The following is a 55,832-nucleotide window of genomic DNA, read 5'->3' as shown; positions in this document are numbered from 1 at the left end:
GGGTGGTCCCGAATCGATCCGGCGCCTCCAGCAATTGCGCAACTATTCAGGCGCACCTCTGCCCCTGCCGCTTCAGGCCGTGGCCGAGGCGGTGTGGAGGGACGAGACGCATGTCGAAGAAAACCGCGCGCTTTATGCCGAGAAATACGCGCTGGCCGACCGCATCTTCGGCAATGTGCCGGGCTACCGGTCACCGCAGGCGGGGTTCTTCCTGTGGTTGCCGGTGGATGACGGTGAAGCGGCGGCTTTGAAGCTTTGGCAGGAAACCGGCGTTCGGGTTCTGCCCGGTGCCTACCTGTCGCGCGACACCGAGACCGGCAATCCCGGCACGCAGTATATCCGGGTCGCCATGGTGGCCCCGAAAGACGAAACCGAAAGCGGCCTGACGAAGATCAGGGACTGCCTGTATGGCAGCAAAGACCAATAAAGAGGCGAAGGATGGCATATCAGGCGCGGGGGCGTGACCCCCTCTTTGACAGCAACATGCAGGCTGCGATCGAAAAACGTGGCAAGGAACTGGGTGGCTTCTTGCTCATGGCGCTGGGCGCATTGGCGGCCTCGATGATCTGGTCCTATTCGCCTGCCGACCCGAGCTGGCTGTCCGCCACCGATGCCCCGGTGCAAAACTGGCTTGGTCGTGCCGGAGCGTCGGTCGCGGCCCCCTTGTTCATGATTGTCGGCTGGGCCAGCTGGGGTCTTGCGCTGGTCCTTCTGGTCTGGGGCGCCCGTCTTGCCCTGCACAAGGGCGAAAACCGCGCGCTGACCTGCCTGATCTTCGCGCCGATCTGGGTGGCCCTGGCGGCTGTCTATGCCGCGGGTGTCCCTGAAACCACCGCCTGGACCCACAGCTTTGGTCTTGGTGGTCTGTTCGGCGACATGATGATGGGTGCGATCCTGACGATCCTGCCTTTGGGCACGACATTCGCGCTCAAGCTGATGATGTTGCTTCTGGGCGGTCTGGTTCTGATCATGGGCGCCTTCGTGCTTGGCTTTACCAAGGCTGAATTGTCCCGCATGGCCCGTTTTCTCGTGGTTGGTGTGATCATGGTTTACGCCACGCTGCTGTCGCTTCTGGGCAAAGGTGCATCCGGTGCGATTTCTGCCGCGCGCGACATGCAGGCGCGCAACGCCGACCGCCGCGCCCAGCGGGCGCAGGACGAGGCCGATGCCGCAGAGTGGGCCGCAGCGCAGTCCGCCGAACCCCGTGTCACCCGCGTCGCTGCGCCATCGCCGCAAACGGTCGATCCGCAGCCTGATACCCCCCATCCCGTGGTGCAGATGCCGCAAAAAACAGGCATCCTGTCCAAGATGCCATCGCTCATGCGCCGCGCCGATCCGCAGCCAGAGCTGGTCGAGACGTGGCCTACAGGGGATTTGCCGGAAACGCTGCCGGGTGACGACCGTGTGCGCGCCAAGATTGCCGATGCGATCAAGTCCCGCGTGCGCAGCAACCCGTCTGTGACCTCCGCCGTCGCCGCCCCGTTGACCAAAGGACGTGGCCGCGGCCCGGACCCGCTGATCTTCAAGCCGAATCCCGACTTGCCGCCAGAGCCGCCCGTGACAGCACGTCCTGAACCGGCGATGCGCGCCGAGCCGCCTGTCACCGCGGGCACTTATGCGCCGCAGGCTGCCTATGCAGGCGCGCCGGACGAGAATACCCTGGACGATATGACCGATTGGGACGATTACGGCGATGCCGCCCCCGAACCGCAGGCCGCCCCGTCGATCCCGCGCCCACCCGCGCCCGACCCGGACGCCCGCAAGGTTGTCCAACAGCCACAGCGCAAACCGGTTCAGCCCTCCAGGCGTGCAAAGGCCGAGGCTCAGCCGAGCCTGCAATTCGAAGACACCCAGACAGATTATGAATTGCCGCCGCTTGGTCTCTTGATGGACCCCTCCACGATCGAACGCCACCACCTCAGCGACGAGGCGCTGGAAGAGAACGCGCGCATGCTGGAAACGGTGCTTGATGACTACGGCGTAAAGGGCGAGATCGTGAGCGTTCGCCCCGGCCCGGTTGTCACCATGTACGAGCTGGAACCCGCGCCGGGTCTCAAGGCGTCCCGCGTGATCGGGCTCGCCGATGACATCGCCCGGTCGATGTCCGCGCTGTCTGCACGCGTGTCCACCGTGCCCGGTCGCAGCGTGATCGGGATCGAACTGCCCAATGAAAACCGCGAGATGGTGTCCTTCCGGGAAATTCTGTCCACGCGCGATTACGGAGACGGAACACAAAAGCTTCCGCTCGCGCTGGGCAAGGACATAGGTGGCGACCCGATTGTCGCAAACCTTGCCAAGATGCCTCATCTGCTGATCGCAGGCACCACCGGCTCGGGGAAATCGGTCGCGATCAACACCATGATCCTGTCGTTGCTCTACAAGCTCAGCCCACAGGATCTGCGCCTTGTCATGATCGACCCCAAGATGCTGGAACTCAGCGTCTATGATGGCATCCCGCATCTGCTTTCTCCCGTGGTCACCGACCCCAAGAAAGCGGTTGTCGCCCTCAAGTGGGTCGTGGGCGAGATGGAAGACCGCTACCGCAAGATGTCCAAGATGGGCGTGCGCAATATCGACGGCTACAACAGCCGCGTGGCGGACGCGCTGAGCAAGAACGAAATGTTCGAACGCACCGTGCAGACCGGTTTTGACGACGAAACCGGCGAGCCGATCTTCGAGACCGAGGAAATCCAGCCGGTCAAAATGCCCTATATCGTCGTCATCGTGGACGAGATGGCCGATCTGATGATGGTCGCGGGCAAGGAGATCGAAGCCTGCATACAGCGGCTGGCGCAGATGGCGCGGGCGAGCGGAATTCACCTGATCATGGCCACGCAGCGCCCCTCCGTCGATGTCATCACCGGCACGATCAAGGCGAACTTCCCGACGCGGATTTCCTTCCAGGTGACGTCGAAGATCGACAGCCGCACCATCCTTGGCGAAATGGGCGCCGAGCAATTGCTGGGGCAGGGCGACATGCTCTATATGGCCGGCGGAGCCCGGATCACCCGGTGCCACGGGCCTTTCGTGTCGGACGAAGAGGTCGAAGAGATCGTCACCCACCTCAAGGCTTACGGCCCGCCGGAATATGTCAACGGCGTTGTACAAGGCCCCGAGGACGAAAAAGCCGACAACATCGACGCTGTACTTGGCCTGAATACCGGCGGGAACACCGATGGCGAAGACGCGCTTTACGATCAGGCCGTGGGCATCGTTGTGCGCGACCGCAAATGTTCCACCTCCTATATCCAGCGCAAGCTGGCAATCGGCTACAACAAGGCCGCCCGACTGGTCGAGCAGATGGAGGAAGAAGGGGTGGTTTCGGCTGCCAATCATGTCGGAAAACGCGAGATCCTGGTGCCAGAGCAGTAAGGACCTGCCGATCCGGTCACAAAAACGGGCGCTGCTATCGCATAACAGCGCCCGGTTCGCCATATAAGGTCCAACGCGTTTCGAGCAGACAGGACCAAACCCTATGCGATTCCCTTTCATCGGCCTGGTGACCATGCTTGCATGGATGTTGGCACTGCCCGCGCAGGCCCAGCAGCTCTCCCTTGGGGCGCTGTCCAATTATCTCAACCAACTGACCAGCGCCGAAGGCAGCTTCACCCAAATAAACGCCGACGACACGATTTCGACCGGCACGCTTTATTTGCGCCGCCCCGGCACGGTGCGCTTCGAATACAACCCACCGGAACAGGCGCTTGTGATGGCCAACAACGGCACGGTGGTGGTCTTCGACCGCAAGCTGAACAGCGAGCCGAACACATACCCGCTCAACCGAACCCCGCTGGGGCTGATCCTCGCCCGCAACGTCGACCTGACCCGCGCCAACATGGTGGTGGCCCACGGTTATGACGGCACTGCCACGACGGTGACCGCGCAGGACCCGGAGAACCCGGAATACGGCAGCATCGAGCTCAAGTTCACCAACGACCCGGTCGAGCTGCGCCAGTGGGTCATCACCGACGATGGCGGCAGCCAAACCACGGTTGTCCTGGGCGCGCTTGAGCGCAAGCAACTGGCGGACCGTCTGTTCAACATCGAGATGGAGCGCCGGGCATCCCGCTGATCCGGCGTCGCTTGCGGCCTGTCTCACGCGGCGATGGGCACGGTCCGGCGCCGGTGTTGCGCAGACCGTCCGCCCCTTGTTGCCATTGGTGCGACTGCATATCTCAATGGGACACTTACAGGAGACCCATCATGCAGTTCCAGCTGAACACCGACAGCCACATTCAGGGCGATGAGCGCCTGGCCGAGATTGCCGAGACCACCGTGAGCGGCGCCTTGGGGCATCTGACCGACCGGCTCTCGCGGGTGGAGGTGCACCTCGTTGATGTCAACGGGGCAAAGGGCGGTGCGGATGATATCCAATGCACGGTCGAAGCACGTCCCGAGGGGATGCAGCCGCAGACTGTCACGCATGCCGATGCCGATGTCGACGCGTCGCTGCGGGGGGCCGGCAAAAAGATGCGGGCGCTGCTGGAAAGCGAGTTCGGCAAGCTCGACAAACGCCGCTAGGCGGAACGGAGGCTGCCCCTGTCTGTCAGGCAGGGCTTGCCCCGAGGCCATGACAGGTTAACGAAAGCTTAAAGGGTCAGAAGCGCTCACCCATTGTTTCGCGCGCGAAACAATGGGTCCGCAACGGACTTACCTGCGCACGTTGCAGGTGGCGAGTTGGCCTTGGTATCTCCGGGCGCGTGATGCGATCTCGTCAGAGACACGCAGGAGCCATGATTTGCCGTTGTATGTTCCACGGGAAAATCCGGTGCGGCCTTCGTGATAGGCGAGGTACTGACTGCGCGCATCGTAGAGTGAAATGCCAAGGCTGCGGTTCGATCCGGCCATGTACCAGCCCATGAAATCCGCAGCATCGCGAATATTGTTGCGCCGTGCGCGGAAGGCGCGTTGATCTTCTTGGTACTCTTCCCACGTCCCGTTCAGCGCCTGGCTATAGCCGAAGGCCGAGCTTTGCCGCCCGACCGGGATGACTCCGAGCTTGTACTGGAACGGCGTCCGCGCGTCCGACTTGAACTTGCTTTCCTGGTACATTGCCGCCATCTGAACATGCACCGGCACGCCCCATTTGCGCTCCGCGGCGCGAAACGCCCTCAAGTAGCCGGGGCGCTGCTTCAGGATCGAACAGGCATTGTCCAGGTCACGCGGCGCCGATGTGCCGCCGCCGCCACCACAGGAGGCCGCAAGCAAGACAATCACCAAGGCGCGAAAGAATCTGCTCATGGGCCTCTCGCATATTTATCGAAGACGGTTGCTCCGTCTTTCGGATTGAGCAATCTATACCGCATTCCGAGGATCGAGGAAATCACATTTCCTCGGGCCGGCAAGTTCCTGTTTTTCCATGAAAAACCGATGTGTCCCCATGTTGCACAGACTGTTTCTCTGAAAATTGCCTCACCAATTGGACAATTTGTCGAAAATCGGGCAAGTAGGGGGCAACGGATGGGACACATGATCAGACAACGCGCAAAATACAACATCGGCCAGGTCGTTCGTCATCGCCGCCACCCCTTCCGGGGCGTGGTTTTTGACGTCGATCCGGAATTCAACAATACCGAAGAGTGGTACGAAGCGATCCCCGAGGACAGCCGACCGGCCAAGAAACAGCCGTTCTATCATCTGCTGGCCGAGAACGATCAAAGCTTTTACGTGGCCTACGTTTCGGAACAGAACCTCATCGCCGATTACTCAGGCGAACCCGTTGAACACCCCGATGTGCCGGACCTGTTCGGCACCTTCGAGGATGGCAGCTACGAGCTGCATTTCCAGTACAACTGACTCTCTTCTCTCCTAGTTTGCCACGAACCTAATGAGTGCCGGGCTCCCGAAAGGGGGCCCTTTTACTTTTTGGGCAACAGGGAAACGAAGCGGTCTAATTGCGAGTCGGCGATCGACCAGTCACAGACCAGCCGCCCGCGCAGCATGGCTTCGGCGTCGCCTGTCTCCAGCGATCCGCCGGACAGGGCATATGTGGCCCCGGCCGCCTTCAGAGTCTGGTGCAGCGCGCGGGGGGCTTCGAAGAAGATCATGTTGGCGGTCACGTCATTGACGATCTGCACCTGCGGGCAGCCGTCCATACCGGCCAGAAGATGCGCTGCCTTGGCATTGGCGCGGCGTGCCATATCCAGCCAGAGATCGTTGCGCAAATAGCCCGCCATTTGCGCCGAAAGGTAGCGATGCTTGGAGAACAGATGCCCGCCGCGCTTGCGCCGCAGTTCGAATTCCCACGCTTTGGCCGGATCGAAAAAGATCACGGCTTCGACCCCCATGAGCCCGTTCTTGGTCCCGCCGAACACTGCCACGTCGACGCCCAGTTTCCATGTCATCTCGGCGGGCGTACACTCAAGCGCGACAATCGCGTTGGCAAAGCGCGCGCCGTCCAGATGGATCGGCAGATCATACGAGGCGGCCACTTTGCAGAGCGCTTTCAGCGCGTCCAGCGTATAGACATTCCCCATTTCCGTCACTTGCGTGATCGATACCGCGCCGCGGCGGGGGCCATGCACGCCGCGATTGCCCTGGCTTTCGATGGCACGGGCCAGCGTGTCGGGTGTCATCCGGTCCGGGCCGTCCACAAGTGTCAGCTTGGCGCCGCCAGTGTAGAATTCCGGTGCGTTGCACTCGTCTTCTTCGATATGCGCCACCGGGGTGCAGAAGATCGTGTCGAAGGGCTCGGTCAAGGTGGCCAGCGCCAACGCGTTCGCGGCGGTGCCGGTCGAGACAAGGTAGACGGCAGCCTCCGGCGCTTCGAACAGGTCGCGGAGGCGTTGGCGCACCTCGTCCATCATCGGGTCCGCCCCATAGCCCATGACATGGCCTGCGTTGGCCTCGGCCAGCGTGTCCAAGACGGCTTGCGGCACTGGACCGCTGTTGTCGGAGGCGAAAAACATCAGGTTGGCTCCTCGATGATGTGATCTTCCCAGTCGTCCTCGTGCACCTCGAATTCCGGCACGGTTGCGTTCCGCATCGAAACGCCCGCGCTGTGAACGGTGTCGGGGGTGCCCGAAATCAGCGGGTGCCAGTCGTAAAGCGGCTTGCCCTCCCACAACAGGCGATAGGCGCAGGTCTGCGGCATCCAATATGCGTGACTGTCGATATTCGACGGCTTGAGCACGATGCATTCCGGCACGAACTGGTGCCGGATGTCATATTGCGCGCAGCGGCAGGTGCTGTCGTCGAACAGGCGGCAGGCGACGCAGGTCAACTCCACATGGCCCGTCTCTTCGTCCTCCAGTTTGTTGAGACAGCATTTGCCGCAGCCATCACACAGCGCCTCCCATTCCTTCGGGCCAAGGTCGGTGAGCGCCTTGTGCTCCCAGAACCTGGGCGCAAGTTCGCTGCGGTCGATCGGATCATCGCTCATAGCGCGGTCAGAACCGTGCGGGCTTTGGCACAGTCGGCCTCCATCTGCACAACAAGGGCGTCAATGCTGTCGAATTTTTCTTCGGGGCGCAGGAAATCCACCAGCGCGACCGACACTGTCGCGCCGTAAAGATCGCCGGTGAAATCGAAAAGGAAGGTTTCCAGGTTGGCCCGGTTTTCCCCGAACATCGGCCGGACCCCGATCGAGGCGGCACCAAGATAGGATCCGGCATGCGGACCATCCAGAACATCGACCAGCACCGCGTACACGCCAAGCTTGGGCGGGTGCAATCCGTCGATGGACATGTTGGCGGTCGGGTATCCAAGGTCCCGGCCGCGCTGTTCGCCGGTAATCACGGGACCCTCGATCCGGTGCCAGTGGCCCAGCATCTCGGCGGCCACGCGGGGGTTGCCGTCGGACAGCGCGGTGCGGATTGCCGTCGAGGACACGGCGCCAGAGGAGGCGGTCACAAGCTCGGCCACGGTGACGCCGAACCCTAGTTTCTTGCCCGAGGCGATGAGGGTGTCGACAGTCCCGGCCCGCGCCTTTCCAAAACAGAAATCTGCGCCGACCACGACATGCCGCAGGCCGAGCCCATCTGCGATGACCTTCCTGGAGAATGCGTCCGGGCTGAGCTCTGCCAAGTGCAGGTTGAAGTTGAGTTCATACAGAATTTCGACCCCGAGCTTGTTCAGTCGCGTTGCGCGGGCCTCGGCGCTCATCAGGCGGAAGGGCGGGGCGTCAGGCCTGAAATATTCGCGCGGATGCGGTTCGAATGTCAGGATGCCGAGCGGCGCGTCCGGCACTGCGTCGCGCGCCTGTTGGATCACCGCCTGATGGCCGGAATGCACGCCGTCGAAATTGCCAATGGCGACAGTTGCGCCCTTGTCCCCGTCAGAGACGAATTGGTAATCCCGTACGATTTTCATAGTCCGAGCACTAGCCGGGGCTTCGTGGCGTTGCAATCCCCGCACCGTGGCGGTCGGGGCGATTTTCCGGGAGTGGACCACTGCGGATGCGTCAACGCCTCCGCGCCGGTGGCGAGATCAGTCGAATTTACGCGACGGCGCGAGTACCTTGGCCTCGCCCATGAGGACTTTCTTGCCATCGACAGAGCAATGACAGTCCAGCGTCACGCGGCGTTTCGCGATGTCGATATCGATCACCCTGACCTCGGCATAGACCATGTCGCCGGGGCGGACCGGAGCGAGAAACTTTAGCGTTTGACCCATATAGACGGTGCCATGACCGGGAAGCTGTTCCCCGATCACCGCCGAGATCAGACCAGCGGTCAGCATCCCGTGCGCGATACGTCCTTCGAAGATCGTATCCTGTGCGTAGTCTTCGTCGAGATGGACCGGGTTCCGGTCGGTCGAGATTTGCGCGAACATCTCGATGTCCCGATCCGTCACCTCTTTGCGCAGGTGGCGGGACATGCCCATTTCGATATCTTCAATGCAGATCGTTCCGCGTGGCAGGTTATCCAACATTTCGCTCTCCGCTCTTCGGCGACGGGGTAATAAAAAACAAGTCCAGCACTATGTGGTGAAACTTTCTTACTTCGCGGCCGCAGAAACGCAAGTAAAATCTGCCCTAGCGCAGCTGTCCAATGGTATATGTCGGCGACGCTCTTTCCGTCGACAGATAGGCTTCCAACGCCTCCGGATCGGGTTGGTGCGAAGTTCTGGTCTCGGCCTTGGCCAACCCGCCGGAGATAAACAGCGAATCGATGTCTTCGCCCATTGCACCGCTGATGTCGGTTTGTATGCCGTCTCCGATTGCCAACATGCACGACGCGTCGGCATCTTTGCCAAGCGACGCAAGACGACGGCGCGCGAGGTCATAGATCGGCGGGTGCGGTTTGCCGAAATACAGACTTTCGCCGCCCATCTCGGTATACAGGGCCGCCAAGGCGCCAGCGCACCATTCGCGGCTGTCGCCACGATCGACCACGATATCCGGGTTCGCGCAAAGAAGCTTGAGCCCCATCTGCTTGGCATAAAGAAACTGTGGCCGGTTCTCTGCCGGGTCTGCAGTTGGATCGAAGGGGCCGCAGCAGACGATTCCGTCGGCCTTGTCCAATTCGACCCGCTGGATGTTTACCGGCTCGTCGACCAACTCCAACGGAGCAAAGAAGGACTCATCGTGAGGCTCGCCCATGAACCAGACCTTTTCGCCCACCGCGCCTCGAAACATCGCGGCACGGGCGCTGTCGCCGCTGGTGGCGATGGTGTCATATGCGTCTTCCGGAATGCCGAAGCGGACGATCTGTTTGGCAACCTCGTGGCGCGAGCGTGGCGCATTGGTGAGCAGCACCACGGTTCCGCCGCCCTGCCGAAACCCCTTGAGCGCAGCCACCGCTTCGGGAAAGGCGGTCACGCCATCATGCACGCAGCCCCAAAGATCGACGAGCAGCACGTCGTAGCGGTTGGCGATATCGGCGAGCGAATCGATGATCTGGGTCATTTTGTGTCTTTCCGGAAATTTGATCGTCAGGTCACATGAAAAAGGGGATGCCGTCCAGCACCCCCTTTGGAAAACGCGCACTCTTCGGGTCGGGTCACACCGCGAGGTTGGGGATGATCTGCTTTTTTCGGCTGACGACGCCGGGCAAGACAACAGTGTCGTCGGACACGGTGGCGCCAAAGCTCTTTTCCGCGGTGGTTTTCACAAGGGCGTTGGGGACCAGCAGGGTCGCTTCCTCGTTCAGGATGTCGACGACAAAGAGCAGCACCTGATCGACGCCATCTTCGGATGCCACGTCCTGCATGGTGGACATGAGGCTGTCTTTGCGGGCGAGGACGGTTGCGGGCGCTGTGGTCTCGAGTACCGAAACGCGGAATTTCGTGTCCCCGACGGTGTATTCCTTGCTGTCCATGCGCAGCAATTCGGCGTCGGAGAAGGCGGAGACGTCGGATTTCGCGGCGAACATCCTGGCCGCGTAATCGGGGATCGACACGCCCAGGTCCTCTGCGAGCGAATGGGCGATGGCGGTGTCTTCCTGAGTTGTCGTCGGCGAGCGGAACTCCAGCGTGTCACTGAGGATGCAGGACAGCATCGCGCCCTTGATGCCGGTCGGAGCCTGGGCCAGATCATTGCCGATCATTTTCCACATGATCGTGGCGGTGCAGGCGACCGGTTCGATGCGGATGTCGATTGGCCCTTTTGTCTCCAGCCCGCCGACAAGCTTGTGGTGATCGATGATCGCGCGGATATCGGCGCTGTTGATCTGCGAGGGCAGTTCGGCGGGGTTGTTGGTATCGACCACGACCACCGGCTGATCTGCCGACACGTCCGAGATGATCTCGGGTTTGTCCAGCTTCCAGTGATCGAGCATGAACGCAGCCTCGGTGTTGGGCTCGCCCAGAAGGATCGGCTTGGCGTCTTCGCCCTTGATCTGGTTGAGGTACCACGCCCAGATGATCGGGCTGCCGGTGCTGTCGGTGTCGGGGGATTTATGTCCGAAAACAAGGGTGGTCATGTGGGGCCTCTGCTCTGCCTAACGTGAAGTCGCGCGCCTTATAGGGCGCGCGCTTTGGCTTGTCACCTGTGTCAGATTTGCGTCTAGTTGGCGACCTGTTCGCGCAGGATCGACGCGGTCAGCGAAATCAGGAGATAGATGCCCGAGAAGATCAGCAAGGTCAGCAGCGTGTTCTCGAAGGCGCGCGGGTAGCTTGGGTCCTGTGCCGCCAATGGATAAACGGATGTTGTAAGATACCTCGCCTGGCTATCGGCGTCACGCCTTGCCTGATCCAGACGCTCCAGCGCGGCAGACAGCATCATGTCGCGGGTTGCCAGGTCCGCCTCGGCAAGTTGGATCTGAACCGCGGTTTCGGCCAGCGATCCCGCGCCTGCGGTCTCTTTGGTCATTTCAGAGTTGATCTCCGCCTTGAGCGCGTCAAGCCGACGGATGTCGGCCTCGACCCCTTCAACGCGGCTGCGGTTCGGACGGGCGTTGTCCAAAAGTGCCTGAAGCTGCAGGTTCTTTTCCTGAAGCTGCGTTTCCACCGATTCGATCCGCGCTTGCAGCGCCCCGATCCGCGCCCGGGGATCGAGAACCGAACTTTCCTGTTGCAGGCGGACAAGTCGTTCCTGCGCCTCGCGGCGGGCCGCTTCGGCCTCTTGCAGGCCAAGCTGGGCATCCTTGACGGCATTTTCGCGCTTGCGGGCCGACAGGTTGTCCACGCGTTCCTCGGCATAGCCGATAAGCGCGGTCGAGAAATTCGTGGCCACATCAGGATTGGCTGCAGCGACCTCCATGCGGATCACGCCTTCGGTCGGGTCATATCCGATCTGCACGTATTTCTTGTAGAGCTTGTACATATCCTCTGACGTGGCGTCGGGATCAAGCCGGCGCAACGGATCGAGGTCGGGCTGGGAGAAATGCTCCTTGAAGTTTTCATCCCGGTCGAGTCGCAGCATCGCATCCTTGGAGGTCAGGTAACTTTGCACCGCGATCGCATCCTGGTTGGTGGCGAACTGGGTTCCCGAGAAAAGGCCACCCATCCCGCCGCCTCCGGATTCCGCCTTGAGGATCAGGAATTCCGACTTGGTTGCATACATCGGTGTCGCCACGGTGAAGAAATACCAGCCCGCGATCAGCGTCGGCAGCAAAACAAAGGCAAACAGGCGCGCGAAGAGCATCCGCAAGCGGCGTCTGCGGCGGCGTGCCATGTCTTTCTGGATCACCATGATTTCCTGCGACCGGCGCTCTGCCGGGCTGCGGCTGTCGGTGGCGGGCAGGTTCTTGGTGTCGTCCGTGGTCTGGGGCAGTCCCGGCCGTTTGGCCAAGGGATGGGCCTTGCGCGCGTCTTCGGGCGGCTCTGTCTTGTCCGACTCCTGCTTGCGTTGGGTGGGAGGCATCATCAGGTCGAGCGCGTTCTCCCGCTCGAACGGGTCGATCCCCTTGAGCCGCAGCAGGTAAACCGCCTCTATGTCGGACGCCGGTTCGAGACCGTTCTTCTGGGCAATGCGCCGCGCCATGCGCAACTGGCGACCTGTCAGGCCTTCCTCGCGGATGGCGGCAAGAGCCTTGGCAACACCGCCGTCCTCGGGACGTTTGATGCGGGGTTGCTCGGCCGGTGTCGCGGAGAGCTCGGAACGACCGGGCGCGCCTGCGCCGGCCGCTGCCATCTGGCCACCGCCGCCGGGGGTCGCAGTGCGCTTGATGCGGAACCGTTTAGCCTTGGGTTTCGTAGTCATAGAGCATTTTCGCTTCTTCCAAGGTGTCGAACATGTGCAACTGACCGTCCATGAGAACGCCGGCCTTGCTGGCAAACCGGGCCAGAGTTTCGGGTTGGTGTGACACGATGATCATTGTGGTGGTGCGTAGCCGTTCGGCGAGGATGTCACCCGCCTTGCGGTTGAATTCTACATCCGTGTAGGTCGGCATCCCTTCGTCGACGAGGTAGATGTCGAAATCCAGCGCCAGCATCAGCGCGAATGTGAACCGGGCGCGCATACCCGATGAGTAGGTGCCCAAGGGCTGATCGAAATATTCGCCGAGATCGCAGAGCCACCGGCAAAACGCCTCTACATAATCGGGGTCGATGCCGTAAAGCCGGGCAATGAACCGGGAGTTTTCCATCGCCGAGTGTCGGGTGACAACGCCGCCCATGAAGCCAAGCGGAAAGGACACGCGGCTGGTCTTGCGGATCTCGCCCTCATCAGGCTTTTCCAGACCCGCCATCATCTTGATAAGCGTGGTCTTGCCGGTACCGTTCGGGGCGAGGATTCCCAGGGAGACGCCCAGTTCGACACGAAACGACGCCCGGTCGAGGATCACCTTGCGGTGTGACCCCGTCCAGAACGATTTGCTGACAGTGTCGAATTCCAGCATCAAAACCCCGCTTCATATCCGTACAGGCATTGCACGGTATGGTTTCCGAAGGGTTTAGATGTCGACTTTGACTGGATTGTGGCCAATCTTTAGCAACAAGGCGGTATTGTTTTCAGATCGCGGGGGCATCCGGCTTCAGGCTGGATGTGCCTCGTCGGGCCTTTGGGCCAGGCGATGCAGGGTCAGATCAGTGGCGTAGTACTCGATGAGCTTGCGATGCAGACCGTCTGGCAGGAAACTTTCCACGCTGAGTTTCTTCGGGGTCGGAAGATCGGCTGGTCGGGCGTCGGGCGCCCATTTGTGGTAGATCAGCTCGTTGCTCTTTTCACGGGACACGTTCATCCTTGGCAGAGCGATGTCGCGGCCAAGATGCGCCCGCAGATCACGCGCAAGAAGGTCGAGGCGATTGACGTCGTAGACATGGGTGAAGGGAATGTGATCAAGGTATGCCGATTGTGGGCGCCAGTGGCCATTCAGGCGTGCCGGTTCTTCGGAGAGAATATATTCCGCGAATTCACGGAAGGTGAGGCCCCGGTCGAAGTCCTCGGGCGTGATGGTCTCTTTCAGTAGGACCGCCTGGTAGACCGGGCCGATCGTGGGGGCTTGCGCGGGAATATTCCTGTTCAGAACGAATTTTTCGACAAACACGCTGACAAGCCTGTCAAGTGGATCGCGCAAAACAACAAATCGCATCCAATCGGTGTCCGATAAAGCGGCCCTAATTTCGTGATCGGACCGATCCTCGAACTGAAGTCCTGTGTGCTCGGAATCGAGCTTATGATGGATGTCCTCGCCTTTTGCCGGGATCACGCCACCCAACTCGGCAATAGTGCGCTTCAGGGATGAACAGGCGTTCTTGGCGATCGGAAGGTATATAATCCTGCAGTCATCGATCATCATGGCCTGACAGGTGGGCGGGCGTTTTAGCGGCGAAGGGATGTGACTGAAATCTTCAAGGGCTCTCTTGAACGAGGCGGGGGCGGCTGGTTCAGGTGCAGGTCGACCAAGCTGGTCGCGCAATTTCTCGATCAGCTTGTGGGTCAAATCTGCGGTCCTCTTTGGTGATGTGCAGGCAGTGCCCACTTGGGTGCTTACCTGACGCGAACGGTTTGCCAAGGTCAAGAAGAACGGTTGTCATGATGCGTTCGAGCGTGTGCTCATCGAGCATTTTTATGCGGCCGACCCAGCGCAACTTACAGTCAATTCAGCACTCCTCGAATCGCAGTATTTGTCAGCTTCAAATGGTGGACGGCGTCATTCGAGCGCTGTATCTTTGTGTATTTACCTCGTAAACAATTCAAACCTCTTGGAGCAGATTTCCTTAATCTGAGCGTCTCGCGGGCAATCTTCCGGCAAGAGCGGTCAGAAATTGGTCATATGTCCCGCAAGGATGGGCAAAACGTCAAAATGTGAACGACGTTGTTGCAATGTCATCCTCAACGCGATTTATTCTGTTGAAACAAACGGAGCCAATCCGTGAACACAACAGGGAGTTCGTTTTTGCCCGACTCGTCGCAGAAAGACGCGTTCGTCGAATTTGATCGAGTGCAGAAAAGTTACGATGGCCTTCAGCTCGTCGTGAAAGACCTTAACCTCACCATGCCGAAGGGCGAGTTTCTTACGATGCTCGGGCCATCGGGGTCAGGCAAGACCACCTGCCTCATGATGTTGGCCGGGTTTGAAACCGCAACCCACGGGGACATCCGGCTGGATGGCAAGGCGATCAACAACATTCCGCCGCACAAGCGCGGTATCGGGATGGTGTTCCAGAACTACGCCTTGTTCCCCCACATGACGATCGCCGAGAACCTGAGCTTCCCACTTGAAGTGCGGAGCATTGGCAAATCCGACCGCGAAGCGAAAGTGAAGCGCGCGCTGGATATGGTCGAGATGGGAGATTTCGGCGGACGGCGCCCGGCACAATTGTCGGGGGGGCAGCAACAGCGCATCGCGTTGGCCCGCGCCCTGGTGTTCGAGCCCGAGTTGGTTCTCATGGACGAGCCATTGGGCGCTCTGGACAAGCAATTGCGCGAAAAGATGCAGTTCGAGATCACCGATCTTGCGCACCGTCTTGGCATCACAGTGGTCTATGTGACCCATGACCAGACCGAGGCGCTGACCATGTCGGATCGTGTTGCGGTGTTCGATGATGGCAAGATCCAGCAGCTGGCCTCACCGGATGAGCTTTACGAGCGACCCGAGAACAGCTTTGTGGCGCAGTTCATCGGTGAAAATAACACGCTGGATGGCACGATCCGCGAGATCAAGGGCGACACCTGCCTGGTGGAGCTTGATGATGGCGGGCTGATCGACGCGGTCCCGGTCAATGTCAGCAAGGTTGGCGAGCGCACGCGCGTGTCGATCCGCCCCGAACGCGTCGAGATCAACAAGGATCGCCTCCAGGAAGGGGCGCATACGCTCAAGGCGGATGTGCTCGAATTCATCTACATGGGTGATATTTTCCGAACGCGTCTCAAGGTGGCCGGCAATGACGAGTTTGTCATCAAGACGCGGAACGCTCCGGACCAGGAACGTTTGACGCCCGGCACGCAGATCGAAATCGGGTGGCTGCCCGAAGACTGCCGCGCGCTGGATGCAACAAACTGAGTTTACGTGTCGCGGAGACGCGCTCAGCGCTCCCCGCGACATTAGAGGTGTTGGTTGGTCGGTCCGACAGCCAATGCCGCTTTCTATAAGCGGACCGAAACGGGAGAATATGAATGAAACTGACGAAAACACTTCTGGCGACCAGCGCACTCACCGTTGCCGCCTCTGGTGCGACTGCTCAGGACATGGCAGACAGCATGACGCTTGTCAGCTGGGGTGGCGCATATCAGAACAGCCAGCAGAAGGCGTACCTTGAGCCCTACCTGGAAATGAACCCGGATGTCAGCGCGTCCTGGGACGAGAGTTCCAACGAAGCTGTGGCAAAGTTGCGCGCGATGAACGAAGCGGGCAACGTCACATGGGACCTCGTGGACGTGGTCGCGTCCGACGCGATCCGTCTGTGCGACGAAGGTCTGGCGATGGAAGTCGACCATGACGAATTGCTGAAGCCGGCCCCTGATGGGACCGATGCAAGCGACGACTTCGGCGACCTTATCGTGTCTGACTGCTTTATCCCGCAGATCGTGTACTCCACGACCTTCGGCTATCGCACGGACATGGTGCCCGAGGGCGTGGAACCGCCGTCCGATATCTGCTCGGTCTTCGACCTGGAGACCTATCCGGGCAAGCGGTCGCTGGAACAGCGCCCGATCAACAACATGGAATGGGCTCTGCTATGTGACGGCGTCGCCAAGGACGACGTCTACGACGTTCTGGAAACCAGTGAAGGCCAGGACCAGGCGCTTGCCAAGCTCGACACGATCAAGGACGAGGTGATCTGGTGGTCTGCCGGTGCGGACACGCCGCAGCTTCTGGCGGATGGCGAGATCTTCATGGGTTCGACCTATAACGGTCGTCTGTTCAGCGTGATCGAAGAGCAGGACCAGCCGGTTGGCATGATGTGGGACGCACAGGTCTTTGACCTCGACGGCTGGATCATCCCCGATGATCTGCCCGATGATCGTCTGGCACGGGTGCAGGACTTTGTCCGTTTCGCCACCGACACGCAGCGTCTGGCGGACCAGGCGGCGTATATCTCTTACGGGCCGGCCCGTGAAAGTTCGGCGCCGCTCGTGGGTGATCATGCCGAGCTGGGCATCGCCATGGGGCAACACATGCCGACCGCACCCGATAATTCGGGGAACATCTTCGTCTACAATTACGAGTTCTGGGCCGACTATCGCGACGACATCGACGCGAAGTTCCAGGCGTGGCTCGCACGATAAGCCCGGATTGGGCTTGGGGTGGGCAGATTTGCCCATCCTTCAAAGACAGGGGTGGGCCATCCAGCCCGCCCCGGCAAAAAGGACAGCGCCATGCCCAAGGGCTATATCATCGGCCACATCACTGTGAGCGATCCCGAGGCCTACAAGGAATATATCGAGCGGGATACGCCGATCCTCGAGAGCTTTGGCGGGCGGTTCATCGTTCGGGGCGGCCGGTCCGAGACGATGGAAGGCGACAGCGAAGACCGGCATGTTGTCATTGAATTCGACGATTTCGACGCAGCGAAGCGCGCGTATCACGATCCCGGCTATCAAGAGGTCGCAGAGATCCGCCGTTGCACGGCAACCAGCACAATCATTCTAGTCGAGGGCACCTGAGCCATGACGGACGCAGCATCAGAACCAGACAAGATCACTGGCCCGACGCCGGACAACGCCCTGCGCGCCGCGGACAAGGCGGATGACGGGCCGGTCCTTGCCGCCGATGGCAAACCGCTCAAACAATCTCTGAACCGCGCGTTGCGGGCACAGAAACTTCGGGCGCTTGCGCTGATTGCGCCGCTTTTGATTTTTGTCCTGATCAGCTTTATCGCGCCGATCGGCGACATGCTGTTCCGCTCGGTCGAGAACCAGATCGTCGGGGAAACTCTGCCCCGCACCGTCACCGCGCTGACCGACTACGACGCCGCCTCCGAAGAGGCGCCCGGAGATGACGTGTTCGAGGCGGCCTACTACGACATTTTCTACGCGGCCGAGAACAAGATGCACACGCGGCTTGGGTCGCGGCTAAACTATGAAATGACCGGTGCATCTTCGATGTTCCGCAAGGCGGGCAGGGGTGTTGACGACATCGGTGAGGTCTATCTCGATCAATTCGAGGACCTTGACGAAAACTGGGACGAGGCACGGCCCTGGGCCGAGCTGATGGGCGATCCGGACTGGATCTCGGCACAGGAAGGCTGGGATGGCGAAAGCCGGATGCCCGCCTTTGAACTGCGCTCCGGCATTGCAGATATCTTGCCGCGTACCGCCACCACGTACGAAAATTTCGCGCGGTTCATGCAGAACGAGGAAGAGGAAAGCCCTCTGGAAGAAGAACCCTGGTCCGTTGTGCATACGGCGCTTTACCAGGATTTGTCCGAGGGTGATGTTTCAGGGTATTCCGGCCCGCGGTCCGACATGCTGCAAGGCGCGGCCGATCTCGTGGCCAGCCCGGATTTCGAAACCATCTCGTTTCGTGACGGGTTCGAGGAAATCGACGAAGATTGGGTCACACCGGAGATCTGGCAAATCATCAAGACCTACAGCCCGGCTTACACCTCAGGCTATTTCCTGAACTCCGTGGACATGCAGAAGACCGAAGAAGGTCCAGCGATGCGCGACGAGGATGAACGCATCTACGGATTGTTGTTCCAGCGCACCCTGTTCATGAGCATGGTCATCACCTTCAGTTGCATCCTGCTTGGCTATCCGGTGGCCTACCTTCTGTCGAACCTGCCGGCGAGCCGGGCCAACCTTCTGATGATCCTTGTCCTGCTGCCGTTCTGGACTTCGCTTCTTGTCCGGACTTCTGCGTGGAAGGTCATGCTACAGCAGCAGGGGGTGATCAACGATGTGCTGGTCTGGCTGGGCATGGTGGCGGATGACGGACGATTGGTGATGATCAACAACCAATTCGGCACCATCGTCGCCATGACTCATATCCTTCTGCCGTTCATGATCCTGCCGATGTACTCGGTGATGTCGACCATACCGCCCTCCTATGTGCGCGCGGCGAGGTCGCTGGGTGCGACCAACTGGACCTCTTTCTGGCGGGTTTATTTCCCGCAATCGGTGCCGGGCATCGGCGCCGGGTCCATTCTCGTGTTCATCCTGTCGATCGGTTACTACATCACGCCGGAAATCGTCGGTGGCACCTCGGGTATCTTCATCTCGAACCGGATTGCCTATCACATTTCGACCTCGTTGAACTGGGGGCTTGCAGCGGCCTTGGGATCGATCCTGCTCGTGGTGGTCCTGGCGCTCTACTGGGCCTACGACCGGATCGTCGGCATCGACAACGTCAAACTGGGGGGCTGAGACATGTCGGAAGCGATTCTCACACCGATCGAAAAAAAGCCGATGGGCTTTACCGCGGGGGTTCTGGCTTTGGCCGGTGCCGTTGCAGGGCTCTTCATCGGGACCGCACAAGGTTCTGGCCTGCTGGGCGTTGTCGCTGGCGCCGTCCTGATGGCAGGACTGGCTTTTCTTGCCATGCAAGTTCTTGGCGAGGAGATGGAAAAGCCGGTGCGTTGGGCCATGATCGCGATCGTGGCAATTGCGGGTGTCCTGCTGGGCGGACCGCCGGGACTGGTCGTGGGCGCGCTCTTTGGCTGGTTCTTTGGCTGGTTCATCTACTGGGTCGGCCTGGGGCGCTACCGCGAGCGTCTGTTGCCCTATCTGACCGGTGGGCAGGTGCTCTGGCACTATGCATTCCGGGTGATCTGCGGGGCGATTTTCGTCTTCCTCATCACGCCGATCCTCGTGGTGATGCCGCTGTCCTTCAACGCCGAGAATTTCTTTACCTTCACGCCGGAAATGCTGCGGTTTGATCCGGAGGGCTACAGCCTCAAGCATTACCGCGACTTTCTGACCAACCCGGAGTGGACCGGCGCGGTCAAGAATTCCCTGATGATCGCGCCCGTTGCGACGTTGATATCGGTCTCGCTTGGGACCTTGGCCGCGATCGGACTCAGCCAAAGCCACGTTCCCGGCCGGCGTGCGATCATGGCCATCCTGATCTCGCCGATGATCGTGCCGCTTATCATCTCTGCGACGGGGATGTACTTCTTTTATTCCAAGATCGGTCTTGTCGGCACGTATTGGGGCATTGTGCTGGCGCACGCGGTTCTGGGAATTCCCTTTGTCATCATCACCGTGACGGCCACGCTTGTCGGGTTTGACAGGTCGTTGACGCGGGCGGCGGCCAATATGGGGGCGAACCCGGTCACGACCTTTTTCAAGGTGCAGATGCCACTGATCCTTCCCGGTGTGATTTCGGGCGGCCTGTTCGCTTTCATCACCTCCTTCGACGAGGTGGTCGTGGTCCTGTTCATCGGCTCGGCCGAGTTGCAGACGCTGCCTTGGCAGATGTTCACCGGCCTGCGCGAACAGATCTCACCGACGATCCTCGCGGCGGCGACAATCCTGGTGGCGATCTCGATCTGCTTGCTGACCACGGTGGAAATACTGCGGCGTCGTTCCGAAAAGCTGCGGGGCATGTCGCCCGGGTAAGGGCGACCCCGCGGGAAGCAAAAGGCCCTGCATGTACATGCAGGGCCTTTTGCTTCCCGCGGGGTCGGGATCAGCTGCGGACGAGCTTTTCGTAGCTTTCAGCGATCTCGCGTGTCAGAGAGCCAACCTCGAAATTGTAGTCGCCGATCTGCCCGACCGGCGTGACTTCGGCCGCGGTCCCGGTCAGCCAGCATTGTTCGAAGCCTTCAAGCTCTTCGGGCATGATGTGGCGTTCGTGCACCGCGACCTGGCGATCCTTGAGCATCCCGATCACCGTCTGTCGCGTGATCCCGTTGAGGAAACAATCCGGTTCGGGCGTATGAACCTCGCCGTCCTTGACGAAAAAGATGTTGGCGCCCGTCGCCTCGGCCACGTATCCGCGATAGTCGAACATCATCGCGTCGGAGCACCCTTTGGCCTCGGCGGCATGTTTGGACATGGTGCAGATCATGTAAAGACCGGCGGCCTTGGCATGGCTGGGGATCGTTTCGGGCGAGGGACGCTTCCACTTGGAGATGTCAAGCCTGGCCCCCTTCATCTTGGCGTCACCGTAATAGGCACCCCATTCCCATGTCGCAATCGCCATGCGCACCGGGTTGCGGGCGGAGGCGACACCCATATCCTCTCCGGCGCCGCGCCATGCAATGGCGCGGACATAGGCATCGGACAGCCCGTTTGCCTCGATCACAGCGGCCTTGGCCGCCTCGATCTCGTCCACGGTGTAGGGGATCTCGAAATCAATCATCTCCGCGGACCGCTTCAGCCGCTCCGAATGCGCGCGTGATTTGAAAATCGTACCGCCATAGGCCCGTTCCCCCTCGAAGACCGAGCTGGCATAATGCATCGCGTGGGTCAGGATGTGGACATTCGCGTCGCGCCAGTCGAGCATCTGGCCATCCATCCAGATCATCCCATCCCGGTTGTCATATGTTCCGGCCATGTCTAACCTCCTTGCCTGAATTTTCGTTAATTGCGCAAAATAGGGCCGCAACGGACATAATATTGCGTCAAATTTAGGATTTGCTAGCATTTGATCCTTGGAATGTCAATAAGACTGACTTATTTTCGAGGCAACCAAATGCAAGGATCGGACAGGCGACTCATGGCGGACGGACAATCCCAAAGCGCATCAACCGGGCAGGCGCTGCTGTATCTTACCGATGAACAGCTTCGACAGGGTATCGAAGCGATGTTTTTTGCCTATCGCGGGTTCACGGCCGATCCGGACCGCATTTTAGAAGAACTGTCCTATGGTCGGGCGCATCACCGGGCGCTGCACTTCATCCATTGCGCGCCGGGCACGACGGTGAATAACCTGCTGGCCATCCTCGGGGTCACGAAGCAATCGCTGAACCGTGTCTTGCGGACCTTGATCGAGGATGGTCTGGTCCAAAGCCATATCGGTCGCAGTGACAAACGTGAACGGCATCTGACCCTGACCGAGGCGGGCAAGGCGCTGGAACAGCAATTGTCGGACGCGCAACGAGTGCGGATGCGGGATGCATATCGCAAGGCGGGGCCTGAGGCGGTCGCGGGATTCAAGACGGTGCTCGAAGCCATGATGGATGAGGATATGCGGCAGGCCTATATCGCGCTGCGGGACGGGCGCTGATATGGCTGATCCAGACGCACATCTGCTGATCGTCGATGATGACGAGCGCATTCGTGGATTGTTGCAGAAATTCCTGATCCGCAACGGCTTCCTTGTCACCTCCGCGCGTGATGCGGCGCATGCGCGTCGCATCCTGTCGGGTCTGGATTTTGACCTGATCGTGCTCGACGTGATGATGCCGGGCGAGGACGGGATCAGCCTGACGCGGCGAATCCGTGAGACGGCCGCAACGCCGATCCTGCTGCTTACGGCGCGGGCCGAAACCGAAGATCGAATCGCGGGGCTGGAGGCCGGGGCCGACGATTACCTGAGCAAGCCGTTCGAGCCGAAGGAACTGCTTCTGCGGATCAACGCCATCCTGCGCCGGATGCCGGAGCTGGTGGCTGATAATGGTGCGCCGAAATACTTGAACCTCGGGCCGATCCGCTATGACACGGAACGCTCCGAGATGTGGCGCGGCGAAGATCTTGTGCGGCTGACCTCGACAGAGATCCAGCTGATGAAGATCTTCGCAGGCAAACCCGGTGAACCGCTCAGCCGGTCGCAGTTGGTCGAAGAATTGGGCCGCGACCGCGGCCAGAGCCAGGAGCGTGCGGTGGATGTGCAGATCACCCGTCTGCGCCGCAAGCTCGAGGACAATCCGAAGCAGCCCCGCTACCTGCAAACGGTGCGCGGCGCGGGGTATATGCTTGCACCCGATTGACGGGTTTGGTTTTTGCATATTTGAAAAGAGAAGATGCGAGGGGATGCGCATGGGGACGGCATTGATCACACATGCAGATTGTCTGGATCACGTTACACCGAACGGGCACCCGGAACGAGTCGCGCGGCTGGAACATGTGCTGCATGCGTTGCAAGGGTTGGACCTGACGCGCGAGAGCGCGCCATTGGTGGATCCGGCGCATCTGGCTTATGTCCATCCGCGATCGCATATCGAGGCCATCACCGTGGCCGCCCCGAAGGACGGCTTTAACCAACTGGATGCCGACACATGGATGTCACCCGGCAGCGTGGCTGCGGCCATGCGGGCTGCGGGCGCGGTCGTGCGCGCGGTGGACATGGTGCTGGACGAGGAGGTTTCCAATGCCTTCTGCGCGATCCGGCCGCCGGGGCATCATGCCGAAACATCGACGCCGATGGGGTTCTGCCTATTCGGCAATGCCGCGATCGGTGCGAAACACGCGCTTCAGGCGCATGGGTTGCGCCGCGTGGCGGTTGTGGATTTTGATGTGCATCACGGCAACGGGACGCAGGATTTATTGTGGGACGAAGCGCGCGCGCTGACGATCACCAGTCAGCAAATGCCACTTTGGCCGGGCAGCGGCGATCCATCCGAAAAAGGTGCGTATGACAATGTGCTGAACATCCCGCTGGCCCCGCGCAGCGGTAGCGCCGAGATGCGTGCGGCCTACGAGACGCGGATTTTCCCGCGCTTGCGCGCCTTCGAGCCGGAGTTGATCATCATCTCGGCGGGCTTTGACGCGCATCAGGATGATCCCCTCGCCGAGCTGCAATGGACAACCGAAGATTTCCGCTGGCTCACCCGGGAGCTTTGCGCGCTCGCGGCCGAGCTTTGCGAGAGTCGTGTCGTCTCGACTCTGGAAGGGGGCTATGATTTGTCAGCCTTGGCAGACAGCGCACGCGCGCATGTTGATGAATTGATGGAGGCCGCGTCATGAGCGAGACACCGGTAGAAGAAATGAGCTTTGAGACCGCGATGGCCGAGTTGGAAAAGGTGGTTGGCCAGTTGGAGCGCGGCGACGTGGCGCTTGAGGAGTCCATCTCGCTCTACGAACGCGGGGCGGCTCTCAAGAAGCGCTGCGAGGCCAAGCTGAACGAGGCGCAGGAAAAGGTGGCGGCGATCACGCTGGATGCCGACGGTCAGCCCAAGGGCACTGCGCCGTTCGATCCGGACTAAGCCGCCGCAATGTTTGCCGATGCCCTGCGCCACGATGCCGATGCGATCGGCGCACATCTTGAAACAGTTCTGAAAGACGGCCCCGACCTGCCCCTGGCGGACGGGATGCGCTATGCCGTCTCGGGTGGCAAGCGGTTGCGCGGTTTTCTGGTTTTGGAGACGGCACGGTTGCATGAAGTGCCGCAGGCGCAGGCGATCTGGGCCGCCGCCGCGATCGAGGCGACCCACGCCTACAGCCTCGTGCATGACGATCTGCCTTGCATGGACGATGACGATCTGCGCCGCGGTCTGCCCACCGTGCATCGCAAATGGGATGACGGCACGGCCGTATTGGTCGGCGACGCCTTGCAAACGCTTGGATTCGAGCTTGTGCTGGAGCCGGCCTGTCACCCCTTGGCAGAAGTGCGCGTGGAGCTTGCGCGCAGCCTCGCGCGCGCGTCGGGCCGCAGCGGGATGGTTTTGGGGCAGGCGCTCGATATCGCGGCGGAATCCACGGATGCGCCTTTGACACTTGAGCAGATCACCGCGTTGCAGGCCGGCAAGACTGGCGCATTGATTGTCTGGTCGGCGCAGGCGGGCGCACGCATGGCGCAGGCGGATATGCAACCGCTCACCGATTACGCCAATGCGCTTGGCCTGGCCTTCCAGATCGCGGATGACATTCTGGACGTGGAAGGTGACAAGACTATCGTTGGCAAAGCGGTCGGCAAGGATGCGGATCGGGGCAAGGCGACCTTTGTCTCGTTGCTGGGACTGGAGGGCGCGAAACGCCGTGCCGCAGAGCTTGTCGAGGCCGCCTGTGATGCCGTGTCGCCCTATGGTGACAGGGCGAGAACCTTGAATGACGCAGCGCGGTTCGTTATCTCGCGCGATACCTGATGCGACCCGGAGGCGCGGTACATGACCACCCCTACAGACACTCCGCTTCTCGATACCGTGTCCTCACCGGCGGATTTGAAACGGTTTTCCGACGAACAGCTCGCGCAGCTCGCAGACGAGCTGCGCGCCGATACGATTGCAGCGGTATCCAGGACCGGCGGGCATCTGGGCGCCGGGCTGGGGGTGATCGAGCTGACGGTGGCGCTGCACGCCATATTCGACACGCCACGCGACAAGATTATCTGGGATGTGTCGCACCAGTGTTATCCACACAAGATCCTGACAGGGCGACGTGCCAAGATGGGCACGCTGCGGCAGGAGAACGGGCTCTCCGGCTTCACCAAACGGTCGGAATCGCCCTATGATCCATTTGGCGCGGCGCATAGCTCCACGTCGATCTCGGCCGCGCTGGGCTTTGCCGTTGCGCGGGATTTGGGCGGCAATTGCGATACCGGTCACGGGGACGCGATCGCCGTGATCGGGGATGGCGCGATGAGTGCGGGCATGGCCTATGAGGCGATGAACAATGCGGGTGCCCTCGACAAGCGCCTGATCGTGATCCTGAATGATAACGAAATGAGCATCGCACCACCGGTGGGGGCCATGTCGTCTTACCTGTCGCAGCTTTATGCCGGCGCGCCGTTCCAGGATTTCAAGGACGCCGCCAAGGGCGCTGTGAGTCTTCTGCCCGAGCCCTTCCGCGAAGGGGCCAAGCGCGCGCGCGATCTGGTCAAGGGAATGACCGTGGGTGGGACGTTGTTCGAGGCGTTGGGTTTTTCCTATATCGGGCCGATCGATGGCCATGACCTTGACCAGTTGATGCCCGTCCTGCGCACGGTAAAGGAGCGCGCGGATGGGCCGATCCTGATCCATATCGCGACGAAGAAGGGCAAGGGGTTCGCCCCCGCCGAAGGCGCTGCGGACCGCGGCCATGCGCGGGCCAAGTTCGATGTGGTGACGGGCGAGCAGAAGAAATCACCCTCCAATGCGCCCAGCTATACCAAGGTGTTCGCGCAAGCGTTGATGCAGGAAGCGGCGGATGACCCGCTGATTTGCGCGGTGACGGCCGCGATGCCGGATGGTACGGGGCTGGATCTGTTCGCCAACCGATATCCGTCGCGCACGTTTGATGTCGGGATTGCCGAACAGCACGGTGTTACCTTTTGCGCCGGTCTGGCGGCGGGTGGGCTCAAGCCGTTCTGCGCGATTTACTCCACCTTCCTTCAACGCGGCTTTGACCAGATCGTGCATGACGTGGCGATCCAGCGCTTGCCTGTGCGCTTTGCCATCGACCGCGCAGGGCTTGTCGGGGCCGATGGGGCGACTCATGCCGGCAGCTATGACGTGGCTTACCTTTCGAATTTGCCGGGGTTCGTCGTCATGGCGGCAGCAGACGAGGCCGAACTGAAACACATGGTTGCCACCGCAGCGGCGCATGGTGACGGACCGATTGCCTTTCGCTATCCACGCGGTGAGGGGCAGGGAGTCGAGATGCCCGAACGTGGCCTAGTTCTTGAGATCGGCAAGGGGCGCATGATCCGCGAGGGCAGCAAGGTCGCGATCCTGTCTTTCGGCACACGCCTGGGCGAAGTCATGACCGCATGCGAGGCGCTTGCAGGCAAGGGGATCACGCCGACAGTGGCGGATGCGCGTTTTGCCAAGCCGCTGGATCGTGACTTGATCCTCCAATTGGCGTCCGAACATGAGGCGCTCATCACCATCGAGGAAGGCGCGATTGGTGGCTTTGGCAGCCATGTCTCGCAACTTTTGGCCGAAGAGGGCGTGTTTGACCGAGGGTTGAAATACCGCTCCATGGTTCTGCCCGATATTTTCATCGATCAAGCCAGCCCTGCGGCGATGTATGACGTGGCACAACTCAACGCTGAACATATCGAGGCGAAGGTTCTGGATGTGATGAATGTTGCTGCAATGAGCAAACGTGCCTGATCTGCGGCGCACAAAGCGGGTCCGGATTTTGCGTTTTTCGGGCCTGTGGTGTCAGACGGTCAGGGACGCTCGTTGGAATGTAGATGCCCGCGACGCGTGCTAGGTGAGGCCGGCAACCAGGGTCACTACCACGCCGAGAGACAAGGCCAGCACCATGTAGCCGCCGATCAGAACGACCCCGTCCCGGACCATCAGTGCAAATGCGACAAGCGCCACACCCCCGGCGCTGACCGATGTGAACATCGGCAGGAGCTCCAGAAAGGGCCATGTGGCCGCGACGAGCATGACCGCGAATAGCGCAACGCGATCCATCGGCCGGCCTGACAGGAACCGCAGCCGGTCGCGGCTGTTCCGGTCCAGCCAGTACGCCGGTTTGCGCAGGTTTTGCACCACCCGGGCCAACTGATCACGGCGCAGTTTTCGACGCGACAGGAATTTCGGCAGCCAGAGGTGTTCGCGCCCCAGAAACGCCTGTGTGGCGATTGTCAGGATCAGCAATCCGCTGATCGTCGGGACGAGCGGAATCGCGGACAATGGCGACACAAGAACCAGTGACGGCACCAGGAGCGCCGCACCGAAGGATCGGGCGCCGACACGGTCCAGCATTTCCCTGACGGTGAGACCATCGCGCGCATCGCGCGTCTGGGTGGTTGCCCCGGTGACAGACGTTTCCGGGTCAAGCGTGTCCAGAAGGCTTGTCAGCGTTCGTGGAGCAAAGGTCCTGTCGGTCATTGCCTTGCCCGTTCTTCGGCCAATAGCGCTGCCAATCCGGTCCGGTAGTCCGGGTATTTCAACGTCACGCCAAGATCGGATTTGATCTTGGCGTTTCGGACGCGTTTGCTTTCCGAATAAAAGCTGCGGGCCATCGGGCTCAAATCTGCCTCGTCAAACGGCACCTCGGGGGGCCTTTCAACGCCAAGCAGATCCGCGGCATGGGCGATAACATCCTGCGGCGGTGCAGGATCATCATCGCACAGGTTATACACCGCGCCCGGTTTCGGATGTGCCATCGATGCTTCCAGCGTTTGCGCGATATCTTCGACATGGATGCGGCTGAACACCTGTCCCGGCTTGATGATCCGGCGTGCGCTGCCCTCCCGCACCTTGGCAAATGGGCCGCGGCCTGGACCGTAAATTCCAGCCAGCCGAAAGATGTGCAGCGGCAGGTCAGGAATCGCGGACCACGCCGCTTCTGCACGCACCCGGCGGCGTCCGCGTTCAGTGTCCGGCGTCAGTGGGGTGCATTCGTCCACCCAGCCGCCCTGCGCGTCGCCATACACGCCTGTCGTCGACAGGTACCCGGCCCAGTCTAGCCGGGCCGCCTGTTTGGTGATGTCGGGTTGCAAAAGCGCAAGTGCCGGATCTCCTGTTTCGGTGGGCCCGGCGGAAACGAGCAGGTGGCTCGCGTGTTCGAGCCAAGGCAGGATCGCGTCCCTGTCCCACAAGAGCGGGGTGATCCCCTGCGCCCGCAGAGATGCGAATTTGTCGGGATCCCGCGTGGTGCCCGCGATCCGCCAGCCCTGCGGCACCAGCCGCCGGGCTAGATGGGATACGCAGTAGCCATGACCAAGTGAGAGCAAGACTTTATTCATGGTCCGAAGATGGTTCCGAAATTCCCAAGGACAAGCGGTGCAAATAGGGTGCACCCGTCCTTGTAACGCTCAAGCAGCGTAATCGGATCCCTCTTCATCCAGAATTAACTTCAATTCCTGCAAATGGCGGAGGTCCTGTTCCGGGTAGGCTTCAATCTCCTGTGCCGTTTTCTCGGCGATCTCGTCGGGCAGAACCTTCAGAGGCTGGCCGGTTTGAAGCGCGCGGATATAGGTCTCGGCCGCACGTTCAAAATGGTAAAGACGGTTGAACGTGTCGGCCACGCTGTCTCCGATCACCATGACACCGTGGTTGCCCATGATCATCACCTTTTGCTTGGGATCGGTGAACAGGCGGGCACAGCGTTCGCCCTCTTCCTCGAAGGCAAGTCCGCCGTAATCGCTGTCCACGACGTAGCGGTTGAAGAAAGCAGCGCAATTCTGGTCGACCGGCGGGAGGCGGGGGTCTTGCAAGGTGGCGAGCACGGTGGCGTGGATCGAATGCACATGCATCGCGCAGCGGGCGTGGGGGCAGTGCCGGTGCAAGCCGCCATGCAATCCCCAGGCGGTCGGGTCCGGCGCATCCGGGCCATCCAGCGTATCGGGATCATTGGCATCGACGACGATCAGATCGCTTGCCTTGATCCGGGAGAAATGCATCTGATTGGGATTCATCAGGAATCGCGTACCGTCCTCGTTGATCGACACGCTGAAATGGTTGGCGACGGCTTCATGCATGTTCATCCGGGCCGTCCAGCGAAAGGCTGCGGCCAGATCGGCGCGCTCTTGCCAGTGGTCCATGTTGCGGGCGAGATGCGTGACGGTCATTTGGTCCTCCAGTTTTATTGCGGTACAGCACACCTGCCGCAGTGCGAAGTCAAGGACCCCTTTGCCCCGGCACTGTCACGTGCCGCGTCCGACCCCGTTTCGAACAGGGTGAATTTCAGACCGGCACGGCGCAGACCAGAAATTTCAAACCGACGCCGCACAGGCTGGATCCGAACGCTTCGGGTGAACGGAGCTTGAGCTCCACCAGGGGCAAATCCGCGGGGCGATTGCGGGAAACTTGATCCCGTGTCATTGACCTGCCAACCTGTGCCAATGGCGGGCAGACCCCGGAAAGGCAGTGCATGCAGAACCGTTCGAGCAACCTGGATATCATTTCCCCTGAGGCCCCCGCGGCCGAGCGGTTCGATGACTCGGAAGCCGCTGTTAACCGGCTTTGCGAGCTTTATCATCTCTCCGTTCGGTTTCTGTGCGACAGCTTCCAGACCGCGATGGAGCAGGGCCATCCCGGTGTCCGCTACCGCGCCTTTTACCCGGAGCTGCGGATCACGACGACCAGTTTCGCCAAGGTGGATAGTCGGCTGAGCTTTGGTCATGTATCGCATCCCGGCTCTCATGCCGCGACGATCACGCAGCCGGAATTGTTCCGCCACTACCTTGAACAGCAGGTCTCGCTCTTGCTGGAAAATCACAATGTCCCGGTGCAGGTCGCGATGTCCAATACGCCGATGCCGGTACATTTTGCCGTGTCCAACGACGCCGCGATTACCGTGCCGCAAGAAGGTGCGGCCGATTTTATCCTGCGCGACGTGTTCGATGTGCCGGATCTTGCGACCACCAACGACGATATCGTCAACGGTGTTGCCCAGCCTGCGGCGGACGGGACAGAACCGCTGGCCCCTTTCACCGCGCAGCGGGTGGATTATTCGCTTGCCCGGCTGGCGCATTATACCGCCACCAATCCCGAACATTTTCAGAACCATGTTCTGTTTACCAACTACCAGTTCTACGTCGCCGAATTCGAGGCCTACGCGCGGGCGCAGCTGGCCGATCCCGACAGCGGTTACACTGCGTTCGTGAGCACCGGAAATGCAGAGATTTCAGAGCCCGATGCGCCGCTGCCCGCGGTTGAAAAGATGCCGCAAATGCCGACATACCACCTCAAAAGAGCGGGCGGGTCCGGGATCACCCTGGTAAATATCGGGGTGGGGCCATCCAATGCCAAGACCGCGACCGATCATATCGCGGTGCTGCGTCCGCACGCCTGGATGATGGTGGGCCATTGCGCGGGGCTGCGCAATTCGCAAAGCCTTGGAGATTTTGTCCTTGCCCACGCGTATCTGCGCGAAGACCGGGTGCTGGATGACGACCTGCCGGTCTGGGTGCCGATCCCGGCGCTTGCCGAGATCCAGATCGCGTTGCAGCAGGCGGTGGCCGAGGAAACGCAACTGGATGGATACGATCTCAAGCGGATCATGCGGACGGGCACCGTGGCCAGCGTCGACAACCGCAACTGGGAACTGCGTGATCAGCGCGGCCCGGTGCAACGGCTCAGCCAGAGCCGTGCCATCGCGCTCGACATGGAAAGCGCGACGATTGCTGCCAACGGGTTCCGGTTCCGGGTGCCCTACGGAACCTTGCTCTGCGTCAGCGACAAGCCGCTGCACGGCGAATTGAAGCTGCCCGGGATGGCGTCCGATTTCTACAAGACACAGGTCTCCCGGCACCTGATGATCGGGATTCATGCCATGGAACAGCTCCGCGAAATGCCGCTTGAACGCATTCACAGCAGAAAATTGCGCAGTTTCGAGGAAACCGCTTTCTTGTAAATTTGGCCCTGTTGGTTGGCCGACCGGCGTCTTTTGCCTGTTCGGGGTGTCGAAATCTGTGGAAAACCGCTTTTAGCGGCGAAAAACCACCAGATCAGGGCCACAAAGCGTTGTGTTTCACCGCAATATACGGTTAATTTTTGCCCATGAGGCCCAAAATCGGGCAGCGAAGGAGACCACGAAATGGCGAAACCAATGACCAAGACCCAGCTTGTGGCCGCTCTGGCCGAAGAAATGGGCAGCGACAAGAAAACCGCTGGTGCTGCGCTGGACGCGGTTACCGGTGTCATCACCAAGGAAGTTGCGAACGGCGGTGCCGTGACGCTTCCAGGTGTTGGCAAGATCTATTGCCGCGAACGGCCCGAGCGCATGGTGCGTAACCCGGCCACCGGCGAACAGTTCAAGAAAGACGCGGACAAGGTTGTCAAGATGACCATCGCGAAAGCGCTCAAGGACAGTGTAAACGACTGATCCGGAAGCCAACCTGAACGGAAAGGCCGTCCTTTCGGGCGGCCTTTTTTTACGCATGCATCATTTTTCTTCCGGAGTGTCGTGCTCCCGGAGGAGCGCATCCTCGACACGGTCCTGCGCGATATCCTCATTCTGCCAGAGGTCGACGCCAGTGGACAACACAGACCGTCCCATCATGTGCGCACCGATCGGGGCAGTCAGCAGGATGAACAAGACAATTGCAATGACCCTTATGACGATATCCGGTTCTGCAAAGACCACGGCACAGCCAGCGAGGATCAAGCCGCAAGACAGCGTGCCGATCTTGGTCGAGGCGTGCATCCGTATCAGAACGTCGGGCATGCGGAGCAGGCCAAGCCCACCGATCACGGCAAACACGCCTCCCAAAAGGATGAGGCATCCAGCGATTATTTCAATCATCGGTTCCACCCTTGCGGTTGCGCACGATGTTACGTTCGGCGAAGCGGGCGAGCGCAACAGTTGCCAGAAAGCCGACAAGCGCCAGAACAAGTGCGACATCCAGAAATGCGCTTGTCCTGTACCGCACAGCGGCCAGCCCGCAGAAGGCCACAATGGCCACCGTCATGAAATCCAGCGCCACGACGCGGTCCTGAAGGCTTGGCCCCTTGATCATGCGCACGAAGGCCAGCACGACCGACGCAACGACGCACATGAATCCGATTTCCAGGCTGAGTTCGAGAAAACCGCTCATGTCGCACCCTCCACCGCTTCAATGACCCACCGCTCCATGCCGCTCTTGAGGTTGCTCAGAATGGCCTCGTGATCGTCCGCGAACATGGCATGAATCATAAGCGTCTTGCGATCCTCGCTTACATCAAGGCTCAACGTGCCGGGCGTGAGCGATATCAGATTCGTGACCAAGAGAATTCCGGTATCCGTTTTCACATCAAGAGGCATTTCGATGATCGAGGGCCGCGCCCGATGGCGTGGCGTCAGAACGTCCACCGCCACTTCAAGGCTCGACAGGACCAATTCGTAATGGAACATGATGATGAGCTTGATCCATGCGGTGACGCGAGTGAAATACGTGCTGGTTCCGATCAGCGGCTGGATCAGCCAAAGCGCGCCATAGCCGATGGCAAATCCGGTGATCAATCCGGTCAAGGAGACGCTGCCCGTAAATGCCACCCACGCAATGGCCAGAATGATGTTCAGTCCGAAGGTGTTCATGACGGGTCTCCCAAAACTGCGGCGATATAGGCGGACGGATCAAGAAGCTGGGCTGCCGAGTCTTGGGCAAATCGGACGAATGGCTCTGGCATCACTCCGATGATGATCGTCAGCAGAGCCAACCCGGCTATCGGCAGCAGCAGCGCTGCCCGATCTCGTCCTGACAGGGAAAACAGTTTCGGGGTCACGGCCTCGGGATGCGGTTCCCAGAACGCCTGTGCCCAGATTTTCGTCATGGAATATATGGTGAGCAAGCCAACCGCGAGGGCGATCCCGGCTATGATCCAGCCTTCGACCTCCAGCGCCGCCTTGACCAGCAGGAACTTTGCCCAGAATCCGGACAGCGGCGGAAAGCCAGCCAGCGAAAAGGCCGGGATCACGAACAGGATCGCCAGCACCGGCGCGGATTTGTAGAGTCCGCCGATCCGCGCCAAATCCGTATCTCCCGCGATCCGCTTGACCACGCCGGCGATCAGGAACAGGTTTGCTTTTACCACGATATGGTGAACCAGGTAGAACACGGCCCCGACAAGGGCCAAAGGCGTCAGAAGCGCAAGGCCGAGGATCATGTAGCCGATTTGGCTCACGATGTGGAACGACAGGATCTTTCGCATGTCGCTTTGCGCCGCGGCCCCCAGCACGCCGACGACCATGGTCAGCGCCGCGACCCAGAGAAGGATCGTGTGGGTAAAGGCCGTGTCGTGGTCAAAGACCAGCGTGAACATACGCAGCAGAGCGTAGACACCCACCTTGGTCAGCAGTCCGGCAAACACCGCCGATACCGCGAAAGCAGGCGTATGATAGGACGCAGGGAGCCAGAAGAACAGCGGAAAAACGGCCGCCTTCACGCCGAAGGCGATCATGAACATCACCGCAACGACCGTGAGCAATCGCGGGTCCGCGCCGTCCACGGCGCCGGCCAGATCGGCAAGGTTGAGAGTGCCCGTCATGCCGTAAAGCAATCCGATCCCCGTCAGGAACAGGATCGTGGACACAAGGTTCAGCGCCACGTATTTCACCCCTCCATCGATCTGTTCGGGCCGGCCGCCAAGAACCAGCAGGCCGAAAGAGGCGATCAGCATGACTTCGAACCAGACATAAAGGTTGAACAAGTCGCCGGTGATGAACGCCCCGACCACCCCCGCGATCAGCATGTTGAACAGCGTGTGATAGCCCAGTCGCTCCATGCCCTCGTCGACATCGGCAATGGCATAGATCGACACGGCAACAGCGACGATGGCCGTGATCAACACCATGACGGCCGACAGCAGGTCAGCGACCAGCGTGATCCCGAACGGTGCAGGCCACTGGCCCATCTGCCCAGCGATCACGCCATCGCGCAGCACCACGCTCATCAGGGCGATCGATGCAATCAGCAGGAGCGTTGACCCGCAAACCGAGACCCAGCGCCCCCACGGCGTCGCCCGCAGCAGAAAGGCCAGGACCGCCGTGACGAACGGAATGACAATCGGTGTGGCAAGATACCAGCTCACTTTTGGGCCTCGTCAGGTTCGGCCAGTCGCATGTCGTCAGGTGTCAGCGATCCGAGCGTCGTCCAGGCCCGGAACACCAGCACGATGGCAAAGGCAAACAGGCCAAAGCCGATCACGATGGCTGTCAGCACCAGCGCCTGCGGCAGCGCATTGGCCGCGGCCCCGAGCGGCGCGTCCGCCCCTTCCGGAATCAGCGGCGGGGCCCCATCTGTCATGCGCCCGGACACAAAGATCGTGAGGTTTGCCGCGTTCGAAATCAGGACAAGGCCGAAGATGAACCGCAAAAGGTTGTTGGACAGCATCAGGTAAACCGCCGATGACACGAGGACCCCGATGGTAATGGCATACAGGAACTCCATCAGACCTCTTCCTCCATCGCGAAGACAAGCGTGAGGATCGACCCGAATACAACCAGGTAGACCCCGATGTCGAAAACCAGAACCGTCGACAGCGGAACCCCTTTGTCATCGTCGGTTGCGCCGATGAACAGCCATTGCCCGGTGAACAGCGCATCGCCGAACACCGCTGCGAAGACACCGGCCAGAAGCGCGATGCCCAGCCCCCAGATCGCGATGGTCTGGGGCAGGACGCGCAGCGCGGCGCGCGCGTCTTCGGTGCCGCAGGCGATGGCGTAAAGCACGAAGCCGGTGGCGCCGATAAGCCCGCCAATAAAGCCGCCGCCGGGTTCGTTATGGCCGCGCAGCATCATGTAGAACGAGAAGACAAGCAGCAGCCCGGCAAGATAGCGCGTGCCGACGCGCAGGATAACGGAGTTCATTCCGGGCCTCCCTTCCGTGTTGTGCGCAACAGCGCATATGCGGACAAGGCAGCGATCACGACGACCGCGATCTCGCCAAAGGTGTCGAGCGCGCGGAAATCCACAAGGATCACGTTGACGATGTTGCGCCCATAGGCTTCGGGCCAGCTGGTCGCCTCGAAATATTCCGTCACGCGCAGATCAAGCGGGTTGGAGACAACCGAGACAACCGTCAATGTGACTGCTGCGCCAACGGCCAGCGACAGGACCGCGTGACCCGGCCGGAACTCGGCACGGGGCAGGGCGGGCAGGCGCAACATGACGACCGCGACCAGAACGACAACGAGCGTTTCGACCAGCAACTGGGTGATGGCAACGTCCGGTGCGCTGAAGACGATGAAGATCATCGCGATTCCGATGCCGACAACACCAAGCGCGGAGATGGCTGCGATACGCGAACTTGTGGCCAGCACCAGCAGAGATCCGGCAATCGTCAGGAATGCGATCGACGTGTGCTTCCATTCGACATCCGACAGGTCCACCGCGATCGTGGGCATCCCGGTATAGACGAGTGTCAGCAGGATACCGGCTGCGATGGTCAGGAATGTGCCGAACAGGTAGCTCGACAATTTGCCGTTTTGCACGATCCGGGTTTGCAACTTTGCAAACTCTTTGAGCCCGTGAAGGAAGCGGTCCCACCCCGTATCGAGGTTGGGAAGCCCCCCAAAAACCGACGCCAGACGGGCCCGGAGGCTGACATGGCCGGCATAAATCAGCAGACCAAGCACAAAGGTCGCGACGCTCAGGATCAGCGGGATGTTGAACCCGGCCCAAAGTTGCAACTCTTTTGCCTCGCTGATTTCACCAGTGAGGGAAACAACCATAGGATTGATTAATGCGACCTGAAGCAGGTCCGGATAAATGCCGAAAAGCGCCCCGAGGCAGGCCAGCACAAGCGGCCCGGCCCACATCTGCCAAGGGGCTTCGCGCGGGCTTTGTCCTGCGGGCACGCTGCTGCGCCAGAACGGGCGAAACGCCACGACGCCCGCCACCGCCAACATCAGCGCGTTCGACAAAAGCACCGCGCCTGCCACCAGCAAAGGCTCGGAGGCAACGGCCAGGGCGCCCGCATATTTCAATTCCTTGCCGATAAAGCCGAGGAAGGGCGGAAACCCGGCCATGGAAAACGCTGCCAGCGCTGCAGAGAAGGCGGTTACCGGCATCAATCGTCCCAATCCGCCCAGTTGATCGGTCTCGCGCGTGCCGGCCGACAGGTCGATACACCCGACCACAAGAAACAGCGCCGCCTTGTAAAGCGAATGGACGATCAGGAACGTTCCAAAGGCGGTCATCGCGTAGCCGGATTCCTGTCCCAGAAACAGCGTCAGCGTGCCAAGCGCCATCAGCGTCGTATAGGCCAACGCCTGTTTCAGATCGGTTTGTCTTAGCGCCAGAAGGCTGGCGAACACCGCCGTGACCGCGCCGAAGATGGTCAAGGTCCAAAGCCACACATCGGTGCCCGCCATCGCCGGGTGCAGTCGCGCCATCACGTAGACCCCCGCCTTGACCATCGTGGCCGAGTGCAGGAAGGCGCTCACCGGGGTGGGGGCGGCCATGGCGTTGGGCAGCCAGAAATGGAACGGTACCTGGGCTGACTTGGTAAAGGTGCCGGCCAGCAGCAGGATCAGGATCGGCAGATACATCGCGTGCTGGCGAATATCCTCCTCCATCGCGATAAAGCCTGAAATGCTTGTCGTGCCTGTCGCCGCTGCCAACAGGATCAATCCTGCAAGGAACGCCACCCCCCCGGCCCCGGTCACGAACAGGGCCTGCAACGCGTTTCGGCGGCTCTTCTCGGATTCATGCGAAAAGCCGATCAGCATGTAAGAGGTAAGCGTCGTCAGTTCCCAGAACACGAACAGCAGGATCAGGTCATCGGCAAGCACAAGCCCCAGCATCGAGACCATGAAGGCCGTCAGGAACAGCGCAAATCGGGCATACTGCGGGTGCCCTGCGAGGTAGGTGTTGGAATAGAGTAGCACCAATGTCCCGATGCCGGAGATCAGCAAGGCGAAGGTCAGGCTCAACCCATCGACCAGGACGGCGAAATCAATGCCGAGCGACGCCACCCAGGGCACGGATACACGCAGGATATCCCCCGCAGCGATGGTCGGGACCAGTGACGCGAAATAGACAAAGAGCGCCGCGGAAAAGAGTACCGGGACAACACCGATCGCACCGTTGCCACGCACATCCGTCGGAAAACCACCCGCCATCAGGAAAACACTCCGCTACACTCCTGTGAGGCATTCGCCGTGCACTGCCACGCCGTGTCCGCCAAGTAGCAAAACGCGGTCATGCTTGATCGGGTTCCCTGCTCTGGGAAGTCGGTCCTGTTCACGCTTCGCTCTCCCTCGCTGGGATTGGACTTAGGCTCTTCTCTGGTGTTGACCAAATTGAAAAAGGGCGTGTATCTGATAGATCAAATCTATCGAAAGATCCCGGATGCCGAGTCTGCAACAATTACGCTACTTGATCGCCGTGGCCGATCAGCTTCATTTCCGACGTGCGGCCGAATTGTGCAATGTCACCCAGCCCACGCTCAGCGCCCAGCTCAAGGAGCTGGAGGCGCGGCTGGGCACAACCCTCGTGGAACGGGGCCGGTCAAAGGTGATGATGACGCCCACCGGCAAGGAAATCGCTGAACGCGGGCGCCGAATCCTGCGCGAGGTGGCCGAAATCCATACGATCGCGAAATTGCAGCAAAGCGTTCTGTCTTCCGTCATCCGGGTCGGCGTGGTTCAGACCCTGGGGTCGTACTTCCTGCCCTTGGTCATTCCCGACCTGCACCGCCAGTACCCCAAGCTGGGCCTCTACGTGCGCGAGGGCTTGCCCGATGCACTTTTGCGCAGCCTCGAAGACGGTGCTCTTGATCTGCTGTTCTTCCCGCTCCCGGTCACGCAATCCGAGTTCGAGGCGCGGCCGCTGTTTCGTGAACCGATCGAAGTGGTCATGCCATCGGATCACCGCCTGGCATCCGAGCCTGCGATCGATCCTGTCATGCTCAAGGGCGAGGTGATCCTGTCGCTGGAGCCGGGTCACAAGCTCTATGAGCTTGTTCGCACCATCTCGGACGACTACGGGGTTGAGCTGTCCCACGATTACGAAGGCACCAGCCTGGACACGCTGCGCCAGATGGTGGCGACGGGCATGGGGGTGTCGCTGATGCCCGCGCTCTACGTGAAATCGGAAGTGGCGCATCAGGACCTGGTCATCGCAAGGCCATTCCACGGGACATCGCCATCCCGCACCATCGGCATGGTCTGGCGCAAGGGCACATCGCGCGAGGATGAGTTTCAACTGTTGCTCCAGCTGATTTGCGGGTCCCTCACCGCGCGTGCACCCGAGGTATCCGTGCTGGGAACCTGCGATCCCGGACCGGCCTGAGCTTTGGCAGGGTCTTGTGTGACAACTGTGTCAGCGCATGAGCATGGCCGTTCAACCCAGCCGTCAGATAATCTCGTCCTCATCAAAGATCGGATCATCCTCGAGTTGTGACGAAAGATGTTCGAGGGTTTGTTCAGCCTCGTCAGGGTCGGCAACCTGCGCGACGTGGAAAAGCGCGTCGCCTTCATTCACATTGGGGAAAACGGTGCGGCCGACGATCAGGCCCGCGCACTCAGTTGTAATCGGCATATCCACCGCGCCGAACGGATCCGATACGATGGCCAGTGTCTCCCCGTCCGAGACCATATCGCCCTCTGACTTGAACGACCGCAACAGCCCACCCTGGGGTGCCCGTATCCAGCGGCTCGATATCGACAACAAGGGTTTTCGACGCGCTTTGGAAATGCCCTTGGCGGGCAGCATGGACTGATCTTTCAACACCCGCAAAATTCCCGATACGCCCGCGCGCACGGCCATTTCGTCAAAACGCAATGCCTCACCCGCTTCATAGAGCAAAACGTCAATGCCCGCATCCTTGGCGGCCCCACGCAATGATCCGTCACGCAGCTGTGAGCGCAGGATCACCGGCGCGCCGAACGCCCGTGCAAGACGCAAAGTTTCCCGGTTGTCCGGGGATATGCGGACTTGCGGCAGGTTTGTCCGATGCACCGCAGCTGAATGCAGGTCGATCCCGAGGTCACTGCGCCCGACGATTTCGGTCATGAACAATTTCGCCAGCCGCGAGGCCAAGGACCCGCCTTGGGTTCCGGGAAAACACCGGTTCAAATCGCGCCGGTCAGGCAGGTAGCGCGAATGCGTCAGAAACCCGAACGCGTTGACAATCGGCACCGCGATCAGCGTACCGCGAAGGCGATCCAGGTTGGGCATGCCAAGAAGGCGGCGCACGATCTCGACACCGATGATCTCGTCCCCGTGCACACCCGCGCTGACGAAAACGACCGGGCCTTTGCGCCGTCCATGGATGACATGGGCCGACATGGTAGCCGGTGTATGATCCGACATGACGCTGACCGGAAGATCAATGGTCCGGCGTGTGCCCGGGGCGACGGTCTCGCCTCCGATCGCGAATTCAGTTCTTTTGGCCATCAGCCAATCCCCTTCGTCCGGGTGGTCCGGGCACCGCATTTGATCCATACAGGGTGATCTGGACGCAGACCATGCAAATGCCTGGTGCACCGGCCGTTTACATGCTGCGCTACGCGGATCACGGAGCACCCGAGGATATGACAGGAGAGTGTCTTGCGAAAGGCCACTTCATCTGTCTTTTGCGACATGCACCAAGACGTTGCCGATGCAGGTAAGCGCCAAGCGTTCGGGTCTGCGGCGGCAGCGCGCCGCTGCAAAAGCTGTAGACACGTCAACAAGAGCGTTTCCCCTCATGTCCCACATCAGCCGTTCCAAAAGACAAGGCTTGACCTGCGACCGGCCGCACGTGCACATGAGGGTGTTTACGGTCTGGGCGTGTCACAGCGTCCGGTGAAAAGGGAACGCGGTGCGTCGAGAGGCAAATCCGCGACTGCCCCCGCAACTGTGAGCGGTGAGCGACGCTGAAACTGCCACTGGGACCCCTTGGGCGACTGGGAAGGCCAGCAGAGCGATGATCCGCAAGTCAGGAGACCTGCCGTAAGCCAACACCCAGTCCGGTCGCGGGGTGCGACAGGGCGGCGGCGCTGTCCGCAGTGGTGTCCATCACCGTCTGCGGATGCCTTGCGTTCCAGATTAAAGTTACCGATCCGGCCATATTTGCCGGAAAAAGACCGGGGTCTTTGCCATGGTACGTCTCACGACCAAACTTCTCTTGTGTTCCACTCTTGTTGCGCCCTCCGTTTTGGCGGCACAGGACCTGGGTGGGCCTGTTGTCGAACTGGAAGACATTGTCGTTTTCGGCGGGTTGCTTCCGACAAGTCTTGAAACCACCGGGGCCATCATCGACGTCGCGGAACGTGACGCGATTGTCCGCGAGGGTCTTGGTGCGACACAGGCGCTTGCCTCATTGCCCGGTGTGTCGGCCAGCGCGAACGGCGGCCTGGGCAGTGTTTCATCCGTGCGGATTCGTGGCCTTGGTGTCCCGTATGTAGGTGTGCGGCTGGACGGGATCGATATCGCCGATCCGTCCTCGGTTCAAACCGCTTTCAACTTCGGCCCATTGACCACTGGCGCGCTGGACCGGATCGCGGTCATCAAGGGCACGCAATCTGCCATCTACGGCTCCGACGCGATCGCGGGAGCGGTCGAGCTGCAAAGCTGGCGGCCCGCCAAGTCCGGGGTTTCGGGCAGGGCAAAGGCCGAGCTGGGCAGCAATGAGACCCGCGCGGCGACCCTGAGTCTCGGGTACCTGGACGACCGCGCAGAACTGGCCCTGAGCCTTGGCCGCGTGACCTCGGAAGGGTTTTCGGCGCGCGACACCGACGATGAGAACGATGGGTTCACCCAAAGCAATGTGACGCTTTACGCCGCGTATCAGGTCAGTGACGCGATCCGGGTCGGCGCCAATGGGTTCTGGTCGGACGGCACAACCGAATTTGATCGCTCCACCACCGACCCGACCGGCGAAAGCGACGAGACACGCCGCGGGGTGCGGGTGTTCGGAGAGGTCGAAACCGGGGGCTGGTCGCATGACCTTTCCTTCAGCCGGTACGAGATCGACCGGTTCGATGCCGGAGGCTTCACCCGGGAATTCCTTGGCGCGCGCGATACGGTGGCGTATCTGGCGCGGGGCGATGTATCATCGTCCGTGTCGTTTGCGTTTGGGGCGGATTGGACCGAGGAACGGGCGGAACTGGATGGCGATGACTATGACGCGTCGAATTCGGCCGCCTTTGCCGAGATGAAGGCCACTCCGATCGATGCAATGGAGCTTTCGCTGACCCTGCGCTACGACGAGTATTCGGATTTCGACGGACAGCTGTCCGGGCGCGCGGCGTTGTCCTATCGGATCAACGACGCAACGATACTGCGCACATCCTTGGGAACCGGGTATCGGGCACCATCGCTTTACGAAAGGTTCGGTCCGTATGCGGGTTCGGTCGCGCTCGACCCGGAAGAAAGCCTGAGCTTCGATCTTGGGATCGAGCATTCCTACGGAGATCGCGCGACCGTCAAGGCAACCGCGTTCTGGTCCGAGATCGAGGACCTGATCGGCTTTGGCGCGTCGCCCGATTGTCTTCCGTCGCAAAGCTTCGGATGCTACATCCAGACCGATGGCACCACGACGACGCGGGGGTTCGAGCTGAGTGGGAGCTACGCAATCACGGATCATGTGCGTCTGGCCGGCGCCTACACTCTGACCGATGCCGAGAACGACGGAGAGCGTGTGGTGCGTGTGCCACGGCATGACCTGTCACTCGCGCTCGAAGCCGATGTGACAGATCGGCTGCAACTCGGTGTGAACATGACCCGCGCGGCTGACAGCCTTGATGGGGCCGGAACACCGACCCGGCTTGACGATTTTACGGTTTGGGATGTGTCCGCCCGCTATGACATCACCGAAACCGCGTCGGTATACGGTGTGATCGACAATGTGGCCGACGCGTCCTACCAGACCGTGCGCGGCTTCAATGCGCCAGAGCGGACCATCCGCTTTGGTGTCGAAACCTCGTTCTAGGCGATGTGGCGCGGTCTGGCGCTGTTGATTTCTGCGCTGGTCCCTTCGGGGGCCGGAGCATCCGATTTGCCCCGGGTTGTATCGGTGAATGTCTGCACCGATCAGCTCGTGCTGCTGTTGGCCGAACCGGAACAAATCGTCTCGCTCAGCCCGCTATCCGTTGATCCGCGAACATCTGTCATGGCGCAGGAAGCGGTGAACTATTCCACCAACAACGCCCAATCCGAGACGATAGCCATGCAAAACCCCGATGTCGTGGTTGCGGGGGCATTCAACGATCCGGCCTTTTTGCGGATGCTGGAGTCGATTTCGATCAAGGTGGAGACGTTCCCGATCACCTCGGCCCTGTCAGATATCCCCGACGAGATCCGGAAAATGGGTCAGGTGCTGAATCAGTCCGACAAAGCAGAGGCGATTGCCGCGCAGTTCGAGACCGATCTGGCGCGCTTGCCCCCACCGGCAGAGGATGCGCCGTTGGCAGCCTTCTTTTTGCCGAACGGGTTTTCGCTCGGGGCCGGAACGCTCAGCCATGATATCCTTGTGGCCGGCGGTGCGCGCAACCTGTCGGTGGAGCTTGGGATTCAGGGCAACGGCACCGTGTCCCTGGAGCAGGTCATCCTGCATCAGCCCGACCTTTTGATCGGGGCGCAGCCGTTCGGAGGGTTTTCGCAATCCGAGGAAATGGCGACGCATCCTGCCTTGGCCGCGTTTCCGGTGCTGCATAGCTCGGTGGCCTGGGTTTGCGGCGTTCCATCCGTTCTGGACGCGGTGTCACAAGTGTCGGAAAAAGTCGACGCATTGGACGCACTGCCTGACAATTAGACCGTCTCGCAGAGTGCGGCAGTGGTCTTTGCATCATACCGAAAGCTCGGGTCGAGATGGATGCCCGCCCAATGCCGGTCCTCGGCAAAGACGCCGTATTCCGATGCGGACCGCAAAACCTGCGCAGGGCCCGAACTGGCCATGGCACATGCGATTTCCGGCTTGATGCCGACGCGGTTGATGAGCATAGCGACCGCCGACGACAGGTCCAGATCCGCCCCGGCCAATGTGCCGTCGCTCAGCGTCAGGCGTCCATCGCGGCGCAGCACCCGTCGTTCGTTCAGTTGAAATTCGGTGATCTCCGATCCCGCTGTCGCCATTGCATCGCTGACGAGGAAAATCGCGCCGGGGCCGGTCTTGGCCGCCATCGCCGCGCGTATCGTGCGGGGATGAACATGAACTGCATCGGCGATCAGCCCGGCATGCAGGCTGCCATGGTCGAGTGCCGCACCGACCAAGCCGGGTTCGCGGCTGCCCAGTTGACTCATCGCGTTGAACAGATGGGTGACGCAGCGCGCCCCGGCATCGATTGCCGCCGCGGCTTGGTCACAGGTGCAGTCTGAATGACCGAGCGAGACGATCACCCCGGCTTTGGTCAAGCGCGCGATCCGTTCCGGCGCGACGGTTTCCGGCGCGAGTGTGACCATGAGGTTTGGAAGCCGTTGCGCGGCGTCGCAAAGCAGCGCCTCGTCGGCATCGGTCATGGGGCGGATCAGCTCGGGCGCATGCGCCCCCTTGCGGGCCTGTGCGATATGTGGGCCTTCGAGGTGTAGTCCCATGATGCCGGCCACGCCTTTCGCGATCGCGTCGTCCACGGTGTCGATCGCGGCCCGGGTCTTGTCACATGTGTCGGTGATCAGCGTGGGCAGCAAGGCGCGTGTGCCAGTGGTGGCATGGGCCATCGCGATGCGGCGCAGCCCATCGACCGTGGTTTCCTCGTTGAAAAGGATACCGCCGCCGCCATTGACTTGCAGGTCGACAAAGCCCGGCATGAGGACCCCGGCGCTCACCTCCTGCCGGACGTATTTGGCGGGCGCCTTGGCAATAGGTACGACCCCGACAAACACATTCCCGTCCAGGAGCAGCGCATGGTCTTCGTACAGGGTCCGGCCGTCGAATATATCTGCTCCGACAAGGGCGCGGCGGGTCATGGGTTTTCCGTGGCTTGGTTCAGGTGGCGCGGCGCATCCATGTTGGCCCTGGCCCCGTGGGACAAGAGCCGGTCGACCGCACCTGCGACCTTTTCAATTTCGGGGTGCATCTGGGTGGTGGCTGGCATTCTCTTGATCCTGTTTGGAGAAACGCTGACGGGGTCGGTTCTGATGCGTGACCTCTTTGGTGACACGCGCTAGGGTACCATCTGTCGAGCCAGGGCCAATGCCCCGTCAAGCGCGGTGCCGCGTGGCCCCGTCAATCGGTTTTGGGCCGTGCGCGGCAGCCATTGTGCAAAGAGCGGCCCTAATCCCCCCGTCAGGCACAGGTGATCTTCCTTCGAAAATCCCGTTGTTTCAAGACATAGCGACAAATACGCCGTCGCTTCGGCTACAATCTCGATTGCCTGTGAATCGGCCTGCGTCGCCGCGGCCATCACCTCCGTTGCGTAGGTCGCAAAGTCAGCCGGCGTCGCGGATTGGGCAAAGGCAATCAGTTTTGCCGGATCGTTGTTGAAATCTTGCCAGATCCGAGTGGTCAGCCCGGAGTTTTGCGCCAAGCCATCGCGGGTCAAGGCGCAGCGTTGCAACGCCTTTCGGCCCAGCCAGGCGCCGGATGCCTGATCTCCAAGCTGCAGGCCCCAACCACCGATGTGCCGGATGTTAGCCCCGCGTTTGACCGCAATGAAGGAACCGGTTCCGACCGAGATTACAACGCCGTTTCTGTCGCCCAAAGCTCCGAAGACGGTGGTGACCTGATCGTCAGTCACGGTGCAGCGAAGCAAGGGCAGTTTTGCGGCCAGTGCGCGTGCGGTCTCGGGTGACACGATCCCGGCAAGGCCGACATGCGCCGGCACATTGGCCAGCTCTGGCAGATCCAGCCCCGCATTCCGTGCCGCCGATCCAAGCGCCCCGATCAGATTGCGCACAGTCCCGTCAGGATCGCTGGTGTAGTTCGCAGGTCCGCCATTGGCGGACCCGAGAATGTTTCCCGCGCGATCACTGATGGCGGCGCGGCAGCCGGTCCCGCCGCCATCGATTCCGATCAGGTAGGGTCCAAGATGTCCCATCGCATTCGGACGACGCTTATCCGAGCACAGCCTTGACCGCCCGCAGGGTCCCGGCGACCACTTGGTCCGCCTCTTCGCGGCTCAGGCAGAAGGGCGGCGCAAAGCCAAGGATATCGCCTTGAGGCATGGCGCGCGCGATGATCTTGTCCTGCTCGAGCAGCTTGCCGGACAATTGCGCGCCAACCTTGTCTGCCGGATCGAAGAATGCGCGATTATCCTTGTCCTTGACGAATTCCACGGCACAGATCATGCCTTCGCCGCGGACCTCTCCGACATGAGGATGATCGGCCAGCGCGTCCGCCATCGCGGCATTGAGATAAGCCCCGACATCGGCTGCGTTTGACACCAGATCGAGTTCGTCGATCAGCTTGAGGTTGGCAACCCCGGCCGCGGCCCCGATCGGGTGGGCGGAATAGGTCCAGCCATGACCAATGGGGCCGTTCTCGTCCGTTCCCTGTTCCAGGACAGACCAGACCTTGTCCGAGACAATGGACCCGGACAGCGGCGCATAGGCCGACGTGAGGCCCTTGGCGATGGTGATGATGTCCGGCTCGATGCCGTAGTGCTCGGATCCGAACATCGTGCCAAGACGGCCAAAACCGGTCACGACCTCATCTGCGATCAGCAGGATGTCGTGTTTTTTCAATACCGCCTGGATCGCGGCCCAATATCCTTCGGGGGGCGGTACGATGCCGCCGGTGCCGAGCATCGGTTCCCCGATAAAGGCGCCGATCGTGTCGGCCCCTTCACGTTCGATCAGGTCTTCCAGATCCTGCACGCATTGCGCGACAAATTGTGCCTCCGTCTGATCGAGGTTTCCGCGCCGGTAGTAATACGGCGCGGTGGTGTGGATCACCTGCTCCACAGGCAGGTCGAATTTCTTGTGGAACAGCTCCAGCCCGGTGAGCGATCCGGTGACAAGCCCCGAGCCGTGATACCCGCGCCACCGCGAGATGATCTTTTTCTTTTTCGGACGGCCAAGGATGTTGTTGTAATACCAGACAAGCTTGACGTTGGTTTCGTTCGCATCCGAACCGCCAAGCCCGAAATAGACCTTGGACATGTTGGACGGCGCCCGGTCGAGGATCATCTTGGACAGGGTGATCGACGCTTCGGTGCCATGCCCGACATAGGAATGGTAATACGCCAGTTCGCGGGCCTGATCGGCAATCGCCTTCGCGATTTCCTGGCGGCCATAGCCCACATTGACGCAATAGAGTCCGGCAAATGCATCCAGCATGCGATTGCCGTCCCGATCCTCGATGAACACGCCAGATGCGGTCCGGATCACCCGGTTCGGGCTTTCGCCGCGCGCGTGCTGGGCGAGGTGTGTCGAGGGATGAAAGAAGTTGTCCCGATCCCATTGATCGAGTTGATCATTCCGTAGCATCGCGGCCTCCGTAAGTTCTGCCGATGGCAGGTGTTATGAGCGGTGGGCTGAAATCTCTTGAACCTCTCAAGAATTCTGCCCAGTGTCAGATCCAGTCTGCGGCACACGTAGTCCAGATGGGCCCATCATACCAGACCCACCGTAGTTAGGATCATTCATGCCACAGGGACACGCCCCCTTCAGCGAGATGGAATATGACCGCCGCCTGGCCTTGACGCGCGAAGCGATGCAGCGCGCAGGGCTTGACGCGATTTTTGTGACCGACCCGTCGAACCAGGCCTGGCTGACTGGGTATGACGGGTGGTCCTTTTACGTGCATCAGGGTGTGATCATCCAGATGGAGGGCGAGCCTATCTGGTGGGGCCGGAACATGGATGCGGTCGGCGCGGCGCGCACGTGCTGGATGTCCGAGGACAATATCCATGGCTATTCCGACCACTTCGTGCAGTCGACGCTGCAACACCCCATGGAAGATCTGGCGGGACATTTCCGGGACCTGGGGCTGGAGACGTCCCGGATCGGCGTGGAGATGGAGAATTACTACTATTCCGCCAAGGCCCACGAGGTGCTTTGCGCGGAATTGCCCGAAGCCACGATCATGGATGCCATGTCGCTGGTGAACTGGCAGCGCCTGATCAAGTCAGAGGAAGAGGTCGTTTTCATCCGCAACGCGGCGCGGATCTCCGAAAAGATTCTCGGGATCGCCATCGAAAAGGCTGCACCCGGTGTGCGCAAGAACGAACTCGTGGCCGAAATTTTTCACGCAGGGATCACCGGGGTGGACGACATCTGGGGCGACTACCCGGCGATCGTGCCGCTGACCCCGTCCGGCCTCGATGCGACGGCTGCGCACCTCACGTGGAACGGCGATCCGATGCGCGAAGGCGAGGCGACGTTCTTCGAATTGTCCGGCTGCTACCGCCGCTACCATGCGCCGCTGTGCCGGACCGTTTATCTGGGGACGCCGCCGCAGGCCCTTCTGGACGCTGAAAAGGCGCAGCTGGAGGGAATCGAAGCTGGGGTCGAAGCGGCGCGCGCCGGCAACCGGACCTGCGATATCGCCAACGCCTTTATCGATGTGTGTCAGAAGCACGGCATCGAACGCAACGGACGCTGTGGATATCCCATCGGTCTGAGTTACCCGCCCGACTGGGGCGAACGCACAGCCTCCATCCGAAGCGAGGACATGACCGTTCTGCAACCGGGCATGACGTTTCACTTCATGCCTGCGCTTTGGATGGACAGTTGGGGTCTGGAGACAACCGAGACCATCCTGATCACGGAAGACGGAGTGGCCGAAACGCTCTGCAATGTGGAACGCAAGCTCTTCGTAAAGGACTAAAGCCGTGGGGTATCTTGAGCGCAGCACGGAAATCCTCGGCGATCTGATCGCCTATCCGACGATGTCCGCTGACAGTAATTTCGACATGATCCTGCACATGGCCGGTCTGCTGGAAGATGCCGGTGCGCGCTGTGAGGTCATGTCATCGCCCTGCGGAACAAAGGCCAATCTTTTCGCAACGCTTGGTCCCGATCGCGACGGCGGCATTCTTCTGTCCGGTCACAGTGATGTGGTGCCCGTCGCCGACCAGCCCTGGACCCGCGATCCGTTTCGGATGGGGGCGGTGGATGGGCGGCTCTATGGCCGCGGAGCCTGCGATATGAAGGGGTTCATCGCGGCAACACTTGCCATGGCCCCGCATTTCGCGGACCGCGTCGGCGACCGCCCTGTGCATTTCGCCTTCACGTATGACGAAGAGGTCGGGTGCCTTGGCGCGCGCCATCTTGTCGAACACCTCAGCGAACGGAGCCTGACCCCCGGAATCGCGATCATCGGGGAGCCCACCGAGATGCGCATCATCGATGGGCACAAGGGATGCAATGAATATACCACACGGTTCGAGGGGCTGGCCGGGCACGGGTCCAACCCCGATCATGGGGTGAACGCGGTCGAATATGCCGTGCGCTACGTGCACCATCTTCTGGGTCTCAAGGATGCCCTGCGTGCCCGCGCCCCGGCCGATTGCCCGTTTGATCCGCCTTGGACAACCGTGAACTTGGGCGCCCTTGTTGGCGGCGTTGCGCATAACGTGATCGCACCGTCCGCCCATGTCGAATGGGAAATGCGCCCGGTTCAGTTGTCAGACGCGGAATTTGTCAAGGAAAACCTGCGTGCGTTTTGCGAGGCAGAGCTGCTGCCGAAAATGCAGGCCGTTTACCCGGAGGCGTCGATCACGACAGAAGTCATCGGAGAGGTCATCGGCCTTTTCCCCACCGACGAAAATGAGGCCCGCCGGATCGTCAGCGATCTTACCGGCGCAAACAGCAGTGACTTGGTCGCCTTCGGAACCGAAGCGGGCCTGTTCCAGGCGCTCGGCACCGACGTGGTGGTTTGTGGCCCCGGCTCAATCGAACAGGCGCACAAGGCGGATGAATTCGTATCGCTCGACCAGATGTCGAAGTGCCTGGGGATGTTGGAACGTTTGGGCGACAGGTTGACGTCGTAACGTCGAAAAAGTCGACGGCGGTGCTGCGTGCTTCTGGCGGCATCAACCGAACAAAGCGACGGTCCCCTTACGTCAGGCGCCCGCCCTGGCTCTTATGTCCGGGCTGGCCTCCCAGCCGAGGTTTGGTGCAATCTCTTGTGCGATCTGAACGATCTGCGGGCCCAGCATTTCGCGGAAAGCTGACGTGAACACACGCACTGAACCGGCTGCGCCGATCGACATCGTGGCCCCGGGTCCGCTTTGTGCAAGCGGCGCCGCGACCGAGCACAATCCCCGTTCGATTTCTTCGACGCATTCCGCGAAGCCGCGGCGCCGGATCGTGTCGAATTCCGCTTCGAGGTCATGCACGTTGGTCAAGGTGAATTCGGTGTAGGCGCGCAACCGGCCTTCCATTTCGCCGGTCACGAAGAGATCGGGCGAAAAGGCGGCAACCGCCTTCGAGCAGGAGCAGGCGTGCAAGGGGCGCTTTCCCAACCCCGGATGAAGGTAGGATACCCCTGTTTCCGGTGTCTCGACATGGATGATTTCCACGGTCTTGCCGCGCAGCCGCGAGAGGAAAAACGCAGCTCCGAATTCCGTGGCGGCTTGTTTTAGTGGGGGTGCCATCAAGTCCAGCAACGCGCGGTCCGAATGGTCGCTGTGGGTTATCCGCTTCAGGCGGGTGCCGATGGCGAACTGTCCGCGCGTGACGGGTTCCAGCAGACCGACGCTGACCAAATCCTGTACCAGCCTGTAGGCGGATGGCTTTGGCAGGTCCATATGAGCGCAGATCTCGGCCACACTTGCCTCCTCCAACTGCCCCACGATTTCCAGGATGCCTATTATGCGTTCAAGATGCATATTTTTTACCTTGCGAGAATCTAATTATCGAATTACGAGAATCGAAACGTTATCGCAAGGGAGGAGTGTGATGATGGACGGCGCATGTTGCGGTCCGGGGTATGCAAGCCCGGCCGAGGCCATCAAGGCCCCCCGCGAAAAGCTGCTTTACACGATCGCCATTTATACAGGGACCGGGATTCAGAAGCCGGATTACCTGGCGACTGTTGATGCCGATCCTGACAGCCCGACTTACAGCCAGGTCGTTCACCGGCTCGAGATGCCGGGCATCGGCGATGAGCTGCACCACATGGGCTGGAACGCCTGCTCCTCGTGCCACGATGACACGGGCATGTCGCGCAAATACCTCCTGGTGCCGGGGGTTCGGTCAAACAACATCCACGTCATCGACACCGCCACCGACCCCTTTGCGCCGCGTCTGCACAAGGTGATTGACGGGGCCGAGATCAAATCGAAGACCAACCTAAGTGGTCCGCACACCGTGCACTGCCTCGGAAGCGAAATCATTATCTCCTTTCTCGGCGATGCTCAGGGTGAAGCGCCCGGCGGCTACCTGCATCTCGATAAGGATTTCGAGATCGTGGGCCGGTGGGAAAACTCCATGGGCGACATCCCCTTCGGCTATGACTTCTGGTATCAACCGCGCCACAACGTCATGGTCTCGTCCGAATGGGCCGCGCCAAACACCTTCATGCCGGGCTTCGATCTGGAAGAAGTGGGGCACCTCAAGTATGGTCGGCGCCTGCACATCTGGGATTTCGAAAAGCGCGAGCCGGTCGAGACGATGTATCTGGGCGAAGACGGTCTGATCCCGCTAGAGGTCAAGTTCCACCATGACCCCGACAGCACGCATGGCTTCTGCGGCGCGGCCCTGTCGGCCAACGTGATCCATTTCTGGAAGTCAGAGGCGGGCAAGTGGGAATGGGAAAAGATCATCGACGTGGAAAACGAGCCACATCCCGAGTGGCCGATCCCCGTGCCCGGCGTGATGAGCGCGATCCTGGTGTCGATGGATGACAAGTACCTTTACCTGAACAATTGGCTGCATGGCGACATGCGCCAGTATAACATCGAGGACCCCCACAATCCGGTGCTTACCGGGCAGGTCTGGATGGGCGGCTTGCTGGGAAAGGCCCCCGAGGTCAACGGTGTCAAGGTCGCGGGCGGGCCGCAGATGTATCAGCTAAGTCTTGATGGCAAGCGGCTCTATGTCACGACGTCTCTGTTCAGCACCTGGGACAACCAGTTCTACCCCGAGATCCGTGAGCAAGGTGGTGTCATGGTGATGATCGATTGCGATGTCGAAAACGGCGGCATGAAGATCAACCCCGATTTCATCGTCGATTTCGGCCAGGAGCCCAATGGTCCAAGCCGCTGCCACGAGACCCGTTACCCCGGTGGCGACTGCACCAGCGATATCTGGCTGTGACCGAGACCTGTCGCATCACAATCGCCAACCGTGGCGATGCGACCTACACGGTCGAGGCGCGCAGGCCCCTGCTCGACACCCTGCGCGAGCAGGGCGTCGATCTGCCATATGGCTGTAAATACGGCGGGTGCATCACCTGCGCGGCCAGGCTGACGTCCGGCGAAGTCGATCAACGCCGCCAGGTGGCGCTGAACAACCGTCAGATCAACAACGGCTATGTCCTGCTCTGCGTCGCGCGCCCGACAAGCGACCTGACGCTCGAAATCGGCGTCGAGAGTCACGGCCAGCTTTACCGCAACCCCTTCCTCGATCCGCTGGAGCCGCATGAGCTGAAGGCGGACATCGCCACACCCAAGGAACGTTAAAATGCCCGCAACAGCGCTTGATGACCGCTACGATTACGACCAGCGTTACCTCTCTGATATCCTGAAATCGGTGAGCACGATCGCCATGGTCGGGGCCAGCGCAGACAAGACCAAGTTCAGCTATGGCGTGCTGCGTGTGCTTCACGAGACCGGATATGATATGATCCCGGTAAATCCTAATCCGAACCTGACCGAGATTCGCGGGATCCCGGTGGTGCATTCGCTTCAAGAGATCGACCGTCCCGTTGACATGGTCGAGGTCTTCCGCCCCAGGGAAGAGCTTTACGCCATCACCGAACAGGCAATCGCGATCGGCGCAAAGGTCTTGTGGGGGCAAATTGGCGTCTATGATGATGATGCCGCGAAACTGGCGGAAGACGCGGGGCTGAAAGTGGTGATGAACCGCTGCCCCAAGATCGAACTGTTTCGCCCCTTCTGGAAGCCGCGTCTCGACCTGGCTATCTGACCTGGGCAGGCTGACGCCACCGGACAGGGCCGGGGCACATTGGAGAGAGTTATGGACGGAACTTTGGAAAACGATCAGCTGATCCTGCGTTCGGACCAGGATGGCATTGCCATTCTGACGCTGAACGCTCCCAAATCCATCAATGCACTGTCAGAGGAGATGCTGGACGCGCTGTCACGGACCTTCGACACGATCGCGGACGACCGCAGCGTAAAGGCCGTGATCCTGCGCAGCGGCTGCAAACATTTTTGCGCCGGTCACAATCTCAAGGAAATGACGGCGCGCCGGGCGGATGACGACGGGGGCTTCCAGTATTTCCAGGACCTCTTCGCCAAGTGCTCGGCAATGATGCTGCGCGTTGTGCATCTGCCTCAGCCGGTGATCGCAGAGGTCAAGGGCATTGCCACGGCGGCAGGCTGCCAGCTTGTGGCCTCTTGCGACCTGGCGGTGGCAGCAGAGGATGCGACATTCGCAACATCCGGAGTGAATATCGGGCTGTTCTGCTCGACCCCGATGGTTGCCCTGTCGCGCAACGTGCCGCGCAAGATGGCAATGGAAATGCTGCTGCTTGGGGAATTTCTGCCCGCCGCGCGGGTCGCCGAAATGGGTCTGGTGAACCGCGTCGTGCCGCTGGCCGAAGTCGAGGACACGACGATGCAAATGGCGCGAATTATCGCGGATAAATCTCCGGCCGCCGTCAAGATCGGCAAGCGCGGTTTTTACGAACAGGCCGAGATGCCGCTGGAAGAGGCCTATTCCTATGCCGGTCGCGTGATGGCGGAAAACATGATGGCCGAGGATACCGTGGCCGGGATCAACGCCTTCACGCGCAAGGAACCGATGCCAGAATGGACAGGCAAATGAAGACGTTCGACGGCCCGGAACTGGCACGCGTTGCCGCCAATCATACGGCGCTGTCGCCGGTGTCGATGCTCAAACGCGTGGAGCGCGTGCATCCGGAATTGCCCGCGCAGGTACATGGATCGATCCGGCGAAACTGGGGCGAGGTCGCGGCGCGTTGCAAACGGCTTGCCTCGGCGATGGCGAGGCGCGGGATCGGCAAGGGCGACACGGTTGCCCTGATCGCACCGAACATCCCCGAGGCGCTTGAATGTGCGCTGGCGCTGCCGATGATCGGCGCCGTTCTGAACGCGAACAACACGCGGCTCGATGCCGGAACGATCGCTTATATTCTCGAACACGGCGAAGCGAAGGTCCTTTTGGTCGATACCGAGTGTTCGGCCATGGCCGCCGAAGCTGTTGCACAATCGGGGCGTGATCTTCTGATCGTCGACATCGAAGACAGCGAAGGGCCGGGGGGCAACAGGATAGGTGCGCTCACATATGACGCACTTCTGTCAGAGGGCGATCCCGACTTCGCCTATGCGCTGCCGGACGATGAGTGGGATGCGCTGGCGCTCAACTACACCTCCGGGACCACGGGGCGGCCCAAGGGCGTGGTCTACTCGCACCGTGGAGCATGGACCAACGCGGTCAACAACGTTGTAACCTGGGAAATGCCGCATCATCCGGTCTATCTCTGGACGCTGCCCTTGTTTCACTGCAACGGATGGTGCTTTCCCTGGACCATCACCATGCTTGCGGGAACGCATGTGTTCCTGCGCGCGCCCCGCGCCGACGCGATCTATGACGCCTTCGCAGATCATGGCGTGACGCATCTCTGTGGGGCACCGATCATCATGTCGATGATTTCCGGTGCAGCGGAAAAGCGCGATTTTCCGCAGAAGATCAAGATGATGACCGCCGCCGCGCCCCCCCCCGCCAGCGTGATCGAAGGGATGGAGGCGATGGGTATCTCGATTACACATGTCTACGGCCTGACCGAGGTGTACGGCCCTGCCGTCGTTTGCGCGGAAAAACCCGGATGGGGCGCGCTGTCACCCGAGCAGCAGGCCGAGATGAAAGCGCGTCAGGGCGTCGCCTACGAGCTTGAGGAGGACGTGCTGGTGCTCGATCCCGACACCGGCACCCCGGTGCCATGGGACGGCGAAACCCTGGGCGAAATCGTGTTTCGCGGCAACATCGTCATGAAAGGCTATCTGAAAGCCCCCGAGGAAACCGCCAAGGCCTTCAAGGACGGCTGGTTCTGGTCGGGCGACATCGCGGTGCAGCACGCAGATGGCTACATCGAGATTCGGGACCGCTCAAAGGACATCATCATTTCGGGGGGTGAAAACATCTCCTCGATCGAGGTGGAAAAAGCGCTTTATTCCCATCCGGCCGTCAGCCTCGCGGCGGTTGTCGCCTTGCCCGATGAAAAATGGGGCGAAGTGCCCTGCGCCTTTGTCGAGCTGTCGGGGGAAGCAACCGAAGACGACTTGCTGGCGCACGCAAGAGAGCGCCTGGCAGGATACATGCGGCCCAAGAAGGTGGTCTTTGGCGAACTTCCGAAAACCTCTACAGGCAAAATCCGCAAGAACGAGCTACGTGATCTGGTCCGCTCAAAAGGCTGACCCCTTACCCCAGACTGGATACATATCATGGCACATGAACTAGAATTCGCACATTTCAGCTTTGGCACCCAAGTCCGGAAATCCCCATATTCCGACGCCGCGCTGCGCTGGGGGGCCAAGGGCTTTTCAGTGTACAACCACATGTATATCCCCCGCGATTTCGGAGATCCGGAACAGAACTTCTGGAGCCTGATCAACCACGCGACCCTTGCGGATGTGTCGGTGGAGCGCCAGGTCGAGATCACGGGCCCGGATGCGGCCCGCTTCACCCAGTATTTGTGCGCGCGTGACCTTTCGACCTGCGAGGTCGGGCAATGCAAATACGTGGTGCTCACCGATCAGCATGGCGGTATCATCAACGACCCGATCCTGCTCAAGTTGGCCGAGGATCATTTCTGGCTGTCGATCGCGGACAGCGATGTTCTCCTGTGGGCGCGGGGCGTCGCGGTGAATGCCGGGATGGATGTCGAATTGTCCGAACCCGATGTGTCACCTTTGCAGCTTCAAGGTCCCAAATCGCGCGATATCCTGCGCAAGGCCTTTGGCTTCAAGCCGACAGAACTGAAATATTTCCGTTTCATGGAATACGATTGGTACGGGGTTCCCCTGATCATTTCGCGCACGGGCTGGACGAGCGAACTGGGCTACGAGATCTATCTGCGTGACGGCTCCGCTGGCAGCCGGCTTTGGGAGCATATTCTGGATGTCGGTTACCCGATGGGTCTCAGACCCGGCCACACCTCCAGCATTCGCAGAATCGAGGCAGGCATGCTGTCTTACCACGCCGACATGACCCTCGCGAACAACCCCTACGAGTTGAACCTGGACCGTCTTGTCAATCTTGACATGGAGGCCGACTTCGTTGGCAAGGAGGCGCTGAAACGGATCAAGGAAAAAGGTGTCAAGCAGCGGCTGACAGGTATTGAGATCGAAGGCGTTCCTTTCGAGGGCGTCAACGATTTCTTCTGGCCGGTCCTGAAGGATGGCGTGCAGATTGGCACGATCACGTCGGCTGTCTATTCTCCGCGGCTGGCAAAGAACATCGCCCTCGCAATGCTGGACGTCGGCCATACGGATATCGGCACCGAGGTAACAGTCGACAAACTTGGCGAAACACGCGGCGGTGTCGTTGCGCCGATCCCGTTCTATGACCCCAAAAAGGCACTTGCCGTCGCGAGTTGATCCGATCGCAGCACCGGTTTGCCAAGTGACATCGAAGGGGCCGATCTGCTTGATCGGCCCGCGGTCAGGTTAGACTCTGAAACCATTGATTCCGACAGATAGCATGAGTCACGGTTCGAAAAGGCGCGGTGAACAAGTCAGAGGCGGTCGCGGAGTTTCGGACCAGTTGCTAAGCTTTAGCGACTGATGAGGGACCGACCTGAAATGACTAAACGCAAACGCTATACGGCGGAGTTCAAGGCGAAGGTGGCGTTGGAAGCCATCCG

General features: G+C 60.6%; 56 protein-coding genes and 1 riboswitch (1 of these 57 running past the window's edge). Of the genes, 29 read left to right on the top strand and 27 right to left on the bottom strand.

Annotated features, from left to right (window positions below):
• From LCF59_RS12300 to LCF59_RS12285, 4 genes are all read left to right on the top strand, one after another.
• A protein-coding gene (locus LCF59_RS12300) for an aminotransferase class I/II-fold pyridoxal phosphate-dependent enzyme (RefSeq protein ID WP_292287904.1) crosses the window boundary here: on the top strand, positions 1 to 427 show its final stretch. It extends 764 nt beyond the left edge of the window; only the last 427 of its 1,191 coding nucleotides appear in the window; its start codon lies beyond the left edge, outside the window; the stop codon is at positions 425 to 427.
• Positions 428 to 438: 11 nt separating this feature from the next.
• A complete protein-coding gene (locus LCF59_RS12295) occupies positions 439 to 3,372 on the top strand; it encodes a DNA translocase FtsK (RefSeq protein ID WP_292287903.1) in 2,934 nt (977 codons plus the stop codon).
• Between the two features lie 145 nt (positions 3,373 to 3,517).
• On the top strand, positions 3,518 to 4,072 hold the full coding sequence (locus LCF59_RS12290; protein WP_292287902.1) for an outer membrane lipoprotein carrier protein LolA: 555 nt from the start codon (positions 3,518 to 3,520) through the stop codon (positions 4,070 to 4,072).
• Between the two features lie 131 nt (positions 4,073 to 4,203).
• Complete coding sequence (locus tag LCF59_RS12285) at positions 4,204 to 4,521, top strand: HPF/RaiA family ribosome-associated protein (RefSeq protein WP_292287901.1); 318 nt, start codon at positions 4,204 to 4,206, stop codon at positions 4,519 to 4,521.
• A 129-nt stretch (positions 4,522 to 4,650) separates the two neighbouring features.
• On the opposite strand, the gene LCF59_RS12280 is transcribed toward LCF59_RS12285, so the two are convergent.
• Positions 4,651 to 5,241 carry a transglycosylase SLT domain-containing protein gene (locus LCF59_RS12280; RefSeq protein WP_292287900.1) on the bottom strand — a complete coding sequence of 197 codons (591 nt, stop codon included), beginning with the start codon at positions 5,239 to 5,241 and terminating at the stop codon, positions 4,651 to 4,653.
• A 228-nt stretch (positions 5,242 to 5,469) separates the two neighbouring features.
• Between LCF59_RS12280 and hspQ the strand changes: the two genes are divergently transcribed.
• Entirely contained in the window at positions 5,470 to 5,796 is a 327-nt protein-coding gene (gene hspQ, locus LCF59_RS12275) for a heat shock protein HspQ (RefSeq protein ID WP_292287899.1), read from the top strand.
• A 62-nt stretch (positions 5,797 to 5,858) separates the two neighbouring features.
• Here hspQ and LCF59_RS12270 read toward each other — a convergent pair whose 3' ends face one another.
• The 9 genes from LCF59_RS12270 to LCF59_RS12230 all read right to left on the bottom strand — a co-directional run bounded on the left by LCF59_RS12270 (position 5,859) and on the right by LCF59_RS12230 (position 14,264).
• Entirely contained in the window at positions 5,859 to 6,908 is a 1,050-nt protein-coding gene (locus LCF59_RS12270; protein WP_292287898.1) for a low specificity L-threonine aldolase, read from the bottom strand.
• The gene (locus LCF59_RS12265; protein WP_292287897.1) at positions 6,908 to 7,381 is read right to left on the bottom strand and encodes a YcgN family cysteine cluster protein; all 474 of its coding nucleotides are present in this window, start codon (positions 7,379 to 7,381) and stop codon (positions 6,908 to 6,910) included. Before LCF59_RS12265 ends, LCF59_RS12270 begins: the two co-directional genes overlap by 1 nt.
• Entirely contained in the window at positions 7,378 to 8,310 is a 933-nt protein-coding gene (locus LCF59_RS12260) for a bifunctional riboflavin kinase/FAD synthetase (protein ID WP_292287896.1), read from the bottom strand. The genes LCF59_RS12265 and LCF59_RS12260 overlap by 4 nt, the downstream gene beginning before the upstream one ends.
• Before the next feature lie 117 nt (positions 8,311 to 8,427).
• On the bottom strand, positions 8,428 to 8,871 hold the full coding sequence (locus tag LCF59_RS12255) for a MaoC family dehydratase (RefSeq protein WP_292287895.1): 444 nt from the start codon (positions 8,869 to 8,871) through the stop codon (positions 8,428 to 8,430).
• 103 nt (positions 8,872 to 8,974) lie between these two features.
• Positions 8,975 to 9,847, bottom strand: coding sequence for a TIGR01459 family HAD-type hydrolase (locus LCF59_RS12250; RefSeq protein ID WP_292287894.1), 873 nt, complete (start codon positions 9,845 to 9,847; stop codon positions 8,975 to 8,977).
• 94 nt (positions 9,848 to 9,941) lie between these two features.
• Positions 9,942 to 10,862, bottom strand: coding sequence for a manganese-dependent inorganic pyrophosphatase (locus LCF59_RS12245; RefSeq protein ID WP_292287893.1), 921 nt, complete (start codon positions 10,860 to 10,862; stop codon positions 9,942 to 9,944).
• Positions 10,863 to 10,945: 83 nt separating this feature from the next.
• Entirely contained in the window at positions 10,946 to 12,583 is a 1,638-nt protein-coding gene (locus LCF59_RS12240) for a capsule biosynthesis protein (protein WP_292287892.1), read from the bottom strand.
• Positions 12,561 to 13,220, bottom strand: a complete 660-nt coding sequence (locus LCF59_RS12235) for an ABC transporter ATP-binding protein (protein ID WP_292287891.1) — start codon at positions 13,218 to 13,220, stop codon at positions 12,561 to 12,563. The genes LCF59_RS12240 and LCF59_RS12235 overlap by 23 nt, the downstream gene beginning before the upstream one ends.
• Positions 13,221 to 13,355: 135 nt before the next feature.
• Positions 13,356 to 14,264: a sulfotransferase family 2 domain-containing protein gene (locus tag LCF59_RS12230; RefSeq protein WP_292287890.1), complete on the bottom strand. Its 909-nt coding sequence runs from the start codon at positions 14,262 to 14,264 to the stop codon at positions 13,356 to 13,358.
• A gap of 456 nt (positions 14,265 to 14,720) precedes the next feature.
• Here LCF59_RS12230 and LCF59_RS12225 point away from each other — a divergent pair, with 456 nt between their 5' ends.
• The 5 genes from LCF59_RS12225 (at position 14,721) to LCF59_RS12205 (ending at position 20,326) form a co-directional block, all read left to right on the top strand.
• The gene (locus tag LCF59_RS12225) at positions 14,721 to 15,827 is read left to right on the top strand and encodes an ABC transporter ATP-binding protein (RefSeq protein ID WP_292287889.1); all 1,107 of its coding nucleotides are present in this window, start codon (positions 14,721 to 14,723) and stop codon (positions 15,825 to 15,827) included.
• Positions 15,828 to 15,940: 113 nt separating this feature from the next.
• On the top strand, positions 15,941 to 17,053 hold the full coding sequence (locus LCF59_RS12220) for an extracellular solute-binding protein (RefSeq protein WP_292287888.1): 1,113 nt from the start codon (positions 15,941 to 15,943) through the stop codon (positions 17,051 to 17,053).
• Positions 17,054 to 17,143: 90 nt separating this feature from the next.
• Complete coding sequence (locus LCF59_RS12215) at positions 17,144 to 17,431, top strand: DUF1330 domain-containing protein (protein WP_292287887.1); 288 nt, start codon at positions 17,144 to 17,146, stop codon at positions 17,429 to 17,431.
• Between the two features lie 3 nt (positions 17,432 to 17,434).
• A complete protein-coding gene (locus LCF59_RS12210; protein WP_292287886.1) occupies positions 17,435 to 19,132 on the top strand; it encodes an ABC transporter permease in 1,698 nt (565 codons plus the stop codon).
• 3 nt (positions 19,133 to 19,135) lie between these two features.
• Positions 19,136 to 20,326, top strand: a complete 1,191-nt coding sequence (locus LCF59_RS12205; RefSeq protein ID WP_292287885.1) for an ABC transporter permease — start codon at positions 19,136 to 19,138, stop codon at positions 20,324 to 20,326.
• Between the two features lie 70 nt (positions 20,327 to 20,396).
• Here LCF59_RS12205 and LCF59_RS12200 read toward each other — a convergent pair whose 3' ends face one another.
• Positions 20,397 to 21,266 (bottom strand): branched-chain amino acid aminotransferase, encoded by an 870-nt coding sequence (locus LCF59_RS12200; protein WP_292287884.1) that lies wholly within the window; start codon positions 21,264 to 21,266, stop codon positions 20,397 to 20,399.
• Positions 21,267 to 21,428: 162 nt separating this feature from the next.
• Here LCF59_RS12200 and LCF59_RS12195 point away from each other — a divergent pair, with 162 nt between their 5' ends.
• The 6 genes from LCF59_RS12195 to dxs are packed head-to-tail and all read left to right on the top strand — an operon-like array spanning position 21,429 to position 26,682.
• On the top strand, positions 21,429 to 21,938 hold the full coding sequence (locus LCF59_RS12195) for a MarR family transcriptional regulator (protein WP_292287883.1): 510 nt from the start codon (positions 21,429 to 21,431) through the stop codon (positions 21,936 to 21,938).
• 1 nt (position 21,939) lies between these two features.
• Complete coding sequence (locus LCF59_RS12190; RefSeq protein ID WP_292287882.1) at positions 21,940 to 22,641, top strand: response regulator; 702 nt, start codon at positions 21,940 to 21,942, stop codon at positions 22,639 to 22,641.
• A gap of 49 nt (positions 22,642 to 22,690) precedes the next feature.
• Positions 22,691 to 23,617 carry a histone deacetylase family protein gene (locus LCF59_RS12185; RefSeq protein ID WP_292287881.1) on the top strand — a complete coding sequence of 309 codons (927 nt, stop codon included), beginning with the start codon at positions 22,691 to 22,693 and terminating at the stop codon, positions 23,615 to 23,617.
• Positions 23,614 to 23,856, top strand: a complete 243-nt coding sequence (locus LCF59_RS12180) for an exodeoxyribonuclease VII small subunit (protein ID WP_292287880.1) — start codon at positions 23,614 to 23,616, stop codon at positions 23,854 to 23,856. The genes LCF59_RS12185 and LCF59_RS12180 overlap by 4 nt, the downstream gene beginning before the upstream one ends.
• Positions 23,857 to 23,865: 9 nt before the next feature.
• Positions 23,866 to 24,735 carry a polyprenyl synthetase family protein gene (locus tag LCF59_RS12175; protein ID WP_292287879.1) on the top strand — a complete coding sequence of 290 codons (870 nt, stop codon included), beginning with the start codon at positions 23,866 to 23,868 and terminating at the stop codon, positions 24,733 to 24,735.
• 21 nt (positions 24,736 to 24,756) lie between these two features.
• Entirely contained in the window at positions 24,757 to 26,682 is a 1,926-nt protein-coding gene (gene dxs / locus LCF59_RS12170; RefSeq protein WP_292287878.1) for a 1-deoxy-D-xylulose-5-phosphate synthase, read from the top strand.
• A gap of 99 nt (positions 26,683 to 26,781) precedes the next feature.
• Here the strand turns inward: dxs and LCF59_RS12165 are convergent, their stop codons facing one another.
• The 3 genes from LCF59_RS12165 to LCF59_RS12155 form a co-directional block, all read right to left on the bottom strand.
• Positions 26,782 to 27,414 (bottom strand): exopolysaccharide biosynthesis protein, encoded by a 633-nt coding sequence (locus LCF59_RS12165; protein ID WP_292287877.1) that lies wholly within the window; start codon positions 27,412 to 27,414, stop codon positions 26,782 to 26,784.
• Complete coding sequence (locus LCF59_RS12160; protein ID WP_292287876.1) at positions 27,411 to 28,274, bottom strand: SDR family oxidoreductase; 864 nt, start codon at positions 28,272 to 28,274, stop codon at positions 27,411 to 27,413. The genes LCF59_RS12165 and LCF59_RS12160 overlap by 4 nt, the downstream gene beginning before the upstream one ends.
• A gap of 69 nt (positions 28,275 to 28,343) precedes the next feature.
• Complete coding sequence (locus LCF59_RS12155; protein WP_292287875.1) at positions 28,344 to 29,099, bottom strand: class II aldolase and adducin N-terminal domain-containing protein; 756 nt, start codon at positions 29,097 to 29,099, stop codon at positions 28,344 to 28,346.
• A gap of 302 nt (positions 29,100 to 29,401) precedes the next feature.
• Here LCF59_RS12155 and LCF59_RS12150 point away from each other — a divergent pair, with 302 nt between their 5' ends.
• Together LCF59_RS12150 and LCF59_RS12145 are read left to right on the top strand one after the other, a co-directional pair.
• The gene (locus LCF59_RS12150) at positions 29,402 to 30,886 is read left to right on the top strand and encodes an AMP nucleosidase (RefSeq protein WP_292287874.1); all 1,485 of its coding nucleotides are present in this window, start codon (positions 29,402 to 29,404) and stop codon (positions 30,884 to 30,886) included.
• Positions 30,887 to 31,069: 183 nt separating this feature from the next.
• Positions 31,070 to 31,357, top strand: coding sequence for an HU family DNA-binding protein (locus tag LCF59_RS12145; protein ID WP_292287873.1), 288 nt, complete (start codon positions 31,070 to 31,072; stop codon positions 31,355 to 31,357).
• A 60-nt stretch (positions 31,358 to 31,417) separates the two neighbouring features.
• Here LCF59_RS12145 and mnhG read toward each other — a convergent pair whose 3' ends face one another.
• The 7 genes from mnhG to mbhE are packed head-to-tail and all read right to left on the bottom strand — an operon-like array spanning position 31,418 to position 37,074.
• The gene (mnhG, locus tag LCF59_RS12140; RefSeq protein ID WP_292287872.1) at positions 31,418 to 31,777 is read right to left on the bottom strand and encodes a monovalent cation/H(+) antiporter subunit G; all 360 of its coding nucleotides are present in this window, start codon (positions 31,775 to 31,777) and stop codon (positions 31,418 to 31,420) included.
• Positions 31,770 to 32,069, bottom strand: coding sequence for a monovalent cation/H+ antiporter complex subunit F (locus LCF59_RS12135; RefSeq protein ID WP_292287871.1), 300 nt, complete (start codon positions 32,067 to 32,069; stop codon positions 31,770 to 31,772). The genes mnhG and LCF59_RS12135 overlap by 8 nt, the downstream gene beginning before the upstream one ends.
• The gene (locus tag LCF59_RS12130; protein WP_292287870.1) at positions 32,066 to 32,548 is read right to left on the bottom strand and encodes a Na+/H+ antiporter subunit E; all 483 of its coding nucleotides are present in this window, start codon (positions 32,546 to 32,548) and stop codon (positions 32,066 to 32,068) included. The genes LCF59_RS12135 and LCF59_RS12130 overlap by 4 nt, the downstream gene beginning before the upstream one ends.
• A complete protein-coding gene (locus LCF59_RS12125) occupies positions 32,545 to 34,041 on the bottom strand; it encodes a Na+/H+ antiporter subunit D (protein WP_292287869.1) in 1,497 nt (498 codons plus the stop codon). Before LCF59_RS12125 ends, LCF59_RS12130 begins: the two co-directional genes overlap by 4 nt.
• Complete coding sequence (locus LCF59_RS12120) at positions 34,038 to 34,400, bottom strand: Na+/H+ antiporter subunit C (RefSeq protein WP_292287867.1); 363 nt, start codon at positions 34,398 to 34,400, stop codon at positions 34,038 to 34,040. Before LCF59_RS12120 ends, LCF59_RS12125 begins: the two co-directional genes overlap by 4 nt.
• Positions 34,400 to 34,819 carry a Na+/H+ antiporter subunit B gene (locus tag LCF59_RS12115; protein ID WP_292287866.1) on the bottom strand — a complete coding sequence of 140 codons (420 nt, stop codon included), beginning with the start codon at positions 34,817 to 34,819 and terminating at the stop codon, positions 34,400 to 34,402. Before LCF59_RS12115 ends, LCF59_RS12120 begins: the two co-directional genes overlap by 1 nt.
• Positions 34,816 to 37,074 carry a hydrogen gas-evolving membrane-bound hydrogenase subunit E gene (mbhE, locus tag LCF59_RS12110; protein ID WP_292287864.1) on the bottom strand — a complete coding sequence of 753 codons (2,259 nt, stop codon included), beginning with the start codon at positions 37,072 to 37,074 and terminating at the stop codon, positions 34,816 to 34,818. The genes LCF59_RS12115 and mbhE overlap by 4 nt, the downstream gene beginning before the upstream one ends.
• Before the next feature lie 229 nt (positions 37,075 to 37,303).
• Here mbhE and LCF59_RS12105 point away from each other — a divergent pair, with 229 nt between their 5' ends.
• Positions 37,304 to 38,245, top strand: a complete 942-nt coding sequence (locus LCF59_RS12105; protein ID WP_292287862.1) for a LysR substrate-binding domain-containing protein — start codon at positions 37,304 to 37,306, stop codon at positions 38,243 to 38,245.
• A gap of 63 nt (positions 38,246 to 38,308) precedes the next feature.
• On the opposite strand, the gene LCF59_RS12100 is transcribed toward LCF59_RS12105, so the two are convergent.
• On the bottom strand, positions 38,309 to 39,352 hold the full coding sequence (locus LCF59_RS12100) for a succinylglutamate desuccinylase/aspartoacylase family protein (protein WP_292287860.1): 1,044 nt from the start codon (positions 39,350 to 39,352) through the stop codon (positions 38,309 to 38,311).
• Between the two features lie 348 nt (positions 39,353 to 39,700).
• Positions 39,701 to 39,907: riboswitch (cobalamin riboswitch) on the top strand.
• A gap of 130 nt (positions 39,908 to 40,037) precedes the next feature.
• Between LCF59_RS12100 and LCF59_RS12095 the strand changes: the two genes are divergently transcribed.
• Positions 40,038 to 41,870 carry a TonB-dependent siderophore receptor gene (locus LCF59_RS12095; protein WP_292287858.1) on the top strand — a complete coding sequence of 611 codons (1,833 nt, stop codon included), beginning with the start codon at positions 40,038 to 40,040 and terminating at the stop codon, positions 41,868 to 41,870.
• A 66-nt stretch (positions 41,871 to 41,936) separates the two neighbouring features.
• Entirely contained in the window at positions 41,937 to 42,692 is a 756-nt protein-coding gene (locus tag LCF59_RS12090; RefSeq protein ID WP_292287856.1) for an ABC transporter substrate-binding protein, read from the top strand.
• Here the strand turns inward: LCF59_RS12090 and nagA are convergent.
• From nagA to LCF59_RS12070, 4 genes are all read right to left on the bottom strand, one after another.
• Positions 42,689 to 43,843: an N-acetylglucosamine-6-phosphate deacetylase gene (gene nagA / locus LCF59_RS12085; protein WP_292287854.1), complete on the bottom strand. Its 1,155-nt coding sequence runs from the start codon at positions 43,841 to 43,843 to the stop codon at positions 42,689 to 42,691. The two genes, LCF59_RS12090 and nagA, sit on opposite strands and share 4 nt — an antisense overlap.
• Positions 43,840 to 43,971, bottom strand: a complete 132-nt coding sequence (locus LCF59_RS12080; protein WP_292287852.1) for a hypothetical protein — start codon at positions 43,969 to 43,971, stop codon at positions 43,840 to 43,842. Before LCF59_RS12080 ends, nagA begins: the two co-directional genes overlap by 4 nt.
• A gap of 69 nt (positions 43,972 to 44,040) precedes the next feature.
• Positions 44,041 to 44,913, bottom strand: coding sequence for a BadF/BadG/BcrA/BcrD ATPase family protein (locus LCF59_RS12075; protein WP_292287850.1), 873 nt, complete (start codon positions 44,911 to 44,913; stop codon positions 44,041 to 44,043).
• Positions 44,914 to 44,929: 16 nt separating this feature from the next.
• A complete protein-coding gene (locus LCF59_RS12070; RefSeq protein WP_292287848.1) occupies positions 44,930 to 46,303 on the bottom strand; it encodes an aspartate aminotransferase family protein in 1,374 nt (457 codons plus the stop codon).
• Positions 46,304 to 46,460: 157 nt separating this feature from the next.
• Here LCF59_RS12070 and LCF59_RS12065 point away from each other — a divergent pair, with 157 nt between their 5' ends.
• Complete coding sequence (locus LCF59_RS12065) at positions 46,461 to 47,645, top strand: M24 family metallopeptidase (RefSeq protein WP_292287847.1); 1,185 nt, start codon at positions 46,461 to 46,463, stop codon at positions 47,643 to 47,645.
• A gap of 4 nt (positions 47,646 to 47,649) precedes the next feature.
• Positions 47,650 to 48,810: an acetylornithine deacetylase gene (gene argE / locus LCF59_RS12060; RefSeq protein WP_292287845.1), complete on the top strand. Its 1,161-nt coding sequence runs from the start codon at positions 47,650 to 47,652 to the stop codon at positions 48,808 to 48,810.
• A gap of 72 nt (positions 48,811 to 48,882) precedes the next feature.
• Here the strand turns inward: argE and LCF59_RS12055 are convergent, their stop codons facing one another.
• The gene (locus LCF59_RS12055) at positions 48,883 to 49,650 is read right to left on the bottom strand and encodes an IclR family transcriptional regulator (RefSeq protein WP_292287843.1); all 768 of its coding nucleotides are present in this window, start codon (positions 49,648 to 49,650) and stop codon (positions 48,883 to 48,885) included.
• Between the two features lie 70 nt (positions 49,651 to 49,720).
• Between LCF59_RS12055 and LCF59_RS12050 the strand changes: the two genes are divergently transcribed.
• Genes LCF59_RS12050 through LCF59_RS12025 form a run of 6 tightly spaced genes read left to right on the top strand, consistent with a single transcriptional unit; the run spans position 49,721 to position 55,566 of the window.
• Positions 49,721 to 51,079, top strand: a complete 1,359-nt coding sequence (locus tag LCF59_RS12050) for a selenium-binding family protein (protein ID WP_292287841.1) — start codon at positions 49,721 to 49,723, stop codon at positions 51,077 to 51,079.
• Complete coding sequence (locus LCF59_RS12045) at positions 51,076 to 51,444, top strand: 2Fe-2S iron-sulfur cluster-binding protein (protein ID WP_292287838.1); 369 nt, start codon at positions 51,076 to 51,078, stop codon at positions 51,442 to 51,444. Before LCF59_RS12050 ends, LCF59_RS12045 begins: the two co-directional genes overlap by 4 nt.
• 1 nt (position 51,445) lies before the next feature.
• On the top strand, positions 51,446 to 51,910 hold the full coding sequence (locus LCF59_RS12040) for a CoA-binding protein (protein WP_292287836.1): 465 nt from the start codon (positions 51,446 to 51,448) through the stop codon (positions 51,908 to 51,910).
• Between the two features lie 51 nt (positions 51,911 to 51,961).
• Complete coding sequence (locus tag LCF59_RS12035; RefSeq protein ID WP_292287834.1) at positions 51,962 to 52,774, top strand: enoyl-CoA hydratase; 813 nt, start codon at positions 51,962 to 51,964, stop codon at positions 52,772 to 52,774.
• The gene (locus LCF59_RS12030) at positions 52,771 to 54,384 is read left to right on the top strand and encodes an acyl-CoA synthetase (RefSeq protein ID WP_292287832.1); all 1,614 of its coding nucleotides are present in this window, start codon (positions 52,771 to 52,773) and stop codon (positions 54,382 to 54,384) included. The genes LCF59_RS12035 and LCF59_RS12030 overlap by 4 nt, the downstream gene beginning before the upstream one ends.
• A 27-nt stretch (positions 54,385 to 54,411) precedes the next feature.
• Positions 54,412 to 55,566, top strand: a complete 1,155-nt coding sequence (locus LCF59_RS12025; protein ID WP_292287830.1) for a glycine cleavage T C-terminal barrel domain-containing protein — start codon at positions 54,412 to 54,414, stop codon at positions 55,564 to 55,566.
• The last annotated feature ends 266 nt before the right edge of the window (positions 55,567 to 55,832 follow it).

The sequence above is a fragment of the Marivita sp. genome (assembly GCF_020055675.1).
Classification (GTDB): domain Bacteria; phylum Pseudomonadota; class Alphaproteobacteria; order Rhodobacterales; family Rhodobacteraceae; genus Marivita.
This window is presented reverse-complemented; position numbering and strand designations above follow the sequence as displayed.

What these genes read in the sequence shown, in the direction of transcription:
- LCF59_RS12195 (WP_292287883.1), top strand. Translation starts at nt 21,429, where the DNA reads ATGGCGGACGGACAATCCCAAAGCGCATCAACCGGGCAGGCGCTGCTG.
- LCF59_RS12035 (WP_292287834.1), top strand. Translation starts at nt 51,962, where the DNA reads ATGGACGGAACTTTGGAAAACGATCAGCTGATCCTGCGTTCGGACCAG.
- mbhE (WP_292287864.1), bottom strand. Translation starts at nt 37,074, where the DNA reads ATGGCGGGTGGTTTTCCGACGGATGTGCGTGGCAACGGTGCGATCGGT.
- LCF59_RS12185 (WP_292287881.1), top strand. Translation starts at nt 22,691, where the DNA reads ATGGGGACGGCATTGATCACACATGCAGATTGTCTGGATCACGTTACA.
- LCF59_RS12250 (WP_292287894.1), bottom strand. Translation starts at nt 9,847, where the DNA reads ATGACCCAGATCATCGATTCGCTCGCCGATATCGCCAACCGCTACGAC.
- LCF59_RS12070 (WP_292287848.1), bottom strand. Translation starts at nt 46,303, where the DNA reads ATGCTACGGAATGATCAACTCGATCAATGGGATCGGGACAACTTCTTT.
- LCF59_RS12260 (WP_292287896.1), bottom strand. Translation starts at nt 8,310, where the DNA reads ATGAAAATCGTACGGGATTACCAATTCGTCTCTGACGGGGACAAGGGC.
- LCF59_RS12150 (WP_292287874.1), top strand. Translation starts at nt 29,402, where the DNA reads ATGCAGAACCGTTCGAGCAACCTGGATATCATTTCCCCTGAGGCCCCC.
- LCF59_RS12025 (WP_292287830.1), top strand. Translation starts at nt 54,412, where the DNA reads ATGGCACATGAACTAGAATTCGCACATTTCAGCTTTGGCACCCAAGTC.
- LCF59_RS12175 (WP_292287879.1), top strand. Translation starts at nt 23,866, where the DNA reads ATGTTTGCCGATGCCCTGCGCCACGATGCCGATGCGATCGGCGCACAT.
- LCF59_RS12165 (WP_292287877.1), bottom strand. Translation starts at nt 27,414, where the DNA reads ATGACCGACAGGACCTTTGCTCCACGAACGCTGACAAGCCTTCTGGAC.
- LCF59_RS12200 (WP_292287884.1), bottom strand. Translation starts at nt 21,266, where the DNA reads ATGGCCGGAACATATGACAACCGGGATGGGATGATCTGGATGGATGGC.
- LCF59_RS12285 (WP_292287901.1), top strand. Translation starts at nt 4,204, where the DNA reads ATGCAGTTCCAGCTGAACACCGACAGCCACATTCAGGGCGATGAGCGC.
- LCF59_RS12190 (WP_292287882.1), top strand. Translation starts at nt 21,940, where the DNA reads ATGGCTGATCCAGACGCACATCTGCTGATCGTCGATGATGACGAGCGC.
- mnhG (WP_292287872.1), bottom strand. Translation starts at nt 31,777, where the DNA reads ATGATTGAAATAATCGCTGGATGCCTCATCCTTTTGGGAGGCGTGTTT.
- LCF59_RS12280 (WP_292287900.1), bottom strand. Translation starts at nt 5,241, where the DNA reads ATGAGCAGATTCTTTCGCGCCTTGGTGATTGTCTTGCTTGCGGCCTCC.
- LCF59_RS12065 (WP_292287847.1), top strand. Translation starts at nt 46,461, where the DNA reads ATGCCACAGGGACACGCCCCCTTCAGCGAGATGGAATATGACCGCCGC.
- LCF59_RS12245 (WP_292287893.1), bottom strand. Translation starts at nt 10,862, where the DNA reads ATGACCACCCTTGTTTTCGGACATAAATCCCCCGACACCGACAGCACC.
- LCF59_RS12265 (WP_292287897.1), bottom strand. Translation starts at nt 7,381, where the DNA reads ATGAGCGATGATCCGATCGACCGCAGCGAACTTGCGCCCAGGTTCTGG.
- LCF59_RS12205 (WP_292287885.1), top strand. Translation starts at nt 19,136, where the DNA reads ATGTCGGAAGCGATTCTCACACCGATCGAAAAAAAGCCGATGGGCTTT.
- LCF59_RS12135 (WP_292287871.1), bottom strand. Translation starts at nt 32,069, where the DNA reads ATGAGCGGTTTTCTCGAACTCAGCCTGGAAATCGGATTCATGTGCGTC.
- LCF59_RS12075 (WP_292287850.1), bottom strand. Translation starts at nt 44,913, where the DNA reads ATGGGACATCTTGGACCCTACCTGATCGGAATCGATGGCGGCGGGACC.
- LCF59_RS12240 (WP_292287892.1), bottom strand. Translation starts at nt 12,583, where the DNA reads ATGACTACGAAACCCAAGGCTAAACGGTTCCGCATCAAGCGCACTGCG.
- LCF59_RS12180 (WP_292287880.1), top strand. Translation starts at nt 23,614, where the DNA reads ATGAGCGAGACACCGGTAGAAGAAATGAGCTTTGAGACCGCGATGGCC.
- LCF59_RS12210 (WP_292287886.1), top strand. Translation starts at nt 17,435, where the DNA reads ATGACGGACGCAGCATCAGAACCAGACAAGATCACTGGCCCGACGCCG.
- LCF59_RS12055 (WP_292287843.1), bottom strand. Translation starts at nt 49,650, where the DNA reads ATGCATCTTGAACGCATAATAGGCATCCTGGAAATCGTGGGGCAGTTG.
- LCF59_RS12220 (WP_292287888.1), top strand. Translation starts at nt 15,941, where the DNA reads ATGAAACTGACGAAAACACTTCTGGCGACCAGCGCACTCACCGTTGCC.
- LCF59_RS12215 (WP_292287887.1), top strand. Translation starts at nt 17,144, where the DNA reads ATGCCCAAGGGCTATATCATCGGCCACATCACTGTGAGCGATCCCGAG.
- hspQ (WP_292287899.1), top strand. Translation starts at nt 5,470, where the DNA reads ATGATCAGACAACGCGCAAAATACAACATCGGCCAGGTCGTTCGTCAT.
- LCF59_RS12295 (WP_292287903.1), top strand. Translation starts at nt 439, where the DNA reads ATGGCATATCAGGCGCGGGGGCGTGACCCCCTCTTTGACAGCAACATG.
- nagA (WP_292287854.1), bottom strand. Translation starts at nt 43,843, where the DNA reads ATGACCCGCCGCGCCCTTGTCGGAGCAGATATATTCGACGGCCGGACC.
- LCF59_RS12155 (WP_292287875.1), bottom strand. Translation starts at nt 29,099, where the DNA reads ATGACCGTCACGCATCTCGCCCGCAACATGGACCACTGGCAAGAGCGC.
- LCF59_RS12130 (WP_292287870.1), bottom strand. Translation starts at nt 32,548, where the DNA reads ATGAACACCTTCGGACTGAACATCATTCTGGCCATTGCGTGGGTGGCA.
- LCF59_RS12235 (WP_292287891.1), bottom strand. Translation starts at nt 13,220, where the DNA reads ATGCTGGAATTCGACACTGTCAGCAAATCGTTCTGGACGGGGTCACAC.
- LCF59_RS12040 (WP_292287836.1), top strand. Translation starts at nt 51,446, where the DNA reads ATGCCCGCAACAGCGCTTGATGACCGCTACGATTACGACCAGCGTTAC.
- LCF59_RS12105 (WP_292287862.1), top strand. Translation starts at nt 37,304, where the DNA reads ATGCCGAGTCTGCAACAATTACGCTACTTGATCGCCGTGGCCGATCAG.
- LCF59_RS12030 (WP_292287832.1), top strand. Translation starts at nt 52,771, where the DNA reads ATGAAGACGTTCGACGGCCCGGAACTGGCACGCGTTGCCGCCAATCAT.
- LCF59_RS12255 (WP_292287895.1), bottom strand. Translation starts at nt 8,871, where the DNA reads ATGTTGGATAACCTGCCACGCGGAACGATCTGCATTGAAGATATCGAA.
- dxs (WP_292287878.1), top strand. Translation starts at nt 24,757, where the DNA reads ATGACCACCCCTACAGACACTCCGCTTCTCGATACCGTGTCCTCACCG.
- LCF59_RS12160 (WP_292287876.1), bottom strand. Translation starts at nt 28,274, where the DNA reads ATGAATAAAGTCTTGCTCTCACTTGGTCATGGCTACTGCGTATCCCAT.
- LCF59_RS12050 (WP_292287841.1), top strand. Translation starts at nt 49,721, where the DNA reads ATGATGGACGGCGCATGTTGCGGTCCGGGGTATGCAAGCCCGGCCGAG.
- LCF59_RS12145 (WP_292287873.1), top strand. Translation starts at nt 31,070, where the DNA reads ATGGCGAAACCAATGACCAAGACCCAGCTTGTGGCCGCTCTGGCCGAA.
- LCF59_RS12100 (WP_292287860.1), bottom strand. Translation starts at nt 39,352, where the DNA reads ATGGCCAAAAGAACTGAATTCGCGATCGGAGGCGAGACCGTCGCCCCG.
- LCF59_RS12095 (WP_292287858.1), top strand. Translation starts at nt 40,038, where the DNA reads ATGGTACGTCTCACGACCAAACTTCTCTTGTGTTCCACTCTTGTTGCG.
- LCF59_RS12080 (WP_292287852.1), bottom strand. Translation starts at nt 43,971, where the DNA reads ATGCCAGCCACCACCCAGATGCACCCCGAAATTGAAAAGGTCGCAGGT.
- LCF59_RS12115 (WP_292287866.1), bottom strand. Translation starts at nt 34,819, where the DNA reads ATGAACTCCGTTATCCTGCGCGTCGGCACGCGCTATCTTGCCGGGCTG.
- LCF59_RS12120 (WP_292287867.1), bottom strand. Translation starts at nt 34,400, where the DNA reads ATGGAGTTCCTGTATGCCATTACCATCGGGGTCCTCGTGTCATCGGCG.
- LCF59_RS12270 (WP_292287898.1), bottom strand. Translation starts at nt 6,908, where the DNA reads ATGTTTTTCGCCTCCGACAACAGCGGTCCAGTGCCGCAAGCCGTCTTG.
- LCF59_RS12290 (WP_292287902.1), top strand. Translation starts at nt 3,518, where the DNA reads ATGTTGGCACTGCCCGCGCAGGCCCAGCAGCTCTCCCTTGGGGCGCTG.